This window comes from Paenibacillus sp. FSL K6-1318 (assembly GCF_037976905.1).
GTDB classification, from domain to species: domain Bacteria; phylum Bacillota; class Bacilli; order Paenibacillales; family Paenibacillaceae; genus Paenibacillus; species Paenibacillus amylolyticus_A.
In genome coordinates, this window is record NZ_CP150270.1 from 6,370,943 (window position 1) to 6,428,613 (window position 57,671).

56 protein-coding genes (2 of these 56 running past the window's edge) are annotated in these 57,671 nt (G+C 48.4%); 10 read left to right on the forward strand and 46 right to left on the reverse strand.

Annotation, left to right across the window (positions count from 1 at the left end):
* Positions 1-1,342: the 5' portion of a DUF6385 domain-containing protein gene (locus tag NYE45_RS28525; protein ID WP_340014868.1), read on the reverse strand. Its footprint begins 167 nt before the window's first position; only the first 1,342 of its 1,509 coding nucleotides appear in the window; it begins with the start codon at positions 1,340-1,342; its stop codon lies off the left edge, out of view.
* A gap of 45 nt (positions 1,343-1,387) precedes the next feature.
* Positions 1,388-1,885, reverse strand: a complete 498-nt coding sequence (locus NYE45_RS28530) for a DUF6385 domain-containing protein (protein ID WP_076333779.1) — start codon at positions 1,883-1,885, stop codon at positions 1,388-1,390.
* Positions 1,886-2,084: 199 nt separating this feature from the next.
* Here NYE45_RS28530 and NYE45_RS28535 point away from each other — a divergent pair, with 199 nt between their 5' ends.
* Together NYE45_RS28535 and NYE45_RS28540 are read left to right on the forward strand one after the other, a co-directional pair.
* The gene (locus tag NYE45_RS28535; protein WP_340014869.1) at positions 2,085-2,618 is read left to right on the forward strand and encodes a hypothetical protein; all 534 of its coding nucleotides are present in this window, start codon (positions 2,085-2,087) and stop codon (positions 2,616-2,618) included.
* A gap of 30 nt (positions 2,619-2,648) precedes the next feature.
* Positions 2,649-3,230: a hypothetical protein gene (locus NYE45_RS28540; RefSeq protein WP_076333781.1), complete on the forward strand. Its 582-nt coding sequence runs from the start codon at positions 2,649-2,651 to the stop codon at positions 3,228-3,230.
* Between the two features lie 95 nt (positions 3,231-3,325).
* Here the strand turns inward: NYE45_RS28540 and NYE45_RS28545 are convergent, their stop codons facing one another.
* The 18 genes from NYE45_RS28545 to lspA all read right to left on the reverse strand — a co-directional run bounded on the left by NYE45_RS28545 (position 3,326) and on the right by lspA (position 23,281).
* Positions 3,326-4,699: an MFS transporter gene (locus NYE45_RS28545; protein ID WP_340014870.1), complete on the reverse strand. Its 1,374-nt coding sequence runs from the start codon at positions 4,697-4,699 to the stop codon at positions 3,326-3,328.
* A 69-nt stretch (positions 4,700-4,768) separates the two neighbouring features.
* On the reverse strand, positions 4,769-5,947 hold the full coding sequence (locus tag NYE45_RS28550; protein ID WP_340014871.1) for a winged helix-turn-helix domain-containing protein: 1,179 nt from the start codon (positions 5,945-5,947) through the stop codon (positions 4,769-4,771).
* 159 nt (positions 5,948-6,106) lie between these two features.
* Positions 6,107-6,901, reverse strand: a complete 795-nt coding sequence (locus NYE45_RS28555; protein WP_036606660.1) for an ATP-binding cassette domain-containing protein — start codon at positions 6,899-6,901, stop codon at positions 6,107-6,109.
* A 2-nt stretch (positions 6,902-6,903) separates the two neighbouring features.
* Positions 6,904-7,824: an ABC transporter permease gene (locus NYE45_RS28560; protein ID WP_169479936.1), complete on the reverse strand. Its 921-nt coding sequence runs from the start codon at positions 7,822-7,824 to the stop codon at positions 6,904-6,906.
* A gap of 139 nt (positions 7,825-7,963) precedes the next feature.
* Positions 7,964-9,013: an ABC transporter substrate-binding protein gene (locus NYE45_RS28565; protein ID WP_340014872.1), complete on the reverse strand. Its 1,050-nt coding sequence runs from the start codon at positions 9,011-9,013 to the stop codon at positions 7,964-7,966.
* Positions 9,014-9,438: 425 nt separating this feature from the next.
* On the reverse strand, positions 9,439-10,344 hold the full coding sequence (locus NYE45_RS28570) for an Rpn family recombination-promoting nuclease/putative transposase (protein ID WP_340014873.1): 906 nt from the start codon (positions 10,342-10,344) through the stop codon (positions 9,439-9,441).
* 197 nt (positions 10,345-10,541) lie between these two features.
* The gene (locus NYE45_RS28575) at positions 10,542-11,189 is read right to left on the reverse strand and encodes a winged helix-turn-helix transcriptional regulator (protein ID WP_340014874.1); all 648 of its coding nucleotides are present in this window, start codon (positions 11,187-11,189) and stop codon (positions 10,542-10,544) included.
* Positions 11,190-11,201: 12 nt separating this feature from the next.
* A complete protein-coding gene (locus NYE45_RS28580; protein WP_340014875.1) occupies positions 11,202-12,089 on the reverse strand; it encodes a rhodanese-related sulfurtransferase in 888 nt (295 codons plus the stop codon).
* Positions 12,090-12,328: 239 nt separating this feature from the next.
* Positions 12,329-13,435 (reverse strand): DUF5050 domain-containing protein, encoded by a 1,107-nt coding sequence (locus tag NYE45_RS28585; RefSeq protein WP_340014876.1) that lies wholly within the window; start codon positions 13,433-13,435, stop codon positions 12,329-12,331.
* A 60-nt stretch (positions 13,436-13,495) separates the two neighbouring features.
* Entirely contained in the window at positions 13,496-15,010 is a 1,515-nt protein-coding gene (locus tag NYE45_RS28590) for a HAMP domain-containing sensor histidine kinase (protein WP_340014877.1), read from the reverse strand.
* Entirely contained in the window at positions 15,007-15,717 is a 711-nt protein-coding gene (locus tag NYE45_RS28595; protein ID WP_340014878.1) for a response regulator transcription factor, read from the reverse strand. Before NYE45_RS28595 ends, NYE45_RS28590 begins: the two co-directional genes overlap by 4 nt.
* Positions 15,718-15,929: 212 nt before the next feature.
* Positions 15,930-16,781: an Rpn family recombination-promoting nuclease/putative transposase gene (locus NYE45_RS28600; protein ID WP_340014879.1), complete on the reverse strand. Its 852-nt coding sequence runs from the start codon at positions 16,779-16,781 to the stop codon at positions 15,930-15,932.
* Between the two features lie 85 nt (positions 16,782-16,866).
* A complete protein-coding gene (locus NYE45_RS28605) occupies positions 16,867-17,763 on the reverse strand; it encodes an AraC family transcriptional regulator (RefSeq protein WP_340014880.1) in 897 nt (298 codons plus the stop codon).
* A 130-nt stretch (positions 17,764-17,893) separates the two neighbouring features.
* Positions 17,894-19,303 carry an MATE family efflux transporter gene (locus tag NYE45_RS28610; protein WP_169479945.1) on the reverse strand — a complete coding sequence of 470 codons (1,410 nt, stop codon included), beginning with the start codon at positions 19,301-19,303 and terminating at the stop codon, positions 17,894-17,896.
* A gap of 269 nt (positions 19,304-19,572) precedes the next feature.
* A complete protein-coding gene (locus NYE45_RS28615; protein ID WP_036606635.1) occupies positions 19,573-20,400 on the reverse strand; it encodes a carbohydrate ABC transporter permease in 828 nt (275 codons plus the stop codon).
* Positions 20,400-21,266: a sugar ABC transporter permease gene (locus tag NYE45_RS28620; protein ID WP_036606633.1), complete on the reverse strand. Its 867-nt coding sequence runs from the start codon at positions 21,264-21,266 to the stop codon at positions 20,400-20,402. The genes NYE45_RS28615 and NYE45_RS28620 overlap by 1 nt, the downstream gene beginning before the upstream one ends.
* Positions 21,267-21,290: 24 nt before the next feature.
* Positions 21,291-22,529, reverse strand: coding sequence for an extracellular solute-binding protein (locus tag NYE45_RS28625; RefSeq protein ID WP_340014881.1), 1,239 nt, complete (start codon positions 22,527-22,529; stop codon positions 21,291-21,293).
* A gap of 260 nt (positions 22,530-22,789) precedes the next feature.
* Positions 22,790-23,281 (reverse strand): signal peptidase II, encoded by a 492-nt coding sequence (gene lspA, locus NYE45_RS28630; RefSeq protein ID WP_340014882.1) that lies wholly within the window; start codon positions 23,279-23,281, stop codon positions 22,790-22,792.
* Positions 23,282-23,519: 238 nt separating this feature from the next.
* Between lspA and NYE45_RS28635 the strand changes: the two genes are divergently transcribed.
* A complete protein-coding gene (locus NYE45_RS28635) occupies positions 23,520-23,987 on the forward strand; it encodes a heme-degrading domain-containing protein (protein ID WP_340014883.1) in 468 nt (155 codons plus the stop codon).
* A gap of 78 nt (positions 23,988-24,065) precedes the next feature.
* On the opposite strand, the gene NYE45_RS28640 is transcribed toward NYE45_RS28635, so the two are convergent.
* The 10 genes from NYE45_RS28640 to NYE45_RS28685 form a co-directional block, all read right to left on the reverse strand.
* Positions 24,066-25,013, reverse strand: coding sequence for a nucleoside hydrolase (locus tag NYE45_RS28640; RefSeq protein WP_340014884.1), 948 nt, complete (start codon positions 25,011-25,013; stop codon positions 24,066-24,068).
* A gap of 57 nt (positions 25,014-25,070) precedes the next feature.
* The gene (locus NYE45_RS28645; RefSeq protein WP_278297717.1) at positions 25,071-25,475 is read right to left on the reverse strand and encodes a DUF350 domain-containing protein; all 405 of its coding nucleotides are present in this window, start codon (positions 25,473-25,475) and stop codon (positions 25,071-25,073) included.
* Complete coding sequence (locus NYE45_RS28650) at positions 25,457-26,857, reverse strand: glutathionylspermidine synthase family protein (protein ID WP_340014885.1); 1,401 nt, start codon at positions 26,855-26,857, stop codon at positions 25,457-25,459. Before NYE45_RS28650 ends, NYE45_RS28645 begins: the two co-directional genes overlap by 19 nt.
* Positions 26,858-26,861: 4 nt before the next feature.
* A complete protein-coding gene (locus NYE45_RS28655; RefSeq protein WP_036671603.1) occupies positions 26,862-27,146 on the reverse strand; it encodes a hypothetical protein in 285 nt (94 codons plus the stop codon).
* Positions 27,146-27,613, reverse strand: coding sequence for a hypothetical protein (locus tag NYE45_RS28660; RefSeq protein ID WP_340014886.1), 468 nt, complete (start codon positions 27,611-27,613; stop codon positions 27,146-27,148). The genes NYE45_RS28655 and NYE45_RS28660 overlap by 1 nt, the downstream gene beginning before the upstream one ends.
* A 268-nt stretch (positions 27,614-27,881) precedes the next feature.
* On the reverse strand, positions 27,882-29,963 hold the full coding sequence (locus tag NYE45_RS28665) for an ABC-F family ATP-binding cassette domain-containing protein (RefSeq protein ID WP_340014887.1): 2,082 nt from the start codon (positions 29,961-29,963) through the stop codon (positions 27,882-27,884).
* Between the two features lie 98 nt (positions 29,964-30,061).
* Positions 30,062-30,223, reverse strand: a complete 162-nt coding sequence (locus NYE45_RS28670; RefSeq protein ID WP_017691697.1) for a hypothetical protein — start codon at positions 30,221-30,223, stop codon at positions 30,062-30,064.
* Positions 30,224-30,336: 113 nt separating this feature from the next.
* On the reverse strand, positions 30,337-30,621 hold the full coding sequence (locus NYE45_RS28675; protein WP_340014888.1) for a hypothetical protein: 285 nt from the start codon (positions 30,619-30,621) through the stop codon (positions 30,337-30,339).
* A gap of 53 nt (positions 30,622-30,674) precedes the next feature.
* Complete coding sequence (locus NYE45_RS28680) at positions 30,675-31,673, reverse strand: glycosyltransferase (RefSeq protein WP_340014890.1); 999 nt, start codon at positions 31,671-31,673, stop codon at positions 30,675-30,677.
* An 18-nt stretch (positions 31,674-31,691) separates the two neighbouring features.
* Positions 31,692-32,672, reverse strand: coding sequence for an aminoglycoside phosphotransferase family protein (locus NYE45_RS28685; protein WP_340014891.1), 981 nt, complete (start codon positions 32,670-32,672; stop codon positions 31,692-31,694).
* 163 nt (positions 32,673-32,835) lie between these two features.
* On the opposite strand from NYE45_RS28685, the gene NYE45_RS28690 reads away from it, so the two are divergent.
* Positions 32,836-33,426: a TetR/AcrR family transcriptional regulator gene (locus tag NYE45_RS28690; protein ID WP_340014892.1), complete on the forward strand. Its 591-nt coding sequence runs from the start codon at positions 32,836-32,838 to the stop codon at positions 33,424-33,426.
* A gap of 311 nt (positions 33,427-33,737) precedes the next feature.
* Positions 33,738-34,316 (forward strand): NAD(P)H-dependent oxidoreductase, encoded by a 579-nt coding sequence (locus NYE45_RS28695; RefSeq protein WP_076251861.1) that lies wholly within the window; start codon positions 33,738-33,740, stop codon positions 34,314-34,316.
* A gap of 190 nt (positions 34,317-34,506) precedes the next feature.
* Here the strand turns inward: NYE45_RS28695 and nikE are convergent, their stop codons facing one another.
* From nikE to NYE45_RS28745, 10 genes are all read right to left on the reverse strand, one after another.
* The gene (gene nikE / locus NYE45_RS28700; RefSeq protein WP_340014893.1) at positions 34,507-35,307 is read right to left on the reverse strand and encodes a nickel import ATP-binding protein NikE; all 801 of its coding nucleotides are present in this window, start codon (positions 35,305-35,307) and stop codon (positions 34,507-34,509) included.
* A gap of 161 nt (positions 35,308-35,468) precedes the next feature.
* Positions 35,469-36,275: an ABC transporter ATP-binding protein gene (locus tag NYE45_RS28705; RefSeq protein ID WP_340017452.1), complete on the reverse strand. Its 807-nt coding sequence runs from the start codon at positions 36,273-36,275 to the stop codon at positions 35,469-35,471.
* A gap of 38 nt (positions 36,276-36,313) precedes the next feature.
* Positions 36,314-37,144 carry a nickel ABC transporter permease subunit NikC gene (gene nikC, locus NYE45_RS28710; protein WP_340014895.1) on the reverse strand — a complete coding sequence of 277 codons (831 nt, stop codon included), beginning with the start codon at positions 37,142-37,144 and terminating at the stop codon, positions 36,314-36,316.
* Positions 37,141-38,085, reverse strand: coding sequence for a nickel ABC transporter permease subunit NikB (gene nikB, locus NYE45_RS28715; protein WP_340014896.1), 945 nt, complete (start codon positions 38,083-38,085; stop codon positions 37,141-37,143). Before nikB ends, nikC begins: the two co-directional genes overlap by 4 nt.
* A 75-nt stretch (positions 38,086-38,160) precedes the next feature.
* A complete protein-coding gene (gene nikA / locus NYE45_RS28720; protein ID WP_340014897.1) occupies positions 38,161-39,795 on the reverse strand; it encodes a nickel ABC transporter substrate-binding protein in 1,635 nt (544 codons plus the stop codon).
* A 296-nt stretch (positions 39,796-40,091) separates the two neighbouring features.
* Positions 40,092-41,033 carry a 1,4-beta-xylanase gene (locus NYE45_RS28725; protein ID WP_340014898.1) on the reverse strand — a complete coding sequence of 314 codons (942 nt, stop codon included), beginning with the start codon at positions 41,031-41,033 and terminating at the stop codon, positions 40,092-40,094.
* Between the two features lie 5 nt (positions 41,034-41,038).
* On the reverse strand, positions 41,039-42,076 hold the full coding sequence (locus tag NYE45_RS28730; RefSeq protein ID WP_340014899.1) for a glycoside hydrolase family 130 protein: 1,038 nt from the start codon (positions 42,074-42,076) through the stop codon (positions 41,039-41,041).
* Between the two features lie 267 nt (positions 42,077-42,343).
* Positions 42,344-43,177 carry a carbohydrate ABC transporter permease gene (locus NYE45_RS28735; RefSeq protein ID WP_169479960.1) on the reverse strand — a complete coding sequence of 278 codons (834 nt, stop codon included), beginning with the start codon at positions 43,175-43,177 and terminating at the stop codon, positions 42,344-42,346.
* Between the two features lie 2 nt (positions 43,178-43,179).
* The gene (locus tag NYE45_RS28740; protein ID WP_340014900.1) at positions 43,180-44,067 is read right to left on the reverse strand and encodes a sugar ABC transporter permease; all 888 of its coding nucleotides are present in this window, start codon (positions 44,065-44,067) and stop codon (positions 43,180-43,182) included.
* Positions 44,068-44,261: 194 nt separating this feature from the next.
* Complete coding sequence (locus tag NYE45_RS28745) at positions 44,262-45,575, reverse strand: extracellular solute-binding protein (RefSeq protein WP_062836745.1); 1,314 nt, start codon at positions 45,573-45,575, stop codon at positions 44,262-44,264.
* Positions 45,576-45,799: 224 nt separating this feature from the next.
* Here NYE45_RS28745 and NYE45_RS28750 point away from each other — a divergent pair, with 224 nt between their 5' ends.
* The 3 genes from NYE45_RS28750 (at position 45,800) to NYE45_RS28760 (ending at position 49,388) form a co-directional block, all read left to right on the forward strand.
* Positions 45,800-46,990: an AGE family epimerase/isomerase gene (locus tag NYE45_RS28750; protein ID WP_340014901.1), complete on the forward strand. Its 1,191-nt coding sequence runs from the start codon at positions 45,800-45,802 to the stop codon at positions 46,988-46,990.
* Positions 46,987-48,171 (forward strand): glycosidase, encoded by a 1,185-nt coding sequence (locus NYE45_RS28755; RefSeq protein ID WP_340014902.1) that lies wholly within the window; start codon positions 46,987-46,989, stop codon positions 48,169-48,171. The genes NYE45_RS28750 and NYE45_RS28755 overlap by 4 nt, the downstream gene beginning before the upstream one ends.
* Before the next feature lie 140 nt (positions 48,172-48,311).
* A complete protein-coding gene (locus tag NYE45_RS28760) occupies positions 48,312-49,388 on the forward strand; it encodes a substrate-binding domain-containing protein (RefSeq protein ID WP_340014903.1) in 1,077 nt (358 codons plus the stop codon).
* 75 nt (positions 49,389-49,463) lie between these two features.
* Here the strand turns inward: NYE45_RS28760 and NYE45_RS28765 are convergent, their stop codons facing one another.
* The 3 genes from NYE45_RS28765 to NYE45_RS28775 form a co-directional block, all read right to left on the reverse strand.
* The gene (locus NYE45_RS28765; protein ID WP_340014904.1) at positions 49,464-50,141 is read right to left on the reverse strand and encodes a hypothetical protein; all 678 of its coding nucleotides are present in this window, start codon (positions 50,139-50,141) and stop codon (positions 49,464-49,466) included.
* Between the two features lie 317 nt (positions 50,142-50,458).
* Positions 50,459-51,886: a hypothetical protein gene (locus tag NYE45_RS28770; protein WP_340014905.1), complete on the reverse strand. Its 1,428-nt coding sequence runs from the start codon at positions 51,884-51,886 to the stop codon at positions 50,459-50,461.
* Between the two features lie 290 nt (positions 51,887-52,176).
* Positions 52,177-52,692, reverse strand: a complete 516-nt coding sequence (locus NYE45_RS28775) for a DUF2179 domain-containing protein (protein ID WP_062836740.1) — start codon at positions 52,690-52,692, stop codon at positions 52,177-52,179.
* Between the two features lie 346 nt (positions 52,693-53,038).
* On the opposite strand from NYE45_RS28775, the gene NYE45_RS28780 reads away from it, so the two are divergent.
* Positions 53,039-53,998: a Glu/Leu/Phe/Val dehydrogenase dimerization domain-containing protein gene (locus tag NYE45_RS28780; RefSeq protein ID WP_340014906.1), complete on the forward strand. Its 960-nt coding sequence runs from the start codon at positions 53,039-53,041 to the stop codon at positions 53,996-53,998.
* 58 nt (positions 53,999-54,056) lie between these two features.
* Positions 54,057-54,254 carry a hypothetical protein gene (locus NYE45_RS28785; protein WP_340014907.1) on the forward strand — a complete coding sequence of 66 codons (198 nt, stop codon included), beginning with the start codon at positions 54,057-54,059 and terminating at the stop codon, positions 54,252-54,254.
* Between the two features lie 460 nt (positions 54,255-54,714).
* Here NYE45_RS28785 and NYE45_RS28790 read toward each other — a convergent pair whose 3' ends face one another.
* The 3 genes from NYE45_RS28790 to NYE45_RS28800 all read right to left on the reverse strand — a co-directional run.
* Positions 54,715-56,382, reverse strand: a complete 1,668-nt coding sequence (locus NYE45_RS28790; RefSeq protein ID WP_340014908.1) for a hypothetical protein — start codon at positions 56,380-56,382, stop codon at positions 54,715-54,717.
* A gap of 1 nt (position 56,383) precedes the next feature.
* Positions 56,384-57,175: an ABC transporter ATP-binding protein gene (locus tag NYE45_RS28795; RefSeq protein WP_340014909.1), complete on the reverse strand. Its 792-nt coding sequence runs from the start codon at positions 57,173-57,175 to the stop codon at positions 56,384-56,386.
* Positions 57,176-57,409: 234 nt separating this feature from the next.
* Positions 57,410-57,671, reverse strand: partial view of an RICIN domain-containing protein gene (locus NYE45_RS28800; protein WP_340014910.1) — the 3' end only. The gene runs 1,247 nt beyond the window's last position; only the last 262 of its 1,509 coding nucleotides appear in the window; the start codon falls outside the window, past its right edge; it ends in the stop codon at positions 57,410-57,412.

A 57,671-nucleotide genomic window follows, 5' to 3' on the forward strand; every position in this document is an offset into this window, starting at 1 on the left:
CGTTTGCACTGATCTCAACACGAGCATCTACCCGGTTTACACCAGGTCCCCTGTTATATACAAAGAAAGAATACGTACCAAATACACTGGTTGTCACTGCTGGAAGCGGTGTAAAGGTGTTAGCGGTCGGGGTGCTAATGAGTTGTGACTCCTGAAAACTCTTCTGTGATATGGAAGTCACGCTGCTAAGCGTTCCCGCCGTAATTGTAGCGCCGAGCACGCTGGTGATCGTTCCGTTTAACAGGTTCGTTAGCGTTCCTGCGGTGATCGTTGCTCCAAGTACACTCGTAATCGTACCGTTCAGCAAGTTCGTCAATGTTCCCGCTGTCACCGTTGCGCCAAGTACGCTTGTAATTGTCCCGTTTAATAAATTCGTTAGGGTTCCTGCGGTGATCGTTGCTCCGAGTACACTCGTAATCGTACCATTCAGCAAATTCGTCAACGTACCCGCTGTTACCGTTGCGCCGAGCACGCTGGTAATCGTTCCGTTTAATAAGTTCGTCAGCGTTCCTGCGGTGATGGTGGCTCCAAGTACACTGGTGATCGTACCTGCGGTAATCGTTGCTCCGAGTATACCTGTGATGGTACCCGCTGTGATGGTCGCTCCAAGCACGCTGGTGATCGTTCCAGCCGTAATTGTCGCCCCCAATACACTTGTGATTGTACCATTCAGCAAGTTCGTGAGTGTTCCCGCTGTCACTGTAGCTCCGAGCACACTGGTGATGGTTCCGGCTGTAATCGTTGCTCCCAATACACTCGTAATCGTACCATTCAGCAAGTTGGTCAGCGTTCCCGCCGTTACCGTAGCTCCGAGCACACTGGTGATGGTTCCGGCTGTAATCGTTGCTCCCAATACACTCGTAATTGTACCATTCAGCAAGTTGGTCAGCGTTCCTGCTGTCACTGTGGCTCCGAGCACACTGGTGAGTGTACCGTCGAGCAAGTTTGTCAATGTACCTGCGGTCACGGTTGCGCCCAGCACACTCGTGATGGTTCCCGCCGTGATTGTTGCTCCCAATACACTTGTGATTGTACCGTTCAGCAAGTTCGTCAATGTACCTGCGGTAACCGTGGCTCCGAGCACACTGGTGATCGTACCTGCTGTAATCGTTGCTCCAAGTACACTCGTGATCGTTCCGTTCAGAATGTTCGTAATGGTTCCGGCGTTAATCGTAACGGTAGTCAGACCTGAGATGTTACTGATGGTTCCGTCCAAAATGATGCCAACCACATTCCCACTCGTATCGGTTCTGACGGGCTGGGCTGTGCCTGTACTATCCTGACCGAAGATCAACGTCCTCAGATTATCCGGATTGGTGTTAAACGTTGTAAAGTTAGGCATGTGTCTCGTCCTCCTCCCTGGTCAAATCTGTGTGATCATACTCCCTTACGGCATACGCTGTGCCTGAAAGTAAACATCGAGCCGGGTCGGTTGATCCGGTTCAACGGATCGAATTGCAAGCCGGGTGTAATGCAAAAATCGCAATGGTACCAGCGCTTTGGTCTGTCCTCCCGCGACCACCTCCTGGCTGTCCACAGCATAGTCTACGGCATTGGGACTGATCTGGATCTGTACAAGAGCCGGATGTTTGCCACGATTTACAATGCCATAGGTGTACATGCTGAGTGATGAGGTATCTTGTGCAGGGAGTGAATCCATACTGCTACTGGTCTCGGCTCCGACATACGTATGCTCTGTAAAACAATGAATAGCACCAGGGAGTTTCGTACGTGAGGAAGCACCCTGCTTGAACCGGGGACGAGTGATCCGGGAACAAGGGGGTTTCAGCAATTTAGCGCGGCAGGAATGACGGGAGCGACGACGGCTAACATATTTAGTTGGTTGCTTCGTTCTCTTCTTGCTTCGCTTCGCTGTTCGACTCATCTCGATTTCCCCTTAAAAAATGTGCTTACGCATCGTATGCCCGGATTGGAAATACGGGCACGGCAACCGCCTTTATTTCCAGATATACGGCTCAGTCCCCAATCCATTTTTCTTCTTTTCACATACACTGCAAGTACAATGAAATGCGGATCAACCGGAGTTTTGTATAAGTTAATCTGGTCTATGGGAGGTGGATGAGATGACCAACTACAATGTATTCAACCAATCCAATGGTCCCCTGTTTACTCAACTGACCAATACCTTCTCGGCACCTGGAATTGAAGCTTCACCAGACAGCGGTGCTGCTGCTGCCGGAAGTTTCTTTGCCCTAACGACCAACAATACCGCAATTCCTGCCAGCCAAAATCTTCTTCTACAGATCCTGAATGGAGCCGGTAGTGGTAGAACTTTACGCATATCCAGCCTCACCGGAGGCACAACAGCAGCAGCTACGCTTGTCATCTATTCTGGAGGAACGGTGACTGGTGGCAGCTCGCCTATACCCGTCAATACGCTACTCGGAAATACTAACGTCAGTGTAGTCACAACGAGGCAAAGCACGGGTACTCTTGGGGGAACCTTCACAAGCATCGCAAGTATTCCGCTTACCGCAGGTATGTATTCACTGGATTTGAACGGCTCGATTATTGTTCCACCGGGACAAACTTTATCCATTAGTGTAGGCACAGGGAGTCAGACGGGAGCCATTAACCTGTTCTGGTGGGAATTCTGAGTTGGATCATAGTAGAAGGTGGTGTATACAGTGCCAAACAATAATGTATTCAACCCGTTAAGCCAGCCCGTCTATACGTCGAATACCAACACATATACCTCTCCCGGCATTGTTGCCCCACCGGAGAACGATGCCGGCAACACAGGCAATCTGTACAATGCAGGTTCCACCAACTCCACAACACTGGGATTGCTGGGAGGAACGGTTATCGCCACTGTACAATTGGCCAATCCAGCAGGAAGCGGGAAAACGCTATACGTATCACGGATCTCTGGCGGAATTACAGTCTCACTCAACCTGTTATCTTCCTTCAGCGGTTCCATGAGTCTGACCGCAAATGGAACGCTGTCCTCTCCCAGTACACTTACGCCGGTGAACAGCAATCTTTCCAGCAGCAATACCAGTGTAGCCGTAGTACGATTCTCTGCTGCCGTGCCTTCAGGTGCGACTTCATTGATGGCTATGCCCCTTCAAGCAGGGCCCTTTCTATCCAATGAATTCGGCCGTTATGTGGTTCCTCCGGGTCAGGCCATTAACCTGTCTGTCGGCGGATCACTCTCAGTTGGTGGACTAATGGCCTCTACTGCCTATTTCGCCTGGTGGGAAGTGTAATTCGTTCAATCATGCATAACAATGCAATGTGCAAACAGCCGCCTTCGGATGAATACCGGAAGCGGCTGTTCGTTTTATTGTAGATGCAATGATGATTAAAAATGTTGTCCGGGCAAAGGCCGTGAGGCCGATTCCTGCGGAATGATCTCATTTGCTTCAGTTACGAGAGGTTGCTGTCCCTCCCACAAGATACGCTGTAGCAGAATGCCGGCAAGACCAATCACCAGCGTAGCGAGACCGATATACTGAAAGGTGGGACTTGGCCCTACGGCTCGAATAAGCGCCCCACCTGCAAGTGGAGCTAAGACCAATACAACACTGGATAGTGAATTTTGGATGCCGAAGACACGCCCTACATAGGCAGGCGGGGTTTCTTTTTGCAACAGATAATTCAGCGTTACCATAAAGAGCCCATTGCCTATCCCGATACAGAGCCCCCAGATAATGACCCAAATTTCAGGTGTTTGTGGGCTGATCCACCCCAATGCAGCGATTCCGGCACCCACGAACAGATATCCTCCACCTAGTCCCCACCCATACCCAATCCTAGGCAGCCGATTCAACAACAAAATGATAATTACTGCCCCCGCTCCTGCCGATGAACCCAACCAGCCGAGCAGTGATTCGTTACCTGGCTTGATCTCCCGAAACAGGGTCGTAAATTGATAATCAATCATTAGAATAGCCATGAGTCCAAAACAGCCGAACAAAATCGTGCTGAGTACCGTGCGGTTGCGACGTATAAAATGCCAGCCTTGCTGCCACTGTGTCAATAACGATTCCGAGCCATCCTTTGCATCAGTATCACTTCCGTCTGATTCAACAGGCTCCGACTTTTCCACCAAACGCCGTAAGGGCCATAACACCGCGCCCGACAATAGGCGTGTACAGGCATTAATGGCAATACAGATTTGTGGTGAGAAAAAGGCCAAAATGACTGCACCCAGCAGCGGTCCCGCCACTTTCGAACACTGGCTCACAAAACCGTTTAGGGACGATGCCTGAAACAGATGCTCCTCTGCCACCACTTGGCGAGTTAACGCCTGCTGGGCTGGAACATGGAATACCCCCATTATGGCCCGCAGGGCAAGCAGTGGAAGCAACCATGCTGGGCTTGGTGCGAATAAAATAGCAACGGTTAATCCCACAGTGATTACATCGCACAGGATCATGATCTTCACTTTGTGCAGTCGATCAGCAAGTGCACCTGCAACGGAACCCAGCAGTATGCCTGGGACAGCCATACATACAGGAATCAGTGCAATGATCAGTGGATCGGCACCCCAGCGGTAGGCCACCATCACCTGGATGGCGAGCGCATCAAACCAGTCTCCAAACGTGGCCAGCGAGTATGCAATAAACATGCGCACAAACCGGAGGTTGGTCCATAAGCTTTTGGAGGATTCCGCAGATAAGGCGGGTGATTCGGTGGATTCATTGGATATGGGTTCATTAGGAATGATGGTCATACGTGTACTTCCTCCCTTGATTACAGCCGTTAGCGGCCTGTATGTTCCTTGGCTGTAATCATAAGGGCGTTATATCAGAGGAAGATCAGAGGATGGGGAGATAGGGGATAAAAAGTTACGTACTTCATCCACAATTTGCTGTCCATATATGGGGACGCCGTAACTTTTGCCGATCTCTGCGTACACTTGACGATATTTACTGCGAAGTCTGCCTTCAATTCGATGTTGACCCATGAATTGGAGAATCTGAAATGCCGCATTGAGATATAACGGTGCGTTCAGCGACATCTTCAATACGCCCAGACCATCATCCATTCTAAGTTCCGCTTCACGAACTCGTCCTTGCCGAAGTAACCATAACCCTTCCATCATCTGAAAACGTCCAATCTCACGCAGATACGGAGCATCCTTTAGTCCTGCTCGCAGGACCGCCATCTGAGCCTCAACCGCTTCACCGCTGCCACCCCACAGTTCCACATACAACGCTGCAAGCGCTACTGGCAGTTTGAAATTTACTAGCTCGTCAGTCTCTATCACACGATACGTGTCCTCCAGCTGCATCCGGGCACGTTCGTATTGACCCACCTCTGCATAGACTTCAACGATATTTAGAATCCGAAGCTCCCGAAGCTGATCTGCAGACAATGCCGATGAATTCAGCGCCTGTTCATACAACTGAATACTATCCGCTGGCTCGATCAGGGGGTGCACAAAAATCAGTAGCCAGTATAGTCGCTCCTCAAAGGGAATTTCCTTTGTTGTAATCAGCCACTCCAGATCTCCCTGTATAAAACGGATATACAACTGATAATACGGAACAATCTGAATGCCGAGCGCTTCCTGCTGTTGAACCAGGGTCTGTATGGCGTTTCCCTGCCCAAACAAGTGATATTTACGAAGTAATCCGTGAATGGCCTCCTGCATTTCTGGGTCCTGAGTGGAAGGACTCGCGGGTAGAACGGACTTGTTCTCGTGCACAGCAAGCCGATATCCGTAGCCCCGTACCGTATCCAGACTGATCTCATTCCAGCGTTTCAGCTTCTTGCGCAGACGATAGATATGATCGTCGACGGTGCGTTCAACCGGATATTCCAAGGGCCATACCCGATCCAGCAGTTGGCTGCGAGTGAAGGCTTTTTCCTTGTTTTCATACAGAAAATGCAACAGTGCAAACTCCTTGGCAAGTAGACGAATGGATTCCGTTCGCCGTGTTACCGTATATGTCCCTTCATCCAATTGCAAAGACATGCCTGGTTCCTCCTACTATGTATAATTCGCTAATCCGAAATCGTATAGATTCATTCCATTTTTTCTCATTAACGTGTTCAACATACCACAAAAACCCTTTGCGAGAACGCAAAAGGTTTCTATGGTGTATTTATTCTTACAACTAGTTATTACCTGGCCTTAACCCAGCACGACACGATCGTCCGCCATTTTTTTGCCGCTAATACGCTCGAATTCACCAAGCAACTCAGGCACAGTCAACGTACGCTTGCGCTCTTCGCTAACATCCAAAATAATTCGGCCTTTGTCCATCATGATCAAACGGTTACCCAGACGGATCGCCTGTTCCATATTGTGCGTCACCATCAGTGTAGTAAGTCTCATCTCACGTACAAGTGTCTCCGTCAGTTCCGTGATCAGTTCGGCACGTGAAGGGTCTAGTGCGGCCGTATGCTCATCCAGCAGCAGAATCTGCGGTTGGGTAAAGGTAGCCATCAGCAGACTAAGTGCCTGTCGCTCCCCGCCTGACAAGAGACCGACTTTCGCGTTAGGCCGCTTCTCCAATCCAATTCCCAGCTTCTCCAGTTGCGTATTGAAAATCTCACGTCTGGCACGGGTTACTCCGAAGCCTAGTCCGCGTCCTTTGCCACGTTTGTATGCCATCGCCATATTTTCTTCAATGGACATATGTGGTGCTGTTCCTGCCATCGGGTCCTGAAACACTCGGCCAATCCAGCTGCTGCGCTTATGCTCGGGCAGGTTTTTAATGGAACGGTCATTGATCAGAACATCGCCCATATCCGGCTTCATCACACCCGAAATGATGTTCATCAGCGTGGATTTCCCGGCTCCGTTACTGCCAATCACCGTCACAAAATCTCCCGGATTCATCGTCAGATTCACACCAACCAGCGCGGTCTTCTCATCCGTTGTCCCTGGATTGAACAGCTTGGTTACTTGCGTAATCTCCAGCATGATCACATACCTCCCTTCGTCTGCTGACCCCCGGATCGCATCAACTCTTCCGTTCGTTTGCGAGCCAGACTACGCTGCTTCATGGAGCGCTGCATCGTTGGGAATACAAGGGCAATAATGACGATCACTGCGGTAATCAGCTTGAGATCCGACGTGTCGAACCACTCCACCTGAAGGGCAAGCGCGACCACAATCCGGTAAATGATCGAACCAACAATCGCTGCGAGTGTAGCCCAGAATACCGTTCTTGCACCGAGAATGGCTTCACCGATAATTACCGAAGCCAAACCAATGACGATCATACCAATGCCCATCGTAATATCTGCAAAACCCGATTGCTGTGCAATGAATGCGCCAGACAGGGCGACCAGTCCATTGGATAAGCTGACACCTACAATGGTAGTCACATCGGTATTCGCACCAAAGCTGCGAATCATGCGTTTGTTATCACCTGTCGCGCGGAGTGCCAGTCCAACATCTGTTTTCATGAACAGATCGAGCATGATTTTAAACACCAGCACGACGATAATAATAAGTACCATGACATGCTCACCTGAGAACGGATTGTCCATACCCATAATGGATTTATTCGGCGCGCCAAGAATACGCATATTAATGGAGTAGAGCGCAATCATCATCAAAATCCCGGATAACAATCCATTGATTTTGCCTTTGGTATGAAGCAGACCTGTACAAGCTCCGGCCACCATGCCGCCAGCCATTGCCGCCAAACAGGCGAGCCAAGGAGAGAAGTCATTGGAGATCATCACCGCCGCGATTGCGCCTCCTGTTGTAAAACTTCCGTCTACGGTAAGGTCAGGAAAATCGAGTATGCGGAACGTAATATACACACCAAGTGCCATCAGTGCGTATAAAAGCCCCAGCTCGATCGCTCCTTCAATTGAATTCCAGCTTATACTCACGCTACTTCCTCCCTGTCTATCGAAAAGAATGAGGCGAACCCGTTGCACGTCCGCCTCGCATCCATACTGCCGAATCATTGTCCGGTCAGATTATTGAGTCAATCTCATAACTCATTAAATTGTTGTTTATGAATTGATTCTATTGAATAATGTTGTTGTCCTGGTCTTGCACTTCCGCCTTCATCTCATCCGTAACCGTGATGCCTTGGGCTTCAGCCGCTTTCAGGTTCAGGATCAGATCCAGCTTGTCCGGAACGGTGACTTTCATATCACCAGGTTTCGTACCGTTTTTCAGAATGTCCGCAGCCATCTCACCCACCTGATATCCATGGTCATAATATTTGAAGCCAACGGTTGCGAAAGCCCCTTTTTCAACGGTATCCCGATCACTGGAGAAGAACGGAATTTTGTTGTTGTTCGCCGTTTGAATAATCGTATCAACCGCACTCACGACAGAGTTATCGAGCGTAATGTAGAATGCGTCTACTTTGCCAACGAGGGAATCCGTAGCCTGTTTTACTTCCGATGTATTCGTAACTGGTGCTTTCACCAGCTTGATATTATGTGTTGCCAGCGCCTTTTCAGCATTATCTGCCATAACCACCGCATTCGGTTCGCCTTCGTTAATCACCAGACCTACCGTTTTCACATCCGGCAGATTTTTAGCGATAAAGTCAGCCAATTGTACGATCGCCTCCGGATTCGTGTCCGATGCACCTGTAACGTTGCCGCCCGGCTTGTCCATATCAGTCACCAGTTTGGCACCCAGTGGGTCTGTTACCGCTGCGAACAACAATGGCTTGTCCTTCACTTGTTGAGCCAAAGCCAGCGCAGATGGTGTTGCAATGCCAAGTACGAGGTCATTTTTGGAATCACCCGAGATTTTCTGTGCAATGGACAGGTTGTTCGTCGAATCACCCTGCGCGTTATTGTAATCGATTTTGAGGTTCTTGTTTTCTTCAATGCCCGCATCCTTCAGGGCTGCAATAAATCCTTCGCGTGTAGCATCCAGGGATGGATGTTCAACAATCTGGGAGATGGCAATCTGGTATGATTTTTCCTCGCTGCCTCCACCTGTTGTGCTCCCCGATCCTTCGGATTCCGAGCTTGTACCGCTGTTATTTCCGCAACCTGCCGCAACGATCATTGAAGCAACCATCATCAGTGACATCCAAAATTTCTTTTTCATGTGTGAGAACCCCTCTCCATCTTATAAAATGTGATTACCCTAGTTCCATTGACACGATAGGGCGGGACAAAACGAACGCTTCAACGCATTGTTGCTTTGATCGACAAAAGCAGACAAATATAGACTTTTCTCATGCGACTGAAGTCCATGGCCCGTGTTGGTGTTTTTGTGTTTCCCTAATATTAAGGTGCGACCTGATATCCGTCAATGGTTGAACCGCTTCCAATTTACTTTCATCGGTTGATTGTGATAGAAAACATTACATAAAGTGAACAAAACCACCCACAATGTTCCGTAGATGGTCGCCATTGGTACAGCTAGAGCGTAAGGTTCTACTTAGGAATCTCCAAAAAAAAGAGGCAACCTTCCCAATATACTTTGGGTAAAGGTCACCTTCTAGCGATCAATGGATAGCTCCAGAGTGCTTATTCCTTTTCTTTTTGCAGTTCCTCTAATTCAGATGAAGTTAGCCCGGTAGCCTTAATAATTGTAGCCTGATCAAGACCTAAATTGAGCATATTCATTGCGATTTTCCGCTTGCTCTCAGTTTCACCTTCTTTGATTCCCTCTTTGATTCCTTTTTGAATTCCTTCCTCCATGCCTTTCTTGAGACCCTCTTCTCGTGCGCCCTCAATCATGGAAGCTTCATCCCATAGAAATTTCTGACGGTCGATATATCGTTGACGTGCTTGCTCATCCTGGCTCAGAAACTCTAATACACTCATGGCTTTTTTCAAAGCCGGTTCGGGTTCGTGCATCATTAACGCCTCCCAGCTTGATTTAGTCATTCCTTTCAGAAATAACAGCCAACGCACCAATCCATCCTTTATTTGAATATTTTCATCATTCAGCTTTGGTATTTCCATAAAATGAATCTCTATAACATCCGTCAACGGAATATCCGTATGGTCTTCTCTTAAATGAAATACGTTGTGGTACTGATCATTAGCAAGCATTTTGAAATTAACAATGTTGATCGCTACGCATTTTTTGAGTTGACTATATCTCTGTCCTTCAAGTAATTGTCCAGAGTATTGTTTACCCCAATAGAACAAAGTCCTCTTCTCTAAATCATACTGATTAAACAATTGCATTTCAACATTAATTAGCTCACCTTGATCTGTTTTGGCCCGTATGTCCAGAATGGACTGTTTATCTCTCGGGGTATCTTTGTCCAGATAAGGGTTGATTAACACAATCTCGGTCAGTAAGGATTCACCTGCATTTTTGAAGGTGTGATTCAGAAAAGCCAGAAGAACATCCTTATTCTCTTCACTTCCAAAGATTCGTTTGAACACATAATCGTTCTTGGGATCAAGCAACTCTGTCATCATTATTCACTCCTACGCGCAAAATGAACAGGATATATCTGCTGAAATATCAGCAAATATAAGGATGCGAACATGCACTGGATGTTAACTCTATGATAACACGCATCGACATATGGAAATAGCGTTTATACGTAATTTACCATCAAAAAAAAGAGACCGTTTCGAGTGATCGAAACAATCTCTTGTGTATAAACCAGTTAATTCCCCGACGCTTCACGAATCTCATACTTGCACCTTTTGCCCCCATCGGCGTAACATTCGGTACGCTCCACCTCAGCTTGAAGCAGCGAGCGGAACAGATCGAGTTCACAACGGCAAGCCTGCTTGTAGACACTCGCGACTTGTACAATCGGGCAGTTCATTTCCGTAATAACGTAGGTCCCATCTTCTTCTCTGGACGCATCCGCCATATATCCGTTGGCATTCTGGATTCGCGCGAGTTCCTCCACCCGTCCGGCCAGATCCTGGCCCTCCATCTGTGGCAATCCGCTGCGAAGCAGCTTGTCCCGGCGACTCTCGAACAACGCATCTACCACACCGCTCCCGGCTGTGTCAGACAATTCTTCAAGTAACTCCAGCGTAAGGGACGAATATGATTTTGGGAAAAAGCTGTCCCCGCGTACCGTCAATTGGTACACCGAGGATGGACGTCCGGCCGTAGCCCGGGCCTCCCGAACCTCGATCCAGCCGTCCTGTTCCAGTGCCGTCAGATGACGGCGAATGGCCATGCCGGTCAGACCCAGATCAGCTGTCATTTCCCTTGCGGTCAATGTACCTTGCTGCTTCAACATGAACAAAATCCGTTCACGCGTCGTTCGTTCCTCTTCGCGCTTCACGATCAGCACCTGCTCTCCTGCTTATGCGTGTACCGGTGCTGCCTCCCGGCAGGCATCCGAGCAAAAGCGGTTATGCGTCTCTTCGCAATCCTCACAGCTTACGTGCTGCAGGTTGCAGGTTGGACAATTAATATATCGGTCATGTGTCGTTCCACAGTGATAACAGCTGGCGATGACAATATCCTCGTCTGTCCGGTTAATCGGTACAGAGATCCGCTCGTCAAACACGTAACACTTGCCATCGAACAGATGCCCTTGCACTTCTGGATCTTTACCGTATGTGACAATACCGCCATCCAATTGAGCCACGTCCTGGAAACCTTCATTGATCATGAAGCCAGTCAGCTTCTCGCAGCGAATGCCGCCAGTGCAATAGGTAATAATCGTTTTGTCCTTCATGTCACCCAGGTTCTCGCGGATCCACTCCGGAAACTCACGGAACGACTCGACATCTGGACGAATGGCCCCGCGGAAGTGACCAATTTCGTATTCATAATCATTGCGACCATCGATAACGATGACGTCATCACGTTGCAAATGCTCATGGAACTCCTTCGGTGAAAGGCGTTTGCCACTAGTCACATTCGGATCAAGATCTTCGTCCACGCGGAACGTAACCAGCTCTGCTTTGTGACGAACAAAGATTTTTTTGAACGCATGCTCTTCCACATCATCAATCTTGAACACCATGTCGCTGAATAGCGGATTAGCCAGCATATCTTTCATGTACTGTTCCGTCTGTTCGGGCGTTCCGGATACCGTACCGTTAATGCCTTCGGATGCGATCAGAATACGGCCTTTCACACCGAGGTCCTTGCAGTATTGCAGATGCTCTTGTGTAAACGTCTCGGGGTCTTCAATCTTCACGAACTTATAATATAAAAGCACGCGGTACGCGCTGTTACACATGTATATCACCTGTTCCTATTCCATGTTGTTATTAGCCGGATCATCCGGCAAGACGACTACGTTGCACCCTTACTGTTAAAAAGAAAATAAACAGCCGCCCGAAACATCGTCTCGAACTGCTGCCTGACATTCGACTTTTATTCCTGCATTCTAGTTTATCGGAAGCGGAATAGCTTAGTCAATATAAATGTATAGAAAGGGATGAAAGATATGGAACATATCTGTCTGCACCATTCACCCTATTCGGAGATCGTAATAACCGAAGTTACAAAGTGATACGATTCATTCTCCAATATCGCCTGTGATAACAGGATCTTATTGCCTTCCGGGCTCCAGGCGAGCGGGTCAGAAGCGTTGTCCATATCCGCTGAAATCTGGAACTGTTCTGCCGACTCCGTGTTGGAGACGAACAGTCCTTTCTCATTATCATTCTCGGAATTGATCGTATACGCAATCTTGGAATCATCACCGGACCAGCTGGTACCGAAGATCTGCGTGCCTCTGGCGAGCGTGGCCTTTTCATTACCTTCCAGATCGGTGAGCACCAGCGCCCGTTTGGTATCCGCCGTTCTTTTCACAATCGCAAGCCTTGTTCCATCATTAGAAGGAATGACCCACTCCACACTTTTCAGCACCTGTTTCTCTTCACCGGTCTTCGTGTCGTATGCGTTCAGCTGGCCGTCTTCACCCGTAATATAATAGAGCATTCCGTTCGAAACCTCGATGCTCCGCACATTGAAATTGCCTGTCTTCACCAGTACTTTCGTTGTGCCATCCACACTTGCCGAGATCAGTTCACCCTTCATATTGGGAAAAACGACATGTTCATTATCCAGCCACGCACCCTCTTGGATAAATCCATCCTCCTTGCCTGCAGGGGTTGTCTCCCCGTTATGCAGGTTCAGGAAGTAACCTTTGCCCGTATTTTCTTCCGGCTCCCGGTAGAACAGATACTGACCATCCGGTGACACCAGCGGTGCACCCAGACTCGCTTCACCTTCTTTGAGCGGCGTGTCTGTGCCTTTGGTCAGATCATACATATATAAGTTATGCGGGTATCTTTCCTGGCCCTCAACCGTGACGGGTTTCAAAGACTTGTTCTCCTTGTCGGATACAATCCATTCGTCACTAAGCCATGCAATCCCGCGCATATTCGGCAATTTATCAATTTTCTCCAGCTTGAAGCTCTGGTACACAGACGTGTTGGTATTATCTTTCACTGTAATATCGGTGCCCGTTTTCCCGCCTTGTGCGTTTCCCCCCGGCTCCGTTGTTCCCCCGCATGCTGCTGTCGTTAACAGGGCAATAGCCCCGAACGTGCCCAAAGCTGCTTGTTTCCACTTCATGATGGTCCCCCCTGGTTTCTCTTGCTATAGACCAAGCATACACATCGCATACTTCCAAAGTTATTCAGACTTGTTTCGAACTTGTAAACTTGCATCAGACAAAGGAAATACGAGTTGGAATGTCACATCTTCCCTATCCTCTGAATCGCCCGGATTGCTTGGTAACAAGGTGATTGTCCCTCCCTGTTTTTCAACAAACTGCTTCACGAGAGATAGCCCCAGTCCGGTTCCGCCGGTTTTTCTGGCTCTGTCTTTGTTCACGGTGTAAAAGGGTTCAAAAATCTTCTCTCGCGCCTCTGCCGGAATCGGCGTACCCGAGTTATAGATGCGAATGACCGCTTGACGCTCCTGCATCCGCAGTTCGTTCTTCACCCGGATCACACCATCCGGAACGTTATATTTGATCGCATTATCCAGCAAGTTGATGAAAATATGCATGAGACTCTCCCGATCGCTACGGATCACCGCAGGTTCAAGAGCCAGTTCCATGTTCAGCGCGAACTTCTCCGCTTTTCCACGCATCCGGCCACAGGCATCCTCCAGCAGAGCACTGACCTCTACATCTTCGGCCTGATTCTCGAAGTCGTACTTCTCCAGGGCAGATAAATGTAGTACTTTCTCGACCATCTCGTACAGCCGCTCCGTTTCTTTGCCAATATTATTCGTGGCATCATCAAGCAGTTGCGGATCATCCTTATACATGTCGAGCAGCTCCACATAAGCTTTGATCGACGTTAGTGGCGTCTTGAACTCATGGCTGATGTTACCGATATATTGTTTCTGCTGCTGTTCCAGCGCCTGCAGCTTCTCTATCGCCAGTTGCAGCTTCTGCTGCTCCGCATGCATAGCTGTGATGTTCTGCTGAATTGACGTGCTCATATAATAGATGCCTTGCCCCAGCTCTCCCAATTCATCCTTGCGCCTTACAGGAGACTCCGTAATATAGTCGCCTTCGCGAATGGAATCTGCGGACCTCTTCAACCGGGTAATGGCGACAGCAAATCGATTGTAGAACAGGTATCCCAGAATGAAGCTCAGCGCCACAACGGCAATGCCCGCCCATATAAACAGTTGAAGGATGCGGGCATAGAATTCATGATAGCTTTGGACCGGATATTGCATCCATACGGCACCCATCTGACCATCCGGACCATCCAACGGTGCTGCATAGAGCAAGGTATCCCCTTGCTCATGGTAGGCTATTTTATTCTGCAGCGCATAGTTCAGCGTATCCTGAACAATCGCACTCTCCCCAGAGCTGATCGATGAACCGACTTGTTGGCCCTTCATATCATAGAGAGCTATCGGCAATCCGGTAGAGTTGGCCAGTTCCTGTGCCAGTCTGCGACCGTTTCGCTGTAAAAAAACGTCCTGTTCGAGATGAACGGACTCGGTGTAGTAGGCCTGTCTCACATTCAAATTCACCAGACGTGTCTGCTGCGATAAAATACCTTCGATCTGTGACTGCTGATTGCGTTCAATACCTCGCAGCACCAGTGAACTAAGTACAACCACCGTCAGGATGAGCAAAGCTGCCAGAAAAATACTGAACTTCAGCTTGATGCTGACTCTCATACCGCCGCGCCCGTTTCAGGCGCAGAGGCTTTGTAGCCAATTCCGTATACGGTCTGCAATTTTTGCTGATCCGTATCCCCGATTTTTTTGCGCAAACGCTGGATGTGAATGTCCACGGTCCGTGTGCCACCCGCATATTCCATGCCCCACACCCGATCCAGCAGATCGTCTCTTGTGTACACACGCTCGGGATTGGACATGAGAATGGTCAGCAGGTCGAACTCTTTCGGTGTCAGATCCAGCTTCTCTTCATTTACGGTCACCGTGCGGTGAGCAACATGAATACGCAGTTCGCCATTCACGATGGCCTGATTCTTCGAATCGTCAGGTGGTGGACTGCTTTTCTCGACACGGCGCATGAGCGCTTTCACCCTTGCGAGCAGTTCACGGATCTCGAACGGTTTGGTCATGTAATCATCGGCGCCCATTTCCAGGCCGACGATTTTGTCTACGATATCATTTTTGACGGTCAGCAAAATAATGCCGATATCCTCCCGGTCTTCCAGCCTGCGGCATACACCGTATCCATCAAGCCTGGGCATCATCACATCCAGAATCATGACCTGTGGGTGAAACGATGCGACCTTGACCAAGGCCTCTTCGCCGTCACTCGCAGTCTCTACTTCATATCCTTCGCGCCGCAGCGCGTAAGCAATGGCACTGACGATACTTGATTCGTCATCTACCACGAGCACTTTTTTATTCATGGAATTCATCCTCTTTATCTATGTCATGAGTTCGTTTATGGATCTATGTTAGCAAGGTCCGTGTTAATTGGCTATGGATGAGTTTTCAATTTGTATGAGAAGGTTGCATCCTCTCAGCTTGGACTTGGCTCTACTTTCTTTATACCCCAAAGGCAACAAAAAGAGCCAACCCGTGATTGGATCAGCTCTTGGTCTATAGATTCTGTTTCATGTTACTGTTTAGGCAACAACTTCTTAATTTCATCTTCGGAGAGTCCAGATGCTTTAACTATAGCAGAGAGATCTACGCCAAGTGTGAGTAACTCACGAGCCATTTCTCTCTTGCCTTCCAACTTACCCTTGGCTGCACCCTCAGCTCGTGCGCCTTCAATCATTGATTTTTCGTCACTCAATGCTTTCATCCGAGCGTCGTAGGCCATTCGGGTGGACGCATCCTGACTCAGAAATTCCAGCGTATCCATCGCCTTTTTCAACATCGGTTCATTCATGGCCAGCACCTCCCAGTTTGATGTATCTATTCCTTTCAGAAATAATAACCAATTCACGAGTCCGCCTTTTTCCATCGGAACAGAATACTGATCCAATTTGGTTAGTTCCATCACATGTATTTCGATATCATCCGTCAAACCAATACCTGTATGATCTTCTCGTAAATGAAAAACATTGTGATATCGCTCATTATCCAGACAGGAGTAATTGAGGATATTAATAGTCACGCATTTTTTGAGTAGACTATAGTTTTCACCCTTTTTTATCTGATGAAAGTACATCTCACTCCAATAAAACAACGTCCTTTTCTCCATGTTATACGGGTTAAATAGCTGCATTTCAATGTTAATTAGTTTGCCTTCTACCGTCTTTGCTTTAATATCCAGAATGGATTGTTTATCCTCTGGACTATCCTTATCTGTATACGTGTTAACCACAGTGATCTCCGTAAGAGGAGATTCGCCGGTCTCTATAAACGTGCTGTTCAGAAAAGCTAACAAAACATCTTTGTTTTGCTCACTTCCAAAAATGCGTTTGAACACAAAATCCACTCGTGGATCGAGTAATTCCGTCACTCAGCATCAGCTCCATTCTCACCAGCATTATATCATAATTCCCATATAGCCTCAGCTTGATAATGGATCTGCACATATATTGCATTTACTCCTCAAATGACAGATTGATCGGCTCGTCCGACATCTCATACTCTGTCTCCATATGTGTCAGCGGTGTGTTCAGATCAACCTCCTCGAAGCGGAAGCTGTCGACCCACACTTTTCCTTTACCGTTCAAAATCACCCCGAATGAAATGACCGCGCTACCCTCCGGCACATCAAGCACAATGTTGTACTGGTTCCATGGCTGCGTACCCGTGATCGGCCGATCGTGCATGTTATCGAACTGAAGTACATCATGGACGTTATTATCCACCCGCATCCATAATCCGCAGAACGCGTCCACACGCTCTGTCTTCACAAATCCCGATAATTTCATCCGCTTACCCACATACTTGTCCGCTCTGAACTGCTGCATCATTGTTGCGAACTCGTTAGGCTCCAATGGCGTAACTGCTTTCAAATATCCTGAAGCTTTCCCCTGATGCACTTCGGCAGGATCGATGCCCATCTCATAATTTTGCGGATGACTCCCGGTTAACATCCAACCTGTAATCGTTGACGATTGATTCATCTGTAATTCTCCTCCTCTGGTTCTTCCTTCGAATAATTTCAGATCGAACAATTTGCGAAAACGTCCTGGTGGCATGCCATATAATTTGCGGAATGCGCGGGTGAAGGCTTCCTGACTCTCAAAACCACATGCCAGGGCGATGTCCAAAATGCCTGCATCCGTCGATCGCAAGGTCGTGGACGCCAGACTCATCCGTCGGTTCCGGATATAATCCACCACGGTCATACCCACCTCATTACGAAAAACACGGTGGTAGTGATACGGCGATAACAATGCCTCGGATGCCACTTCTTCCAGCCCGATCTGCTCATGCAGATGGGTCTCAATATAGAACAAACTTTGCTGAATCATTTCACGGTAACGGCTCAACTGAGGCAAATCCCCCTTCCATATCCTTACTATACGTGAATGAGTTATCTCCGTTTTGATCATTTTTGCTAAAAAAAACCGATCAAGGGCTCGAACCCTTAATCGGTTTTTCGTTTCTTTACTATTTCATTTATACCGCAGGCACAGGTTGCGCTATACCATGATCCTCTTCGTCATGATCCACAAGCGCATGTTTCTCCCATGCCCGGCTCTTCCAGCGGAAGTACATGATGAAGGCACGTGTCCATTCATCCGCCGCAATGGCGAGCCAGATGCCCGCCAGCCCCATATTCAGCTGGAATACAAAGAGGTAGCCCAGTGGCAGACTCAGGCACACCATGGAGATCAGCCCCATGTACACCGGGAACTTGGCATCCCCTGCTGCACGCAGCGAGTTAATGATGACAATATTGGTGGTACGTCCGGTCTCCAGTACAATACTCAGCAGAATAACCTGCGCAGCAATGCGAATGACTTCCGGATTATCCGTGAACAGACTCACCAGTGGTACGCGGAATGCAATAACTACCAGATCGACGGCAATGGTTACGATCATGGCCCATTTCACACTTTTCCAGACCCGGTGATAGGCCGTTTCCTGCTGCTTCGCACCAACGAGACGTCCAACCATAATTGCCGTTCCCATCCCAATTGCGAGACTGAACAAATAGATGTAGGATGAGATGTTGGTTGCATACTGGCGAGAAGCCAGCGCTTCAGCGCCCAGGAATGTAGCATAGAAGAAAAAGACGAGCTGGCATGAGTGGTACATGATCTGTTCCACTGCGGATGGTACACCAATCTTCAGAATCTTCATGACATAATTTTTTGTAAATTGCAGATAGAATTTGAGTTCTACCCGCACTTCCGTCACGCGATACATCAGCCAGAAGAAGATTAACAGGCAGACAAAACGACTTACGATCGTCGAGATTGCTGCACCCTCTACACCAAGAGCTGGCATGCCGAAGTGACCAAAGATCAAAATGTAGTTTAAACCAACGTGAAGCACGTTCATAAATACGGAGACGTACATCGTCTCTTTTGTAAATCCATGCGTACGAATGATCGCTGCCAGTGAGTTGATTAGCGCCTGAAGGAAGATGGCTCCACCAACGATGTGCATATACGATTTGGCATAGACGAGGATTTCGCCCTGCACGTTCATTTTCTCCAATAAAAATCCGCCAAACACCAGGAATGCTCCACTGAGCAATAGTCCCACCACAAGGTTGAGCGTAATCGCCATACCTGTGATTTTGGCTGCTTCATACAGCTTCTTCGATCCGATATATTGAGCGACCACAATTGCTGCCCCGTTACCAACGACCTCCAACAGCAGTATGGCAATTGAAATAATCTGATTCGACGCCCCGATTCCCGCCACGGCATTGTCTGATACGGAACTGATCATCAGCGTATCGACTGTACCCATCAACATAAATAGAAATACTTCCAGAAAAATCGGCCAGGTCAGTGTGAACAGATTAAGCTGTTTGCCCTGTTGTTGTGTCCCGGTCTCTGTAACGGCTGCACTCATGATGTCACCTCTTTAAACTCCGTAAAATGGATATTGCTCTATGATTTCCGACATAGCATCTGACTGTTTCAAAATGTAAACAAAGGGTATAGTAGCACAGTCTTTCTGAAAAAGCATCTGCTTTTACGAAAATATTTTTATTTTTTTCAAAAATCTTGAAAATGGTTGGAAAAGCATGAAAAAGCCTGGACGATATTCGCCCAGACTTCGGTTTGGAGTTAATTCGATGTTGGATTTCATGATGAATGTTCAGCCATGCTTGCTCTATTTTATTTCACAGACCCTTGGGTAACCCCGTTGATGATCCACTTCTGTGCGAACAGATAGATGATAATCATCGGCAGCAACGCGAGCAGGTAGGATGCAAACGCAAGGTTAAATTCAGTATTGAACTGTCCTTGGAATACATACTGTACCAGCGGCAGCGTGTACTGTCCCGGATCACTGATAATAATGAGTGGCAGCAAGAAGTCGTTGTATGTCGATAGGCAGGTCAGGATACCAACCGTGGCACTGATCGGTGCCATGAGCGGGAAAATGATTTTCCAGAACGTACCCCATGTTGTCGCCCCATCCACAAACGCCGCTTCCTCCAGCGCCACCGGAATGGACCGGATGTATCCAACGTACACAAATACGTTAAATGCCAGGCCATAGACCGTGTGCAGCAGGATGAGACCTACCAGATTCGTCATCTCCAGCGATGCGGTCAGCTTAACGATCGGCAGCATGATGATCGGGAACGGAATGAACATCGCGCTGACGAAGTAATAATACAATCCTTTGAAAAACTTGCGTTTCTCCATATTCCGCGCAATGGCATAGGCCACCATCGAGTTACTGAGCAACGTCAAAAGCACGGTGGATGCGGTAACGATCGCACTGTTACGGAACGACTGGAAGAAGTTCGTCATGTCGATGGCCCTCGCGAAATTCTCCCAGTGAAGCGTTGTCGGAATGGCAAAGACTGATTGGGCCATCTGTTCCGGATTTTTCAAAGCAATCGTAACGGTCATATACAATGGGAACAGGATAAACAGGGTACCCAGCACAACGAGCAGCATAACGAGCCAATTGATTCGTGTACGGCTTCTCATTACAGATCCATCTCCCTTCTTTGCAGGAACCGGATTTGCAGAATTGAAATCACCGCAATAACGATGAAATAAATAACCGAGTTCGCAGATTGATACGCATATTCGCCGCCTTCAAATCCTCCGGTGTAGATCAGATGGGAGATGGACTGCGTCGCCCGTCCGGGACCACCGTTGGTCAAGGCTACGATTTGGTCGAAGACCATGAGCGAGTTTTTCATCGCCAGCACCATATTAATGGTGAAGAACGGGGCAATCAGCGGGAAAGTAATGCTCCAGAATTCACGCCATTTGCCCGCACCGTCGAGATTGGATGCCTCGTATAGTGTCGTTGGTATCGTTTGCAGACCAGCCAAATACAGAATCGTATTCAGCGCCACAGATTGCCATACTGCAACAATGACGATACCGATCCAAGCCAGACTCTCGCTACCAAGTATGTTCGTGGATAGCGCATTGATGCCCAGATTTTGTCCCCAGATCGGGAATACGTTGGAGAACAGGTAGTTAAATATGTAACCTACAATCAGTACACTCAGAATATTGGGCAGGAAGTAGATGCCGCGGAAAAAGTTACGGAACTTGATCTTAGCATTCAGCCCGAGTGCAATGAGCAGGCTTAAGATATTGGTCAGGATCGTCACCACGATCGCAAATTTGAACGTAAACCAGTAGGCGTTACCCACGTTGTCATCCTGGAACAAGTTGAAATAGTTTTTGAAGCCAACAAAATCATACTCTTTCCCGAATCCGTTATAATTCGTAAATGAATAATAGATGCCCTGGAGGGCCGGCAGTGTCATAAATACGAAGAACAATACTACCGCCGGAACCGTCATCCAGTAATAGGGTGCGATACGCTTGTTCATACTCCATCCTCCTTCAGACAAGGCTTAGCGCCGATTGGCAACCTTGTCCCATTCTTTGTCGAGTGTATCTAGATAGTTGTCGATGTTTTGGTTCTGCAAAAAGGACTGTACGATGGAATTCAGCTGCACGGCAGCCGGAATATAGTGATCGGCAAAGTCAACAACCTTACCCTGCTCGATATAAGGCATCAATTCCTGTACGGCAGGATCATCCTGCTTCACACCTTCGACCGCAGAGAACAGCGTCTGTTCGTCAATGTATCTTCCGATATTTTCAGGCTCTAACAAAAACGCAATAAACGTCTCCGCCTGCTCGCGATTAGGCGTGTCCGCCGCAATGGTAAACAGGGAGTCGATCCCGTTCACCAGCTTAATCTCGCTTGCATCGTTGCCCGTAGGGAATGGGAAGAAGCCGATATCAACATTCGGGTTCGCTTTGCGAATCTCCGAGATGGCCCAGGTTCCCTGGATGTACATAAAGGCTTCACCGTTAGCAAAAGCACGGTTACCGTCCGAATAAGCTTTACCAAAGTTATCGCCGTGACCGTACTTCATGAGTTCCAGCTGCTTCTCAGCTACCTCACGGTACTTCTCCTTGAACGTCACTTTGTCATCGCGCCGCTCCTGGTAGAAATCAATACCGACCAGATTGGAGCCGAGTGCATTGAAGGGAAGGCTCGTCTGCCAGTCATCCTTGTATGTGAAGTAAAATGGAATCTCACCTGCATCTTTAATCTTTTGGGCGGTCGCAATGAGTTCATCCCACGTCTTGGGCACGTCCAATCCCATTTCCTTAAACAACGTTTTGTTGTACATGATGCCGTTTGCATTTGTTGCGTAAGGAATACCTGTCACTTCGTCCATGCCTGTGAGATCCTTGAGCATTTGTATGTAGTTCGGATCAATCGTCTGGAGTAATGAGCTGTCCGTCAGATCGGTGAAAATATCACTCTGGGCCAGAATGGAATAGGTATCGGTTGCACCCATGGCCATAATATCCGGTATATCATTTTTGACGACACGCGTCTTTAAGACCGTCTCCGCATCGGGCGGATTCACCTGTGTCACCTGAATATCGTCATGCTCCGCGTTGAACGTTTTAATTAATTCATCAAAGGTTGTTTTGGCTTCAGGCTTGTTCTGGAAAAATTCAATCTGCACTTTGCCATTCGCACTATCCCCACTGGTACAGGAAGATAGAAGTACAGCCATCATTCCACACAGCAACATTGTCCCGAGAGCCTTGGTAAGCGTTGTTCTCATGTTGTACCTCCCTCAGCTTTATACGTAAAGATTTACCCATTCAAATGGTGAAATAACCATTTGGTTAATCCTTCCAAACTAACTTCAATCTGAATGGATGATATAAGTCTTTATTATTTCTAAAACGGTTTCGGTAAAAATGAATCAAGGCAGTTCTTCCCATGACCCGAATCGGGCATAACAAAAAGGACACTGGATGCGTCCAATGTCCCTCATTTATTAAGCTTATATTTAGCGACTGTACAGCTTTTATCAGCGTGTCACGAACGCTCAATTTTCGGCAAAGCATTACGTAAACGCTTGGCCCGATAACTCTGATATGCACGAATCAACATACCGATGATGATCATGACCACACCGATGTTAATTGCGACATCAGCGAGATTCAAAATCCCGCGTCCGGACGGAAACACGAGGAAATCCGTTACCCGGGCATAGATAAATCGATCAAGTGCATTTCCTAAAGCCCCGCCGACCATAAAGCCCGCGCCTGCTTGCATCCAGAAACCGCGAATCTCACCTTTACTCCGGTAATACAGCATGCCTGCTATAAACAGAACAGCGATCACACCGAACAGACGCGCATTTCCCTGAAACAGACTGCCCGCCATTCCACTGTTCTCGTAATGCTGCAATTGCATGCCGGAGTCACCCAGTCTCATCACGTCGCCAACTTCCATATACATTCTCACTGCAATCTTGGTTCCCTGATCCACCAAAGTCACCAGCAGTGCTACAAAATAAAACAGCATCGTGCTTCTCCTCCTGCCTACTGAGCGATAACTTATTTTAACTTTAAGATTTTTGTATATTAGGTTACCTTCACTTTAACACAGCCGATGTGCGGTCTCCAAATGAGCCATCTTCAGCCACGCTTATAACATCTACTAACATCGTCCAGTCCGCACTCGGAAGGTACTGCACCAACCCATGTCGAATGTAGACATCAATCATATATGTAAAGGGGCTGCCTGTAATTTGAACCTGACCATGACAGAAAAATTAAAAGAAATGCAGCAAGAAGAAAAAGACTTGGTATTTGGCACATTTGATTCTGAAATAGCGCTTAACCTTGGCCTGCATCTGGTCGAAGAAGCGAAACGTCGCTCTCAAGCCGTGACTATCGACATTACAGTAAAGGGACATCGTCTCTTTTTGCATGCGATGGCAGGCACTCATCCCGACAACGAAGACTGGATTCGCCGCAAGAACAACGTCGTGAATCATTTCTCTTCCAGCTCTTGGCACACGGCTCTGCGCCTGAGAAACGAGGACCAAACGCTTGAGCAGGATTTCAACCTGCCTGCATCGGACTATGTCTTGGCTGGTGGCGCTTTCCCGCTGATTCTCAAAAATGAGGGACAGGTCGGCACCATTACAGTATCGGGTTTGCCAGATGAAGAAGACCATAGTCTGGTCACGACAGGCATTCGCTCGTTTTTGTTCCAGCAGGGTTAGAATAAACTAGGCAATAAAAAATCCGTACCTGGAAAAGGTACGGATTTTCTTCTTTTTCTTGCAGTTACATTCCTGCGTTTATTGGATCGCTGAGAGAACGCCCAGCAGCATGGATTTGAACTTGGGCCGATCAATCGCCTCACAGACACGTACATTCGGCTCTTTGCCAAATCGTCCGTTGATATCAACCACACTGTATCCGCGTGTCAGTTCTCCTGCCGCCTCCACAGACACATAATATTGACCCGACTTGGTCATGATGGATTCATCTGCCGCAACAGCCATCAGCAACGTATCGGGATGAGTGGTGCCATTCAGCTTATGTACCGACTTGTTGAACTGCATAACCACTTTGTTGATTGCGGTGAAGAAGTCAGCACCAGATGTACCGAGAGCTGCAATCTCTGCATGATCGTCATCGTCCATCACTGAATATTGCGTGCACATCTCCCAGCCAACCATCGTGATCGGAATGCCAGCATGCAGTACAATTTTCGCTGCTTCCGGGTCCACGTAGAAGTTATACTCCGCCGCCGGTGTAATGTTGCCCAGTGCGTTATTCGTTCCGCCCATGATGTACAGGTGAGCAATCTCCGGAATAATCGTTGGGTCCTTCTGGATCGCCATTGCAATATTAGTCAGCGGGGCAATCGCCAGAAGTTCAATTTCACCCGGATGTGCATGCACCTTCTCAATGATAAAATCAACCGCATGCCCGCTCTCGGGACGCTGCTCTGCCTTCGGGAAATGCGCGCCGCCCATACCATCATCGCCATGCACATCTTCCACTGTACGATGCTGAGCCTTTCCGTAGGCCATTAGCGGACGCTCGCATCCTTTATACACAGGCACCTTGCCGCCATGTCCAGCAACCTGTACCGTGTACAGGGCATTTTCAACCTCCTGGTCGAATTGTACGTTACCGCCCGTAATCGTGATGCCTTTCACCTGAAAGTGATGCAATGCCGTCAAGATCGCAATCGTATCGTCTCCTGCTGTATCTGTATCGATGATGACTCTTCTCATGATGCCGCGCTCCTTCTTCCGTTTAATAGTAAACTCCATAAAACACTATGTCTTATTTTACATTAAAAACGTACCGATGACGATGGAAACGCCGATGATAATCGAACGCAGCAGCTGGGCTACCGCCATATTGCCTCGTGCAATTTCGTCACATACCCGCATCTTCGGAATCAGGAAATCAAATATAATATAGACCAGACACAGAATAATGATTCCCAACGCCGACCACAGCAGCATATCCAACCAAGAATGCGTCGAGAAAGATACCATTCCTACAATAATACATAGTCCCAGCAATTTGCTGCCCATATACATCCCTGCCGCCTCGTTACCTTTGGCAATTTCCTCACTGTCGTTATACCGGGTCAATTTGCTAAAAGCGAAATATCCACATACCAATACCACCAGCAGAATGCCTACACCCACCGCCACATTCACGAGGTTTAATCCCAAGTTCTCCATTCCTTCTCCTCCTCATCATTCATCCGTTCACGAACTGTAGCCGCGCAATAATAAGCCATATCTCCGGTTACTTTCTCCCCGATCCGAGGCAGTACTCCTGCCAAACGCCCACCGATAACAAACACCCCTGTAAGCAGATAACCGCTGTACACTCCATCTTCCGTCTCAATCACGGCCTGTTCCATCGGAACCAGCTGCTGATAGATCTTGGGCTGATTTTCGTAATAAGCTGTAATCTCTTCATCCTCTTCTGTCGCTCCAGTTGCAAGATTGGATTCCAGTTTCTCGTTAAAGGAATACTCTATATTCTGCTTTCCAAAGGCATTGTCCGTTCCTCCATCCAGCAAAAGAGTTCCTCTGCCTTCGCGCCCCCAATAACTCTTGGCTACATATGGGATGGCGTTCATCTCGAAAGGCTCAGCCGAAAAATAGGTTGGAAGCAGATATCGGGAAATCACGTCCATTTCTACTTCATCAAAGAGGGTAAACCCGCAATATTCCGGGGTTTGCTCGTTCCGCTCGTAGAGCGACCAGATTGCCGCCATGAAGCCTTTACTCTGCATCAGTACATGCTGAACGGGATTCATCAGGCCCAGTCGTCCCTCCCGTACAAGATCAAGCAGGGCTACGCCAATGTCCACTCCTGTCGTCTCATCCCGATCATCGATAAGATACTCCAATGGATAGAGACGGTACAGCAGGTTAATCTCCCGACCCTGATGGTAAAGTGCCTCCCCCGGAACAATCTCCAGTTCCTCCAGTGGAGCATAGAAGGCTTCGTATCCGGCTTCCTGACAACGCCTCATCAGATATTCCGTATTCGTTCGATCTTCGACATGTTCACCAAAAGAAGTAAACGTCACCGGACCCTTTAATCCTTGGTTTGCATAGAATTCGAGCCATATCCTGAAACACTCTCGAATATATACATCCATCTCGGCAGATGGTGCAGTCAACGCGGCATCCTCAGCAAGACCGACCAGAATATTTTCCAATGCAGCAGCCTCCGGTATACCCGTAGGGGTGTCCGTATTATTTTCAATACACTTCGGGCCAGCTTCTCCGATAATCCAGTCCTGACGGGTAATGCCTCCAGTTACCATCTCCATACGTGCCGCCGGGATAAGCCCCGGATGGATACCCAACTGATGCTGCAAAAAAGAATCCGGCATGTATTGCTGGATAAATCGCATCACTTTACAGTAAATGCCGTCTACCGCCTCCGCTGCCATGCGTAGCTCTTGTACCTCCGAGGGAGAATAGACCGTCAAAGCAGGCACACAATATTGCTTCCCGTACATTCGATGGTATGGAATCTGTTGTCCCGCCTCACCCTGAAATACCTCTTCGTGACTAAACGGCAGTTGAACCACTTGCCTCATCCGGTTATCCTCCCGAACTGCGGAAGAAGCTACCGAAGCCGCTTGATTTGGACTTGGATTTGCTATAGGAGCTGTTACTGTCCTTGTTGCTTCGATACGACGACCCACCGTAGTAATAGTGCCCACTGCTGGAATCATATTCACATCCGGTATCGTACTCCGGGTCACATTCATCATTATTGCTGCCACAACCGGATAACACGGCAGGAACCGCCAGCATCAGGGAGAAAGCAACCAGCTTCGCTTTTGATCCGGGTTTCGATGCTTGCCCCCGCTCTTGGTCACTCATCACAGATCCACCTCTTTCATATAAAACAACACTTTCTTGCGATCTGCATCCAGCACGGAATACAGGAACTCATACGTCTTGCCACCGCGAACCATATAATGGTCCAGCAGTTGCTCGGCAAGCTCCATCGTATAGGTGGATGACGTTGTGAGTTCCAACTCCTGAAATGAACTTCCATTCCACAACATATACTCTGCACTGTACATGGAAGACATTTTGCACATCGCCAGCGCAGCATCCGCAATGGCTGCACCGTACTCGTCCGGCATCTGTTGGTCATACGCCGTAACGTATACTGCATGTTCCCGCCCATCCTGGCATTCATTGGACAGATGCGCCCAGAGTTTATTTTTCACCAGGGTGGCATCCACCAGTTTGCGCATGAACAGTTCATCTCGCGTGACTGAAGCCTGTTCCAGCACCCCCGTCTCCGCCTGTCGATCATCCGACCAACTCCGATACGTCAATGAATAATAGATACCGATAACCTCCCTTTCTGCAAGCTCTTAGGTGAGCCGTTTCAATTCATACAAACGTATTTAACGCATGGGAAGGTAAAAAGTTACACTATTCCCCATGACATGTAAAAATAAGAACAGGTTGTCGCCCAATCTCGGATCAACAAAGCTTGAAAAAACAAGTAAATTCCGCGTTTGGTATGTAACTCCGGTCCAAAAAGGCCGGAGAAGATTCTCCGACCTCGTTTGTTCCATCTTATGCTCATGCCACTCGGACTTATAACTCAGCCCACTGGGCCAATACATCATTGTATTCAGTGGACAATTGCTCGCGATCATTCCAGATTTGTTCCAGTTCAAGCGGATTGTTTTGCACAGCTTCCAGCTGTTGATCCAGTGCCTGAATCTGTGCCTCAAGACGAGCCAACGTCTGTTCCAGCTTCTCCGCAGACTGTTGATTGCTATTGCCACTTCTATGTTTCGATGCAGCTGCTGCCGAAGGAGTCAACGCCTTGCCTGATTCAGTAGAAGCTTCATGATCTCGACTTCCATCGGTAGCCGCAGCAGTGGAACCGTTCATTGTCGAGGTTGTTTCTGGTTTCTTCCCTGATCGGACAGTCCCGCTTGGCGCTGACGTTATACCTGACTTCATCTCTGACTTGGCGTTCCCACGAGAAGAAACTCCCGCTCCTGCTGTAGCCTGAATTGTCGCAGCCGCACGAGCTTGTAAATCAAGCTTTTTCTCACGATACTCCTCATAGTCTCCCAGATAAGCGGTCATCTGACCGTCCTCCAGTTCCCACACACGGGAAGCGAGGCGATTGACGAAGTACCGATCATGCGAGATGGCAAGTACAGTTCCTTCAAAATCAACCAGTGACTCTTCCAGCGCTTCTCGGGATGCGATATCCAGATGGTTGGTCGGCTCATCGAGCAACAGTACATTGGGTTTGCGTTGCACCAGCAGAGCTAGCCGCAGGCGCGTCCATTCCCCGCCAGATAACTGCCCGACAGAGCGGAATACATCCGCTCCATAGAACAGATATCGAGCCAGAATTCCGCGAGCCTCGCCCTCTTCCACGCCTGCTTCCAGACGGAAGTATTCAAGTACGTTCAGCTTCGGATTCGTAGGTTCCTCCTGTTGAGCCAGATAACCCACATCCACGCGCGCCCCCCACTCCAGCTTGCCCGCATTGGGCTGCTCGTCACCAAGCAACAGCTTAAACAAGGTGGTCTTGCCGGAGCCGTTTCGACCAATGAGAGCAATCTTGTCGCCATATTCCAGCAGACCCGAGATTCCGCGCAGGATTTCACGCTCGCCATAGCTCTTCTCGACCTGTTCCAATACCGCTACCCGTTTACCCGTTCGATCGGTAGGACGCACATCGAACTCGGCATTGCGGCGCTCCAGCACAGGACGCTTCACCTGTTCCATCCGTTCCAGCGCCTTGCGCATGGAAGCAGCCCGCCTGAAGAACTTTTCATTGCCGCCCACACGACCCCATTCCTCCAGTTGGCGGATCGTTTCTTTCATTTTTTTGATCACCTTCTGCTGCTCCTTGAACTCCTCAAATTGCTGCAACAGCCGTTGTTCCTTCACTTTCATATATTCCGTATAACCGCCAGCAGACGTTTCTGCTTCTCCATCCTCCAGCTCCAGCGTTCGATTCACCACCCGATCCAGAAAATAGCGATCATGCGAGATCAGGACAATGGTGCCGGGGTATTCTCGTAAAAATCCTTCCAGCCACTCGACCCGCTCCAGATCGAGATGGTTCGTTGGCTCATCCAGCAATAACAGGTCGGGTCTTACGATTAGCTGTGAAGCCAGCACGACCCGAGTCTGCTCCCCACCGGACAGGGAACCAAAACGCCATTCATAACGCGCCTTGGCGATATCCAGACCATCCGCCACCTGATCGATCCGGGCATCCATTTCGTATCCACCCTCACGCTCGAACTGGTCTTGCAGTGCCGCGTAGCGTTTCAGCAGGCGCTCCAATTGATCAGGATCTGCTGCACATGCCGGATCGGACATCTGCTGCTCCATTTCCTTCATTTGCGTGCGACATATCATAAGCTCCTTGAATCCAAGACTCAGTACATCCAGAACGGTATGGTCATCCAATCCTTCTGGAACCTGAGCCACATATCCCATTCGTGTATCTTTCTTGATCATCACTTGCCCTTCATCCGGCTTGTTCAGTCTTGCCATCAGGCGCATAAGTGTGGTTTTGCCGCTTCCGTTGCGGCCAATCAGGGCGACCTTGTCACCTTCCATAATTTCAAACGTAATGCCGTCCAGCACCAGATGTGCTCCATGGTATTGAGTCAGTTGTTGCGCGCTAATCATCATCATAATAAGGTTCCTCCTATGGTATGGAAGATCCTGACCGCAACACAAAAAGAGCCGCAGGAGGTTAGCTCCGCGGCCCTTCAGAATTCAAGCAATATCGCTTATCGTCCGAATGAGGTCAAGGCAGGCATCTTCTCGCAAATGTTAACTTCCGTATATTCAAAATTGGACAGACTTCTCCCGTTGGTCAGAAAAGTATGAACAATGCCAGCCATAGCAATCGGCAGCTGGCTAATACGGTTGTTAAGCATCTCGTGATTCACCTGTCTTCACCTCCCTAGTCATAATTAATGTCAATATATCACAGACGAATGCATTCCTGCAACCATCCCATCGCCCAATTCATCCTTATTCCACAGTAGCTTTATTGCTCGATCTAGTTCCTGCCTCGTCGCCGAAGCATTACATCCCTGATCGCCACCGTAATGAGTGTTAACATTCCCGCGGTACCCAGTGATGCGCCGAGCAGGGCATATCCGATGCCGTTCCACCCGCCAATATCGATGCTGATCATGATTACAACGGCACCGCCAAGCAAGGCCACACATGGCAATATATATTGAACCCACGTCATTCGCCGTCCTTGCAACCGGTAAATAAGCCATTCAATCAGCAGCTGCACCGCCCACATTGCCAATGTCCACAAGATCAGTACTTCCATAAGGTTCCCCTCCTGTTGCTGGATGGATTAAGCCCTTTGTTACAGACCTTACGTTACTTCAACCAATCTGAGAAAAAGTTCCGGTACCCTTCTTTCATCTTCGTGCGCGAAAAAGCACCAAACGCATACTCCCGGTTGTCTTCTGACACACTGCGCGACGCAGCCGCAGCCATGTTCACCAGTTCAAACCAGTTATCCTCGTTGCCTGCAAAGGCATGCGTGGATCGAATGTGACCGTAGCAAGCATGCTCCGGTTTCACGACCATTTTGCCCATTGCCATCGCTTCCGTCAGCGGCATCGCAAACGTATCAAAGGCCGAACAGTTCCAATACACCTTGGATGAGTTCATCAACGTAAATATCTCATCCTGCGTGAGAGCAAACTTCAGCTTCACGTTGGCAGGAATGTCGTACTTCTTCATGGTTTCCTTATAGCGTACACCGCCAAACACCATATATACTTCCTTGTCCGGGTTCTGCCGCGCATATTCCAAAACTAGATCCGGGCGACGATTCGCCTCATCCCGACCGATCCAAAGCACCCGATTATGCACAACCTGACTCGGATCATAGTGCCGGTTCGCCAGCTCTTCGCTAAAGCCAATCGGGATGACGTTCACGTCATGTACACCGAAATTGCGACCCAGTTCTGTTTTCAAAAACTCGGTTTGCACAATTGCTTTATCCACCATCGTATAAAATGGCTTCATCATCTCATATCCCGTTAGCGCGGGATCGGGGAAACTGTGCGGAAATAATACACTCTTTGGTAAGAACATCTTCAAAAACGTAAACCCGGATACGGTGTAGATAACATGCTCTATATTTTGGCTATGAATCTGGTCCAGCACGATATCGTAGTTCACCAGGTCACCTTTCTCATGCTCATAACCCGGCAACCAGTCGTATCCGCTGACATGACGCTCCGGCGAAATGAACACAATATCCACGCCCAGCTCCAGACCAATCTGCTTCAGCCGATCCGCAAATACGCGTGGCCCCTGAGCTTCTGTGAATTGAATTTTACGCATAACAAGTCCGACTTTACGCAAGCTTCTCACCCCTCATTTCTATTCCTCAGCCATGTGCTTCATGCACTGTTCAAGCGTTGCTGCCGTCTCATGCCACTGGTTACGCAACTGTTCCTTCGGCCACACACATTCCTCACTTCTCAGGTCACCATCAATTAAACGCAGCATCCAGAGTGAAAATACAATAGCATAGGCGTCGTACCATTCTGCAAAAGAAACCCGTTCAATCTGCATGCCCAGGCTCCCCAGTTTTTCCAAATAAACATCCATGACCCGCTCTCGCAATGCAGGCGTAACCGTTCTGGGAAACAGCGGATGCGAGAGATCAACTAGGTGATATATATCCCACAGTGGCGTATTCAGATGGGCATGCTCCCAATCCAAGATGACCAGTCTGCCGTCCACCTCCGCCATGTTACCGGGATGCAGGTCTCCGTGACACAAAACAGTAGGAAGTTCTTCCTCTGCCGTGAGGATCCACCTGGAGATCTTGTCCCAATCGGATTCGGACAGCTGCATATCCAGTCTGGATAACAGTTCATCATTAGATTGCCTATGCATTTGCAACTCATCCAACATTGTGCGAATGGACGGTTTCTGACCCACGCGAGGCAGTTCGCTCCAATTCGTAACAGGTAGCGCATGCCACGCCGCCATATGTGCCGCTGCGCCGAGCATCGTCGCTTCTTGCGAATCATGCACCAGTTGCCCCAGATCCTCGTAGATCATCCAGCTCTGTGCTGGAGCAATGGTAAGATCCGATGCTGCAATGAGTTGCGGATAGATTGGAGGTAGACCAGACATCACACGCTCGTACATCCATCGTTCCCGTCCATGCTGTGCAGGATTCGTCAGTGGTTTGAAAATATAACTTTCACCGGTAGGAACAGTGAATCGCTCCACATATCGTCCGTTCATTCCTTGATACAACTGTTCGCGGCTTGTTATATAGTAATCATTCAGCATCCCTTCGGGCGTCACCCAACTGCATGCATCCAACTCTTCGTTCACGCTAGCCACCATCCATTTCGTCCTTCCTGCTGCTCCGATGTTGATTTCTATCCATCATACGTTGCCGCTCACAAGCCTGCAAGCTTTGGTCGTAAGCGCTTATTCAGCGTATCAAATCAAAGGTTCAAAAGTACTTGTTGCATTTTAGTTAGTAATCACTTACTATAAATTCATGAAGAACAAACCTCATGTGGATAGCAAAAAGAAAGATATCGTACAAGCGGCGATGCGCTTGTTCGCAACCAAAGGCGTAGACGGCATATCCGTCAAAGAGATCGGTGACGCCGCCGGAGTAACCGATGCGGCGATCTACAAACATTTTAAAAACAAAGATGCCGTTGCCCTAGAAGCCTTCACCCAATACTGTGTCGACTATACTTCACTAATTGATGGGTATGTTCGACGAGAAGGTCCGGTGCTGGAACGCTTCAAGCAACTGGTGACCGAGGTTCTCCATCTGCATGATGAAGATCCCTACGGGCTGCTGCTGATTTCACAGAATCATGAAATATTCATTGAAGCTGGAAGCAGCGAGGATTACCGTCAGCCGTTGGATGCGTTAATGGATCTGATTGATCAGGGAATGATGCGGGGCGAACTGCCTCAGCAGGATTCGAGGCTCACTGCCGTCCTGATTATCGGTGCGATTACACGTATGGCGGTCTCGAGTATGCAAGGTGAGTTACCAGAGTTGTTGGTACCCTACACTGGGGAGACGGTTCACCGACTTGCATCAATGTTGGGAAACGTACCTCAGGAGTAGTGAGGGAGATGGGATGAAGCTAGAAATGGAGTAGCGGAGCGTAGGGAAAACGACGTGAGCAACTACATTGTTTCCGAAGCAAACAACCTTCGTAAACATCCGCTTATCTCGGCTGAATCCCATATTCCGATGCGGATGATGCCACTAGGTATGACTTGGAATCAAAAGCGGACTTGTTGAATAACTTCTAAAGAGAATCGTCAACATACCATCAGGATATACAAATGGATTACCGGGTCATACGTGACCTTTTCTTTTTGCACATGAGGTTAGTGTTCATTAACTAAAATAGTCAGGACGTGTCATCTTCCATGAAGAAAATATTAATTATTCAAGGCAATCCCGTCTCTCCCAGTTACAACGGCGCACTCGCCGAGGCTTACCGCAAAGGTGCGGTGCAAGCTGGCGCAGACGTTCGCATGATCACCCTGAACGAGTTGGCATTCAACATGAATCTGGAAGGAGGATATCGTAATAAACTTCCACTTGAACCAGATTTGCTACAAGCACAAGAAGCAATCAAGTGGGCCGAGCATCTGGTATGGGTGTTCCCAATCTGGTGGGGAGGACCGCCTGCCCTGTTGAAAGGTTTCGTTGACCGAATCTTCATGCCAGGTTACGCTTTCAAGTATCAAAAAGGAAAACCTTTCCCGGATCAACTGCTCAAAGGCCGCACCGCTCGCATGATCACCACGATGGATGGTCCGAGCTGGTACTTCAAATGGTTCCAAGGTGAGCCCGCACATAAAATGATGAAGATCTCCACATTTGCACTGACTGGTATCAAACCTGTGCGGATAACAACTGTAGATCAAGTTGGGAAGAAGTCAGATGAACAGAGAAAGAATTGGTTGGATAAGATCGAACAGCTTGGGCGGAAGATGGGTTAAGAAAGAAAACTGCCTATTCTATACAAAAAGGGATGTCGCTACGTCATGTTTAAGACGGGGCACCCCTTTGTTGCGTTCGTTATGGTCTAACGAACCTTGCATACGCTATTAGCTTCAAATCCTACAGATCTGCAATGTAACGAACCGTGGACGCGTCATGTACACGATCCGCAACAATACAAACAAGACATTACCCAAACGAAATACGACCCGATGGATGCTCAGGCAAAATAGATGTTACCAGTTGCTGCACAGCCGGATGATCCGACTGCATTACCGAATCGCCGGCATCACCGCTATAGACCAACTTCCCCTGATCCATTACGGCAACGCGGTCACAGATCGTCATGGCGGCACGAATGTCATGCGTGATAAAAAGGTACGACAACCCGTAGGACGCTCTGAGCTCCGCCAATAAGGATAAGATTTGCGTCTGGTGCACCATATCCAGGCTGCTAATCGATTCGTCCAGTACGATTAACTTCGGCTTGAGCGCGATGGCTCGTGCGATGTTGACGCGCTGTAATTGCCCACCGCTGAACTGGTGCGGAAGCTTGCTCCCATCCTCTGGTGTAAGTCCGACCTGCTCAAGCAATTGTCCAACCACACGAAGTTGTTCTTTTGCCGACAAACGCTCGTAATTATCCAACGGCTCCCCGATGATCTGCGCGGCAGTCATAAGCGGATTCACAGCCGAATAACAGTCCTGGAACACGACCTGCAGATCACGCCGTAATCCCTTAAGTACGGGTTTGCTGGATCGGTAGATATCCTGACCTTGAAATAAAACCTGACCCTGGCTGGGCTTCTCCAGACCAAGGATGATTTTACCCAAAGTACTTTTACCTGCCCCACTTGTACCCAGCAGTCCCAGACAAACACCCTTTTCAATCGTAAGCGAGATGTCTGCCAGCACAGGAGGACGCGCTCCCGAACGATCCAGCCAATTACGTTTGCCATAGCTATGGCTTACCTCACGTACCTGAAGCATCAGGTCATCCTCCTCTTTTGTACTTGGCAGAAGCAATCTCGGAAGAAGACGAAATTACACATTACCATGTCCATTCCACCCCTACGCCTACCCACTCAAAATACAGTTCATACCCGTTCTACACATACATTCATTGAACGATTCATCTCATCTGCCATTCGCTATCGTCCCAAAGACATACTGGGCCTGGCATTTAACAACATTCGTGTATACTCATGCTGCGGGTGATCGAACAGTTGGTACACATCCGCCTGCTCCACAATTCGACCCTTCTGCATGACCGCGACTTCATCCGCCATTTGCGAGATCACACCCAGATCGTGGGAGATGAGCAAAATGGAGGTCCCGTATTCGGTACGTAGCCGATCTAATTCCTGAAGCACCTTGAACTGATTCACGACATCCAGTGCCGTCGTTGGTTCATCAGCAATAACCAAAGCCGGTCGCAGGCACATCGATATGGCGATCATCACCCGTTGCAACATACCTCCACTCAGTTGGAAGGGATACCGCTTCATAAGTTTAGCTGGTTCGGGCAGGTTCATATCTGCCAAGGCAGCAATGGCCCGCTCCCGGGCTGCTGCTTTCGACATTCCCGTATGCGTAAGCAAGGTTTCAATGAATTGAGATCCAATCGTATACACGGGTGTAAAAGCATTCATCGGATTCTGCATAATAAATCCGATTTCCTTGCCCCGGATGCGCCGCATCTCCTCACCTGACAACGAGCCAAGCTCCCGTCCATTCAGACGGATGCTGCCCGTTACCTCCATCCTGCGCGGATCAAGCAGATGGAGCAGCGCGTTACACATAACGGTCTTGCCACTGCCACTCTCGCCGACCAGACCGAAGACACGACCTTTTTTTAATTCGAAATTAATGGGCGCAAGTAACGGGACTGAACCCTCCGCTGTTCTAAGATTCACTTGCAGACCACGAACTTCGAGTACCTTCGCTGCATCATCCATCGTTACGTTCACCTCCATATGCCTTTGGTTCCGAACCACTACCTTTTTGCAATGCCATAACGCTCGGATAACGCTTCACCCAAAATGTTGAACGTAATGACTACCAGCAGAATCAATACACCGGGGTAGATCATCAACTCCGGATGACTGCGAATATAACCCGTTCCTTCATGAATCATGGCGCCCCACTCTGCATTCGGGGGTTGAATACCAAGCCCCAAGAAGGACAGAGCGGATATATCCATAATCGCCCACCCCATCTCCAACGTGCCCATCACAACGATCGGACGTTGCACGTTGGGGATGATATGTTTGCGAATAATGGTCCACGAAGAGGAGCCGCTAATCCGCGCCGCCGCGATGAAGTTCCGTTCCTTCAGACTAACGACCATGTTCCGGCAGATACGTGCATAGTACACCCACTGCACCATCATGAGGGCCAGAAGCACCTGCATCAGACCTGGACCAAAAATCCCCACAATACCGAGCACCAGCACCAGATTCGGAAACGCCATAATGCCTTCACACAAGCGCATCAACAGACTGTCCACCCAGCCACCAAGGTAACCGGAGATTGAACCTACAATAACACCTATGAGCAAAGAAGATAGAAAGATCAGGGTAGCAAATCCAAGCGACACCCGCGCGCCATACATCAGCCTGGTGAGATTGTCGCGTCCCAGATGATCCGTTCCCAGCCAATGCTCAAGCGATGGACTCGCCAGCTTCTGCAACAGATTCACCTTCACAGGGTCATGAGGAGCAATCCATGGAGCTAATAACGCGATCACGAAGAAAAGCAATAGGATCACCGAGCATATCTGGATGGCTCTCTGTCCTTTAAATACCGCACGCCATTTGTTTATCAATGTTCTGCCCGTCCTTTCGCTGAAATCCGTGGGTCCATAACGAGCTGCACCAGATCAACGAGCAGATTGCATACGATGAACAGGCAGGCCGCCAGGAAGACATAACATTGAATAACGGGAATATCCCGGTTAAATATCGCATCGACAAAGTATCGTCCGAACCCCGGCCAGGAAAATACCTGCTCCACAATAATGGTGCCTGTGAGCAGCTTGCCCATACTCATCCCCATCCCCGTAATAAGGGGCGATATGGCGATCTTCAGCACATGTTTCAGCATAATGACTCGTTCGCGAATCCCGCGTGTTCTCGCGTACTGTACATACGTCTCCTGCAATTGCTCCAGTACACTGGAACGCAACAATCGGGTGTAGACCGCAATAAGAATCAAGGAAAGTGTAATCGTAGGCAGAACCAGATTCTCCCACGATCCACGCCCCTCCACAGGTAGCCAGTCCAATTTCACTGAGAAAAAGAAGATCAGCAGGTAACCGAGCCAGAACTGCGGAATAGATGCTCCAAAATAGGAAATCGCACGGCTGACCATGTCAATCCAGCTATTCTTGTACACCGCCGCCAGTATTCCCAATGGAATACTCACCAAAGCCGATAACAACATACTCCAGAAGGCCAGTTCAGCCGTAGCCGGAAGCCTTAATTTCACTTCATCCCATACGGGTTTGTTGGTGAGATACGAGGTGCCGAAGTCGAGCTTGGCAATCTTCTGAATCGTATGCGCATATTGGGTTAACAAAGGCTGGTCCAGGCCGAACTCATGCCGCTTTTGCGCAAGCAACTCCGGTGTTGGATAGATATGAGCGGCTGTTAGATAAGCCTCGGCCGGATCAACCGGTGAAATATGAATAAGCGCAAAGGTAACGAGTGTAGCGATAAATACGATAGGAATGATCGCGATCATTCGTTTACCGATATAACTGATCACCAAACGTTCCTCCTTTTATCAAGCAACATGACCTTTCCAAGGCCTTACCACTTCCGAAATTAAAGTAATTACGACTTACTGATTGCCCAATTCAATGCCTACAAACGGATTTTCATCACGATTCGCAGGGAAAATAAAGTTGGAGATTTTCTTCTGATATACAGCCGTTTTCTTGATATAAGAGATCGGTACAATCGCCGATTGCTCCTGAAGTGTTTTCAGGATGGAGCCATACAGCTCCTGGCGTTTCGTCTCGTCTGTGGAAGACAGTGCTGCATGCACCTGATCGTCCAGTTCCTTTTTCATCGGCAACGCACTCAAGGTCTCGGAAATTCCGAATCCAGGGCTCGCCACAACGTTAATGAAGGAATGCGGATCATACGGAGCGCCATAGTTGTACCAGAAATACAGGTCGAAATCATTGGCTTTCAAACGTTTGATCTGAACCGTCAGTTCCAGCCCAGTGAGGTTTACTTTAACCCCAAGCTCGCTCCATTCCGCCTGAATGGTCTCAGCCATCGCTTTCTGAATCGGGTCCGTTTTATCAAAAATCATCTCAAAATCAAGCTGCTGACCGTCTTTCTCACGAACCGTACCACCAGCCGGTAACTTCCAGCCCGCTTCATCCAGTAAAGCTTTGGATTTCTCAACGTCATACGTGATCGGTTCCAAGTCTACATTCGTGTACGGATAGTTTTTGGACAGTACGCTATCGGCTGGTTCTTCCAAACCGGAAGTAACACCTTCCACCATCGCCTGTTTATTAAACCCTTGCTGAAGCGCCATCCGTACTCTGACATCGGACAGCTTCGGATTGGAAGAGTTCAGCAGCAAGCTGCGAGTGCCTACCGGATCAGACAATTGGGTCACATATTCATCATTGTCACGCAGTTGTTGGAACGCATCCAGACTGATCACACCTTCACCATAGATCAAGTCGAGATCGCCTTTTTCAAAAGCGAGTACACGGGTTTCACCGTCAGGAATGATTTTGACCGTAATCTGATCTACCTTCGGTGCTGTTCCCCAATAGTTCGGGTTACGCTTGAAGACGGCATATTCGTCCTGCTTGTATTCAGCCAGCATCCACGGGCCCGTTCCAACCGGCTCTTTGATGCCTTGGGATGTATCTCCGTCATCCGGGAATCCGGCTTCACCCAGGAAGCGGAAAGGACGAACTACAGATAAGTCCTGAAGAACAGGATAATAAGGCTCTGTGAGTGTCATGCGGAAAGTCTGATCGTCCACAACCTCGGTCTTGTCGAGCACACCTACAATGCCCAACCAGCTATGTGTATCTTTATTTTTCATTACAGCGTCAAAATTCTTTTTCACAATCTCAGCATTAAATGGCGTACCATCTGAGAATTTCACACCTTGGCGAAGCTTGAATGTATATACTTTGCCGTCATCGGAGATGGTCCATGATTCTGCCAGAGCAGGTTCCAGTTTTCCGTCCTTCTGGTAACTGATCAGTGGCTCATAGAGCATGGATTGGGCAAATAATTGCGAAGGATTGTACGTGTGCGGATTCATTGTACCGATATCACGTGGCCATGACATCGTAATCGACTTCGTTGAAGTCTGATCCGAAGCCGCAGATGAGGATTTATCTCCACTTCCTGTATTGCTGCAACCCACGATAACGAATAGCAACAAGAGCATAGTTGCCAGCGTGAGGGCCGAAGATTTGCGATGTTGTACAGACATGGATGTTGAACCCCTTTTCTCTATTTTATGATAATGATTATCATATTCATCCATTAAGAATAGGCAGGAGCCCTCCTTTTGTCAACAAAATTCGACATTGTATGTATCACTACTAAATATGCCAAAAAAGCCCTTCCTGTAGGAGGAAGAGCCTCTCGATCTGAACATGAATCATAACTGCAAAAATAAGTTCAACAATAATCTGCTATTCCTTGCTCACAGCATGGAAATCACGAAAGTACATATGCAGATATATTACTGAAATCCAGCTTCATATACGCCTTCTTGTTTCTCGTTTAAACTTCTACAGTGATGCCCTCATAGAACCGACGAATCACCTGCTCCGCTGGCTTGCCGTAAACTCCATATCCGTCATCGGTCAGCGCATCCTTCTCCGCGTGCAGATGTGCGCTCCAATCCCACAGACCGAATCCACGTACCCAATGACGCTGACTGACATGCCGGAACATCGCCTCATAGAAACGCTCTTGTTCTTCCGCATTCACTTCGCCTTCCAGTCCCCAATCGTTTGGTACCTGGGCTGATCCACTGCGGCTGGGACAGCCTGCTTCTGCGAAGAAGAAAGGTTTGCCGTAGGGAGCAATCGCCTGCTCAATTCGATCCAGCTGCGCCTCCCAATTTCCGATGGGATAATAACCACTGGAAGAGATGACGTCCACAGCATCCCACCAGTTCACATGGCCTTCCTGATATTTGTCCGTGTTGTATGACACCAGTCCCGTGTACACTTCACGCACAGCGGCGATCACCTCACGCCACTCTTCATCCCGACGCTCGGATTGCACCATCTCACAGCCTACGATGAACATCTCACACTGTTCCTGCTCTGCAATCGCTGCATAATGTTTCTGAAATGCCGTGTAGCTGCGGAACCAATCCTTCCACTTCGGCTCACACGGCACATCGATATCAAAAAAGTTAATATGTGCACGCCATGTGCCATCGGTACAGTTGACGGTTGGTTTCAGAATGACACGCAGCCCGAGTGTACGGGCATAGCGAATCATGTCCACCAGTTCATCATCCTCCACCAGATGTGCACCCCGATACTTTACTTCTACCGCCTGCGGATGATCCTGATGTGCCGCCAGTGCAAAAATAACATGAGAACTGCCTGTACGTTCAGCCATCAGACGCAAGGATTCCTTTGCTTCCGGCTTGCGGAAGTCTCCCCTGCCACTCATCCAGCCAAATGTAAATCCCTTGATATACTCCATATGCATTACAGCTTGCCTTCCTCGTGATCACCAGCGATGACTTCGTCCGTCTCGATCACATAGTTCACGATTTCTTCGATGGTCGTGTAAGCGACGCCCACATACGTGTCGGCAGCGCCGTAATAGATAGCGATACGTCCGGTATCGGCATCATGCAGTGTTGCGCATGGGAAGATGACATTATCAACGAAGCCTTGTTCTTCATACCATTTTTCCGGTGTCAGTACGAAGTTGGAAGAACGATATTTTACTTTGGACGGCTCATCCAGATCCAGAATAACTGCCCCCATGCTATATACCAAACCGTTACAGGTTCCAGTTACGCCATGGTAGAACATCAGCCAGCCTTCAGACGTTTCGATCGGAGCGGGCCCGCCGCCAATTTTGACCGATTGCCACCAGCCTTGGCCGCCTTTGCTCATCACATGACGGTGCTTGCCCCAGTACACGAGATCGGGGCTTTCACTCAGGAAAATGTCTCCGAATGGGGTATGTCCACTGTCACTTGGTCTGGACAACATCACATAGTTATCGTTGATTTTGCGCGGGAACAACACGCCATTACGGTTGAATGGTAGCATTGGATTTTCGAGGCGGACAAACGTTTTGAAGTCGTCCGTCTTCGCTAGACCAAGTGCTGCGCCGTAAAAATCAGTACACCAGATGATGTAATACGTATCCTCGACTTTGACCAGACGTGGGTCGTACGCATAGTTCGGCATAAACGGATCGCCATTTTCATCTACAAATGCAATGCGTTCCTCTTCAATTGTCCACTCCAGGCCATCTTCGCTTGCACCCATGTGCAGATGCGGACGGCCATTAACGGTTTCGGCGCGGAATACCCCGATGAACTTCCCTTCATAGGGAATAACGGCACTGTTGAAAATACGGGCAACGCCTTTGACAGGGTTACGCGGAACCACGGGGTTCGCCGAGTGTCTCCATACCGGGCCTTCCGTTCCCTCCGGCTTGGCTTCCCACGGGATATTCGGCAAAGCATCCCCAACAATGTGTACGTTTTTCGTTTCAGCAACTGACATTTTTCATTTCTCCCTTCGGTTAGGCTTTATGAAATGAATACTTAAAATTGCACTAGACCACTTTGATGACAGAACAACCTTCCGATCGCTGTTATCCCCAGATTTTTTTGATCCCCTTATAAAAGGGGAAAATCCAGGGATAGCGTATGCTTACGGAGCGAGCTTTCTTTCAGAAAGCTTTTAGCGTCCCCTCCGTTTCTCCAGCTTTTTTCTGTCCTCTTCGTTCCTGTGCATTCTCATATGCATTTCATAGAGCCTTTCGTTTTTTTATTTAACTGAGCCTTGCGCGAAGCCGTTGTAGATGTACTTCTGTAACAACAGGAAGATGATCATGGTTGGAATAATGGCGATCATGATGCCGGCGCTGATGACCTCCCACTGCGATCCGAACGGTCCCTTGAATTTGAACAAGGCGGTGGATATGACCTGTAAATCGGTCTTCGGCATGTACAGGAACGGTGTGTAGAAGTCGTTATAGATGTTCACACCCTTCACGATAATGACCGTTACAATGGCCGGTTTCAGCAGTGGCAGAATGATTTTCCAGTAGATCGTGAAGTACGAAGCGCCGTCCAGCATGGCGGATTCATCCAGTGCACTTGAGATGGAGCCAAGGAACTGCAGGAAGATATAAACCGCGATGATATCTGTGCCCAGGTACATCACGATGGCCGCCCAGCGTGTGTTGAACAGGTCGAGTGCGTTGATGATCTGGAATGTGGCGACCTGTGTCGTAACACTTGGAATCAGGGTAGCGAGCAGGAATGCCGCGACCATGATTTTCTTGCCTTTGAATTTGAACCGATCCAGTACATATGCAATCATGGAACCGGTTAAAGTCGCTCCTATAATGGAGATGACCAGGATAATAATTGTATTTTTGAAACCGACCAGCATATTGCCATCCACAAAAGCCTTCGCATAGTTCGCAAAGTTCAGCCAATTGGCCGGTGGAGCAAGCGGGCTGCTGGTGGCGTATTCCGCATTCGTTTTGAGTGATGCAAACAGGATGACCACGATCGGTAACAGTGCGATAAACGCTGCAAGAATAAGGGAAGCATATTTAACCACGCTCGCAAGGGTGTATTTGAGTTGTGTCACGTTTATTCCTCCCCTTTCATGGTGACGCGCTGCACGAGCGTAACGAGAATAACGATCATGAGCAGCACCACAGCCATGGCGGATGCCAGTCCCAGCTTGCCATATTTAAATGCCAAGTGAACCGTTTGGATGACAAATGTCATACTGCCGTTGGAACCATCGGTCATGATATATGGAATATCGAACGCACTAATTGCGCCGCTAATGGCCAAGATCAAGTTAAGCTGCAGGATGCGCGTTATACTCGGCAGAATGATATGGCGGAATTGCTGCCAGCGGTTGGCCCCGTCAATATCCGATGCTTCATACACATCCTTCGGAATGGAGGAGATCGCTCCCAGGAAAATGATAAAGTTGAAGCCCATGTATCTCCATACCGATGCGCCTGCAAGTGACACATTGATAATATTCGGATTACCGAGCCAGAGCTGCGTGTATTGTCTTAGTCCTACAGCATGCATGAGCATATCGAGTGTACCGTCCGGTTTGAAGAAAAAGAGGAAGATAAAACCGATGGCTACCCCATTCAGCAAATAAGGGAAGAACAATATGCCTTTGAAGAAGTTTTTGCCTCGGACTTTGAAACTCAGAATCGTGGCAAAGTAGAGTGCCAAGCCCATCTGTACGAACGTAGCCACAAAGTAGTACAAGCTGACAATGAATACTTTGAAGTATTCGGGATCATTGAAGATGCGCGTATAGTTCTCAAACCCAACATAATCGAACCTTTTGCTGTATCCGTTCCAATCGGTAAAACTGTATTTGAACATGTTGATGACAGGTAAGTATGCAAACGTGAACAGCAACGCCAACGGAATAATTGAGAAGGCACAGATGATAAATATGCGTTGCGCTGAGTAACCCCAATTCGAAATCTTTAAGTACTTCATGCTCTCCACACCTCCAAGCGGTTCACCCGCCTATATATCGAAAGACTCCCGTCCAATGGAATTCCTGCGGAATAACTGCCGGGGGAGAGCATGGGCATCCTGCTTTCAAATACCATATGCTCCATGCTCCATTCATAAATAGATTCCTATTCCCCGCAGTCCATTCATCGCCTGATCCACTCACGTTACTCTAATTATTTCGTGAGTTCTGCCCGTGCTTTGACCCACTTGTCGTTCAGGTCCTTCATGATGTCGTCATACGATTCCTTGCGGTTACCGATACCTGCTTCGATAATGCGTTTCTTGAAGTCAGGCTGCCAGAGGCCGATTTCACCTTCGTTATCGATCTTATCAACGAGACCTTCCTGGCCTTCTTTGGCAGGTGTAAGTGTGGAGAATTTCACGTCTTTATATTGATCCAAAATGGGTGGCAATTCAGCATTCTTGTCTGCATCCATACCGCCGCCTTGTTCAACTGCGTAGTTCGACTTCGCCAGGAACCAGTCAATCCAGGCTTTCGCAGCAGGTTTGTTCTCGCTGTTCACGTTCATGCCGATGTTATAGTCCGCGGAGAGCGGAACCACAACCTCACTTGCATTCGTAGGGAAAGGAAGGAATCCAATGTCGTCCGGTGTATCCGTCATACCCTGGATCTGTGTGATCGCCCAAGAACCAAGTGCCATCGTGGCAATTTTGCCTTTGGCAAGATCAGCCTTGGAGCTTTCCCAGTCGGTTGTTGTTGGATCTTTCTCGATTAGACCGTTCTTGGCTGCATCATAGAGCACTTTATATAGTTCATAGTGCGGCTGACCAGGCACAAAGTTTTCATCTGTATTCGGTTGGTCTACGTTCACGTAGTCCACGCTGCCTGCAACGGTTGGCAGATCCGATTCCCATTGGGTGAGAGCCCAGCCGGATGCATAGTTGGTGTAGAGCGGAACTGCGTCAGTATTGTCTTTGACCAATTGAAGCGCAGCCTGGAATTGCTCCGGTGTTTTTGGCAATTCGGTAATGCCTGCGTCTTTGAAGACCTGTTTGTTATAGATAATGCCGGAGAACGTGATGACCGTAGGGATACCATATACCTGGCCATCTACCATACGTTCTTCAATGGCGGTGTATTTGTCTTTCAATTCATCGTACGTGCCAAGCGGCTCGAAAAAGTCCGGGATATCCGCGATCGGAACGCTGGTCGGGATCATCAGGACGTCACCGTAATCCTTGGTGCTCATACGGATTTTCACTTGGCCTTCATAGTCGGCCAGTGCCTGGAAGTTCACTTTGACATCAGGGTATTCCTTATTGAACTCAGCAGCGTAATCTTTGAATACGGTATCAACAATATCTGTACGTTGTGTAAGGACGGTAATTTCACCCTTGATATCTGCCGGATCTGTACTGATCTCCTCCCCTGCCTGCGAAGATCCACCTCCAGATGAACATGCAGCAAGTAGTGAAGTGATGAGTAGCATCGTCAGCAACATCATCCAACCTTTGTTTTTTCTCAATTGTTTCGACCCCTCTCTTAAGTTAATTAAGTTATCGTTAAGGTTACAAAATGAATTCTATTATGGTAACGCTTACCTGTCAATTAAATTATTTATAACTTAACAAGAAAAATTGCGATGCATTTCGTTGACATCTGTTTTTCAGAGCACTAATATTGTTTAGTAAAGTTACCGTTAACTTAATGAAATGTGATTGATGTAACATTCTGAAGGAGTGCTCACTTATGAATACAAAAACAACCGAACTTCAATCTGAGATTAAGACGCATTGGGAGAAGCAGATTTTACCCTTCTGGTCCAACCTTAAAGATACAACCCACGGTGGATTCTACGGCTGGGTCGGCAATGATCTTCAGGTGAATCCGCAGGCCCCCAAAGGCGGGATCGCCACGGCACGGCAATTATGGTCTTTTGCAGCAGCCTATCGGGTTACCGGAAACGAAAGATGGCGCGATCACGCGGCGCATGCCTATCGTTTTCTCGCTGACCATGTGATGGATACCGAATATGGCGGTATGTACTGGATGGTAGATTACACAGGGGAAGCGCTGGACACGAGCAAACATGTGTATACGCAATCATTTGGCGTGTATTCACTCAGTGAGTACTACCGTGCTACCGGGGATGCTTCTGCATTGGAACTTGCGAAAACGCTTTTTGCTCTAATCGAGGACAAAGGTTTGGATACCGAACTACCTGCGTACAAAGAACAATTTGATCGCACATGGAACGAACAGCCCAATGAGATGCTGAGCGAAAACGGGGTTATTGCGAATTACACAATGAATACGCATATCCATGTGCTGGAGGCCTACACCACGCTCTATCGCGTGTGGCCGGATCAACAAGTGAAGGCGGCGCTGGAACGCCTGCTCGGAATTCTGTATGAACGGGTGTATGACCAAGACACCAAGTTTCTCGGGGTATTTTTCAACAAACAGTGGGAATCCATCATTGACCTGCGCTCGTTCGGACATGACATTGAAGCCAGCTGGCTGATCGACGAAGCACTGAAAGTGCTGGGGCTGGAACAACATCCGGAGTATGCGGCGATGGTTACAGATATCGCCTATAACATCTCCAATGTGGCCGTGAATGCAGATGGTTCCCTGCTTAATGAACAAGAAGGTGAACATATCGATGAGAAGCGAATTTGGTGGGTTCAGGCCGAGGCGATGGTCGGGTTCTATAATGCATATCAGCGTACAGGTGATCCACTGTTTCTGGAGAGAGTGGAACGCTTGTGGACCTATACCAAAGAAAACATCCTTGATCAGCGCGCTGGTGGGGAATGGTACTGGTCGGTTGATGGGAACGGCACACCGGATCAGAGCGAAATTGCCGGACCGTGGAAATGCCCGTATCACAATAGCAGATTCTGTATTGAACTAATTGAGAGGATGGGATCAGAATGATACACCCGAAATACAAGGAGTTACTGGAGAAACAGGAGCAGCTGCTTACTCGCCCTAATGAGATCAATTCTTCCTTCTACAACGGCATATACGATCGGTACCAATATCCGGTAATCACTCGTCATCATGTACCGCTGCATTGGAGATTCGATCTGGATGAGACGACGAACCCGCATTTCATGGAACGCCTGGGCATTAACGCAACGCTGAATCCGGGAGCCATCTATTTCAATGGCAAATACATCATGGTTATTCGTACGGAAGGATTGGATCGTAAATCAATCTTTGCGCTCGCCGAGAGTGACAATGGAATTGACGGGTTCCGTTTCACGGGTAAACCATTGGTTTGGGATGATATCGATGCGGATGAAACCAATCAGTATGATATGCGCCTCGTTCAACATGAAGATGGCTGGATCTATGGCATCTATTGCTCGGAACGCAAAGACCCAGAGGCTCCTGCATTTGATACATCCAGCGCAGTGGCACAGGCAGGACTGGTTCGTACACGCGATCTCACAAGCTGGGAACGGTTGCCCAACATCACAACGAATTCCCCTCAACAGCGCAATGTCGTATTGCACCCGGAATTCGTGGATGGAAAGTATGCCTTCTACACCCGTCCACAGGATGGATTCATCTCGACTGGCAGTGGCGGCGGAATCGCCTTCGGCCTGTGTGAGGACATATTGAACCCGGTCATTCATGAAGAGACGGTTATTGATGAACGGCAATATCATACGGTATATGAGGTCAAAAACGGCCAAGGCCCTGCTCCGCTCAAGACGGATCGTGGCTGGATTCACATTGCTCACGGGGTTCGGAATACCGCAGCAGGCCTGCGTTACGTTTTATACACATTCGCTACGGATCTGAATGATCCGACGCGTGTGATTGCCAAGCCGGGCGGCCACTTCATTGCCCCTTATGACGACGAGCGTGTAGGCGATGTGTCCAATGTTATTTTCTGCAACGGTGCTGTGGTCAATGAGAAAGAAGAAGTCTTTATCTATTACGCATCCAGTGATACCCGCTGTCATGTAGCAACAACGACTCTGGAGAAACTGGTCGATTATACGTTCAATACACCGGCCGATCCATATCGTTCCCTGGACTGTACCAGCCAGCGGGGTCAGCTGATTGAACAGAATGAGAAGCTTTTACAGAAACAATTAACGTAACATCGGTAGAACGTCCTCTGAGGGAAACCTGCAATGTGCTGAAAATTAGCGAAACAACAGCCAGAATGGCTTTATTCCAAGTGGGTAACGATGTATACTGATATGGATTGTTATTATGTTGGAAGAAAGTGTTCATCATAGTGACAGCACATTGTGCCTATACCGGCTTGAAGGAGGCGACCATACTGAAGAACAATATCACCATGCGGGATATCGCCGACAGGCTCGGGGTCAGCAGTGTGACCGTCTCGAAAGCATTGAATGATAAAGATGGCGTGAGTGGCGAATTAAAGGAAAAAATTAAAGTGCTTGCTGTCGAAATGGGCTATCGATATAATGCCGCTGCCCGTTCGATGAAGGAAGGCTTAACCCATAATATTGGCGTAATTATTCCGGAGCGTTTTACCGGACCTACGCAGTCGTTCTATGTACGCGTGTTCCAACGCATCACCAAACATCTGGAGGAACAGGGCTACTACGGCATTCTGCACATTCTGAATGTGGAGGATGAAGAAGAATTAACACTGCCCAAGCTGTACAGCGACAACAAGGTCGATGGTTTCATCGTGCTCGGACAGATCAGCAAAGAGTATATTGAACTGGTACGATCAATGGAAGTTCCCAAAATGTTTCTCGACTTCTACGATGAACATTCGGATATCGATTCCGTCGTTACCGATAACTTCTACGCTGCCTATGAGCTGACGAACTATCTGGTTCAGCAGGGCCATCGTAACATTGCTTATGTAGGGAACCTGTATTCCACGAGCAGCATCCAGGATCGATTCCTCGGGTATTACAAATCCTTGCTGGAGCATCGGTTGCCGATGAATCCGGAACTGGTTCTGAATGATCGGGATGAACGGGGTACGTTTATTGAGATTGATCTGCCGGAACAGCTGCCAACGGCTTTTGTATGCAACTGTGATCAGGTCGCTCATCTGCTTGTTCAGAAACTGACTTCCATGGATATTCAGGTGCCCGGCCAATGCTCTGTTGTTGGTTTTGATAATGATATCTATGCCATGCTCTCCGATCCCAAGCTGACAACCGTCGAAGTGGATGTGGAACAGATGGCGCGTACCGCAGTTCAGTCCATGCTCAAAAAGATCGACAACCCGAACCGCAGTTTTGGCCGTGTACACGTGAAAGGCAATATTATCTATCGTGAATCGGTGAGTGCTGCGTCTGCCTCATCAGATTCTATGGATGTCTAAATTATAGAATTAAATAAACGAACACAGATGACTGGCCTGTATCTTAGTGGCCAGTCTTTTCTGATGCATTGGGGCTTAAGGACGGCGACGATCTGTTGAATCCCTCAAAAATGTAGTCGTTCTCCAAATCGAGAGGATGAGGATCAGCTCATACACATTGGTTAAAGTTCCGGTTTCCACTGGCAGGGAGATTAATTGCCCTACAAACAACAATGCAGTTCCAACAAACAGCCAAACCCATTTATGTTTGAAAAGAACGATCAGGCTAACCACTAACAGAACAATCCCAACGATGATCACCATCATCGGCGGACCTCCATGACCTTCTGCCATATATCTCAGTACTCCATACTCTTCTATAACCTTGAGATTTTCAACCTCGGATAAAGTAAAGCCTACAATCTGGTAGATAACCAGACCTAATGTGATCAGCCATGCTGCCACACTCGTTATACTTCTATTTGCAAACTTGGCACCTGAACTACGCAAAATATGATAGCTAACAAGAACAAGGGTAGGGGTAGCGAAGGCATGTAGCCAAAATCGAAGGTTACTAAGAACGATTAACATTTCCCCTTCCCCTATCAACTTACCTAGAGCAATAATTCCATTATCATATGCCAAACTGAACGCTACGAATAGCTGAAAACTGGAATACGTGAGCCATTGCTTCCTCTGGGTAAAATCGACGGCCATCCGAACAACAAGTATCAAATAAACAAGAGTAAGTGCGGAGTATATCCATACATCCAAGCTGCTTCACCATCCTTATTGGTCAATTCTAGTAATTATATTTACCGGTAAGTAAAATTACAAGACGAACTTGTTTAAATGGATAATTTGTCATAAATTAGTCACATAGGTAATGAAGATGAATAAAGATTTATACGTTCACCCGGAATACCAAAACATGCTGTAGATGAGACACGCTTACAAGGAATCATTCTTCAAACGGCCGCCAAACTGTATATGGAGCTAAATGATATAAAAAGAGCACCCCCGGCTATCGTAGCTGCAGGAGTACTCTTTTCCTTGTATAAAGAAAGTAAAAGCAATAGGTTACTCTGATATCAATAACTTGTCTTCAACCAATTGTCCTTGGACCAAGTCAGTTTACCTGAGCCGGCGCCATTGGAAGCCGTGAGGCGTGCATTCAGCGTGGATGGATCATCCGTAGTGTAGCTGTATGGGAGTGTCGAGAAGCCGTTCCAGGAGAATGATTTTACCACAGCCGGGATTGGCGCCAGTGGACTGCCAGACGTATCACTGCTGCCACGGAATGAGCTGCCATCCAAAGAATACATGGTATCGGTCACTCTGATTTTACCAGTATACGTTAGATCTGCCGGATCGGTCTGATTGTTGCGAACAGGGTACAGCACGTCCTTAATGACTGATTTCTCAACCAAGACGGCCCCGCTCTCCGTAGAGATTGCCCCATTGCCAATAATATCGAACTTATAGCCTTTGGACGCAATCGCTGTTGCCATCGCGGTTGTAATTTTGGCTTTAGCCGCACGTGCCCCTGTCGAATCCATCACGATGTTATACGCATGTGCGTTACCTCCACGCAGGCGCGGCATCCGGTCCTGAATATCTTTGTACAAGTTATGGTGTAGCGTCATGGACAGATTGGCATTAGCCGACTCCAAGCTGGTCGAACCAACCAAATGTCCTTTCTTTTGCGGTCCAGAGATGGCGATAATATCGGCTTTGCTGAGACCTACAGCACTGCTGCGCAGGTAGTTGTACATGGGATAGGAAGCCTTGTTCGCTTCCAATTCGTTAATCTGCTGGGTAACCCAGCTGTTCGAGCTGCCGTCATCCCCTTTGAAGAGGGACCAAGAGATGGTCACGCCGCTGGTTCCTTTTTTCGAATCAACGAGTCCATCATAGGCTTTATTGAATGTGCAGTGATCAATCCATACGTTGCTGTTCTCCTCCAGGGTAATGTAGTCCCAATCGTTCTTGTCATAATCGCCTTTCGTGGATTCATCCCATTCCCATAACTCATCGAATTCCAGGTTGCGGATGATGACGTTGGAGCTTCGTTTTACGCTGATCGCAGCGTGTTTGATTTTGGAGCCGTTAGCGGAGAAAATCGTGAGTCCATTGAAACCGTCAATGGTGAGCTTGCTGACACCTGTCTGCTTCAATACGGGATGCGTCAGCGCATCATTATGCTTGGCAAAAGGAGAAGTCTGCGCTGCACTCGGAATTTCATTCCATCCCAGATTCAGATCGTTCATGATCTCAACAACTTTGACACCGGAGTTCTTTTTCAGAGCCAGTGCCAGATCGGTCGCATTATACACTTTCTTATACGTGGCTGTGTTCGATTCGCTGATGATCCCGCCGCCCGCGTTCCCTTGGGAGAAGCCTGTGAGATTGTAGTCTGCGTTGCCCGCTGCCTGCACACTTGCCGGTCCGGACAATAATGTTAGCCCCAATGTTAGAGCCAAGGCTGCGCTGCACCAGCTTCGAAATGTAGTTTTCATGGAATTCATTCCTCCCGAAATATGATGATTACATTCGTCCATCGCTGCCATACCAGGTTACGAAGGACATGTTCTCAATGTAAATGTTGAAAGCGATTACAACAATAATCCCTATCTCACATTCAGGCGGAAAATGCCGATGTAGCAAGGATTTGTACTGTAACCAACCTTGAATCGTACGGAGTTAACTTGGGAAGTAAGGTTTTAGGGATATATCGTGGCAGCAAGGAGATGTCGGATAAAATGAAACCAAAAAAGCAGGACTGCATCTGCTGCAGACCTGCTCGATTTTACTTTTTGATGGAACGTGTCCAGAAGCCGCCATGGAACTGTTTGGGCTCTACGGTAATGACAAATGCTTTGGGGTCCAGATCAAGAATCGTCTGATAGAGCAATTTCTGGTTTTTACGTTTTGCCAGAATCTCCATCACAAGCCGATCTCCATCGCGTCCACTGCCCACCCATGCGGTGACGCCGTATCCTTTATCACGTAGGGCATTCGCGACGTTGCCACCCATTTGGTTACAGATTACTTTAACGGTAACGTAACCAAGTGCAATCTTTTCTTCGATCCAGGCTCCGAGCAACACACCAAGTCCGTAACCCACCGCGTACACGATTAAGGCAGAAGGCTGGGTCAGATACTTGAGCACCAGATTAAGACCAAGCACATAGATCACAATCTCACCCATGCTGATCAGTGCGGCGATATATTTCTGTCCTTTGAGTGTCAGAATCATCCGGAGTGTATAAGCCGATACGTACACAATCTGGATCAAAAAGATAAATACCAATATTTTAAACAATCGTAATCCCTCTTTCCTGGCCCTCACAACGGAATCGGCCCTTTGCTGCATATACTTGACGATTTTGTTTCATCTTTACTTCCTGTACGTTCGCTCTATCTCCATCATTGGACGTTATACCCTCATTCTAAACGGTTGGATGTCAATTCGTAGGCATTTTCTGCTCTTCGGCATGCCGGAACTGCCATTATAGAACCGTTTGTACCGATTATCAACCCGGCGGAGGTCCCAGGGTCGAAAACAGGGGTCTGTGAATATGCTGTATCATCATTATGCCGAGCACGATCGCACAGGATAACGGGTCAGAACCAGGATGGATGGGTCAAAACAAAAAGGGGGTACCGTCATGCAGCTATGGCAGGAGATGGAGCGGGAAGGCATGGAGGAACTCATTTTTTGCCATGATGCAGATAGTGGATTGAGGGCAGTCATTGCCATTCACAGCACGGCCCTTGGACCTGCGCTGGGCGGATGCCGCTACTGGACGTATGCGTCCGAGGAAGAGGCTGTTCGGGATGCCGTGAAACTTGCCAAAGGCATGACGTACAAAAATGCAATCTCCGGACTGCCGTATGGTGGCGGGAAAGTGGTCATATGGAATGTGCCTTTTGTGAAAGATGCGGCACCGGATGATGGTAGTTGCGGGTCTGTTAGTGGTAAGCAGGTCATTAGAGATCTAGAGGCAGAGCAGCAAAAAGCCGCTGCCACGGAACGGGAAGTCGTCGCCGATCAGGTTGCTCATCGTATAGATAAAAGCCTGGATACGGACGTATCCAAGCGGGCTCAGCGCTTTCGCGCACTGGGTCGTTGTCTGGAGCGGCTGAACGGACGATACGTGACCGGTCTTGATCTGGGTACCACGTCGACAGACATGGACCAGATCCGACTGGAGACCGCACATGTGACGGACACCACGGGTTCACTTGGGGCGCAGGATGACTTCACTGCCGAGATGACCGCCTATGGTGTACACATCGGCATTGTGACCTCGCTGCGCCAGCAAGGCATTGCATCCTTGCAGGGCATTCCCGTTGCTGTCCAGGGACTGGGCAAGGTCGGGCATGCCCTGTGCCGTTACCTGCATGCAGCCGGGGCACGGCTCATTGTGGCAGACGTTGTACCGGAGCGTGTACAACGTGCCCTTGTGCAGTTCAGCGGCGCCATCTCGGCCGATCCGGCCCATATCCACGCCGCTGACTGCAAGGTGTTCGCCCCCTGTGCCCTAGGGGGCGTACTGAGCCCGGCAACGGTGGGAGGAGCCGCGGCCGCCCATCGTTGCCGGGGCGGCCAACAACCAGCTGAGTGAACGACAGCTGGTTGTTGGCCGCATGCAGGCGCGCGGCATCCTGTACGCGCCTGATTACGTGCTCAACGCAGGCGGAATCATCTCCACCGCCTACGAGCTGGAAGGCGCCGGGCCTGACCTGATCCGCCAAAAGGTGGCGGGGATTGCAGGCACGCTAAGCAAGGTATACGCAGAAGCTGCGCATTCTGCGATCTCCACAGCGGATGCAGCCGATCGGCTAGCGGAATTCATCCTCCGATCAGGCTATAAAAAATAGGTCGCCCCACTCTGCCACCTGAGTATCTTCATACCGCCAACACATTCCCCACCCTCTAACGTTAAAAGCTATAGCATATCTGGAACTCATCATGGACTTCACTGCATTCCAACGGATTCCGACGTGCCGAAAGAGAACCTCCACTGCTTTACTCCATGCTAACGAACCTGATACACGCTATTCGCCCCTTTTAGCATGATTCTAATATCTAACGAATTTCAGACACGTTATTTTGCCTAATTTGGTCCTTTTTCGAGGTAAAAAGCTACTTTTTGAAAGGATAGCGTTCCTGAGATTCGTTAGAATATATTTTCTGATGATTCCCCTGAATAAGGCGCCTTAGGTTCGTTAGCGCTGCGGACCAGGAGATCTCTATCAAAAAGAGCTAACCTAGACATAAATGTCCCGGTTAGCCCTTCTAAGCTCTTATCACTATGTTCTTCTCATCTCTAATCTCTTATCACTTTGATTCTTTGATTCTCCCCGGTGCCTTCTTCTCCCGATACAGCAGCGTCCATAGCAACACATTCGCTACGATCAGTAGCGCACCATATATCCATACGCCCCCCGACACGGAACGGAAAAAGACATGGACACCCCATAGCATGGCAAGCACAGGGAGGGCGGCAAATACATACCAGCCATCACTTTGCTGCGCTACACTGAAGGATTGAGAAAACGGCGGCTTACGCAGCAACAATTTGCCTGCCAGTGGGACAAGCGCAGTAGCCGTCAACAAGATTATCGCAATATCCGGCAGTATCCGTGATCCAAATGTCCAGGTAAACAAAATGGTATTTGCCAGAAATATAGGCAGGAACATGTTGCATAAGAAAGCCTTCAGAGCGCCTTTATATAACGCGCTATCATTCGCCATCGGTGCAGCGCGGAAGGTCCAGAACGCCTTATATTGTCCCGAGAATTTTAGCATGACCACCACCGTTACAACCAGCATCAGTACGATGTAAAAGGTGTATACAAACGAACTTTGTCTAAACTCCGCCCAACTAGAAGATTGCAATTCAGTAAACCAAAATACATAAGGTAAAACAAATGATAAACCAAGTGATGGATACACCTTCAGCTTAAATTCCCGTTCATTACGCATCATGCTGGCTGATAGACGGAAGCAAGCTTGTTCCTCTCTGGAACGACTGACCACCTTGGAGATCAACCGATCCCATCTTCCGCGTCTGCGTCCAGAGGACTGACCCGAATGTGCCATTTTTTCCAAATACAATTCAAAGGCAGGCATAAGCTTCACATATACGATCAGACTCACCACCGGAACCAGGACTGCCAATGCTGTGAACGTATAGATCCACACATTACCGCCCCCTGCAAATAACCATTCATATGCCGCCGCATACCATAACGGAGGCAACAGCAACTGCCACCATGCCGGAGTAAATACCATACCAAAGTCAATGATGCTGAACGAACGGATGACCAGCTGATAACCGATTGCAATCCCCACCGAGAGCAGAATCTGCACCATGTTGATCATATCCTTCAGCTTCTCTCCATCCAGAAACCTCATCATGAACAGATAGATCAGGGACGTTGTCACCAGAATCAGCATATTGATTAGAATCAGTTCTACGAGGAAAATCAGAAAGAATCCGATTCCATGCGTCACCAACGCGGCAATTAACGGTATACCGGTTAATGAACCCGTCAGCAATAGCAGATAAACGCCTGCGTGGATGGCTCGGGCCATCCCCACCGTTCGCCCATTAACGGGCTTCGTCATAATGATATTGCGATCCCGAATGTCCAGCAGCACGGAGGAAAAATCCGAGATCATGGACGTCATGATCATAAACATTAAGATGCCAAACACAAGTCCCATCTGAAGCATGAAATGCCCCGTATCCCAGACGATGAAGGGAACCATCATCAGTCCCATTAATCCATACAACCACAGGGAACGAAGAAACTGATTACCTTCCTTGCGATCTTTTTTCCCTGAATTGTTGGACAAAATGGTAGGTACTCTGCGTTGATCCATCTGGAACTTCACTCGTAAAATCAGGCGCAGCACATCATAATCCGCCCCTGTTCTAGCGATGAGCGGACGAAAGCGATCCAGAATCTTGAGTGTGCGGAAGTCGGAGGATTCCTCCATATCAGTACACCTCCTGCACAATCGATACAAAGCGCTCAGCAATGGCTTTGTGCTCATTAAAGCCCGTCAATTGATTGAATACTTCCTCCAATGTCAATGAACCTTCCGTGGACTGCTGTTGGAGCTGCCTGAACGTTCCGTCCGCCACCACGCGTCCTTCAGCGATCAGTACAATTCGACTGCTGATCTTCTCCACCACATCCATGATGTGGGATGAATAGAAGATCGTTGTGCCTTTGGCTGACAATTGTGACAGAATCTCTTTGACCACCATCACACTATTGGCATCCAATCCGCTGAGTGGTTCATCCAGGAACAACAGATCGGGGTCATGCAGCAGCGCAGAGATTAGCAACACTTTCTGACGCATACCTTTGGAAAAGGAGGCAATGCGGGAATGATATGATTTTTCCAGTCCAAAACAATCCATTAATAGCTTGGCTTTATAATCCGCATCCTCATAGGACATACCGTATAACTCTCCCGTAAAAGTCAGATACTCCGCAGGCGTTAATTGTTCGTACAATTCCGCCACCTCCGGAACATAGCCGATTCTGCGCTTATACTCTACATCCCCATCCGCAATATCTTTACCAAAGATCCGCACCGTGCCTACATATCCTTCAACCAGCCCGAGTAAAATCTTAACCGTTGTACTTTTGCCAGCCCCGTTTGGGCCAATATATCCAATCATCTCACCGCGATTCACTTCCAGATCGATGCCGTTCAGCACATAACGTCCGTTGTATCTCATACGCAAGCTTTCAATGGATAGCACTTGTTGTTCACTCACTTCGTTATCCAGCTCCTGTCTCTATCTTTTTCTACAATTCTACTAGTTTACCACAGATTGGGATGGAAATGATCGGAAATAGGTCACGATATGAGCCATCAGCTGGATATCCCTTTCGAGTAAAAGCATCACATAACAAGCGTGAATACAGCACAAAGCCCCTGTCCCACCTTATGGTAAGAGACAAGGGCTTCCACTTTAAATTGAACCTTATTTTGTAATATTTAAAACGCCTTATTGCACCTTAACAATCTGAAAATGCTGATTCGTGCCGCCATTATCCGTCCACTGGATGGCCGCAGCCCCATCTGCCAAGGATAGACTGGAGATGTCCAAGACCTTGCCTGTACTACGGTTCTTTAGTTTATAATAACCACCACCTACATGGACGAGCTGCCACTGCTGGCTGGCCCAGCCACCATCATTCCATTGTTCAATGACAGCCCCATCGGTCGTGGAACCATTCTCTACACCGATCAGCTTGCCACTGGAACGG

What these genes read in the sequence shown, in the direction of transcription:
- NYE45_RS28530 (WP_076333779.1), bottom strand. Translation starts at nt 1,885, where the DNA reads ATGAGTCGAACAGCGAAGCGAAGCAAGAAGAGAACGAAGCAACCAACT.
- NYE45_RS28535 (WP_340014869.1), top strand. Translation starts at nt 2,085, where the DNA reads ATGACCAACTACAATGTATTCAACCAATCCAATGGTCCCCTGTTTACT.
- NYE45_RS28545 (WP_340014870.1), bottom strand. Translation starts at nt 4,699, where the DNA reads ATGACCATCATTCCTAATGAACCCATATCCAATGAATCCACCGAATCA.
- NYE45_RS28550 (WP_340014871.1), bottom strand. Translation starts at nt 5,947, where the DNA reads ATGTCTTTGCAATTGGATGAAGGGACATATACGGTAACACGGCGAACG.
- NYE45_RS28555 (WP_036606660.1), bottom strand. Translation starts at nt 6,901, where the DNA reads ATGCTGGAGATTACGCAAGTAACCAAGCTGTTCAATCCAGGGACAACG.
- NYE45_RS28565 (WP_340014872.1), bottom strand. Translation starts at nt 9,013, where the DNA reads ATGAAAAAGAAATTTTGGATGTCACTGATGATGGTTGCTTCAATGATC.
- NYE45_RS28570 (WP_340014873.1), bottom strand. Translation starts at nt 10,344, where the DNA reads ATGACAGAGTTGCTTGATCCCAAGAACGATTATGTGTTCAAACGAATC.
- NYE45_RS28580 (WP_340014875.1), bottom strand. Translation starts at nt 12,089, where the DNA reads ATGTGTAACAGCGCGTACCGCGTGCTTTTATATTATAAGTTCGTGAAG.
- NYE45_RS28585 (WP_340014876.1), bottom strand. Translation starts at nt 13,435, where the DNA reads ATGAAGTGGAAACAAGCAGCTTTGGGCACGTTCGGGGCTATTGCCCTG.
- NYE45_RS28590 (WP_340014877.1), bottom strand. Translation starts at nt 15,010, where the DNA reads ATGAGAGTCAGCATCAAGCTGAAGTTCAGTATTTTTCTGGCAGCTTTG.
- NYE45_RS28595 (WP_340014878.1), bottom strand. Translation starts at nt 15,717, where the DNA reads ATGAATAAAAAAGTGCTCGTGGTAGATGACGAATCAAGTATCGTCAGT.
- NYE45_RS28610 (WP_169479945.1), bottom strand. Translation starts at nt 19,303, where the DNA reads ATGAGTGCAGCCGTTACAGAGACCGGGACACAACAACAGGGCAAACAG.
- NYE45_RS28615 (WP_036606635.1), bottom strand. Translation starts at nt 20,400, where the DNA reads ATGAGAAGCCGTACACGAATCAATTGGCTCGTTATGCTGCTCGTTGTG.
- NYE45_RS28620 (WP_036606633.1), bottom strand. Translation starts at nt 21,266, where the DNA reads ATGAACAAGCGTATCGCACCCTATTACTGGATGACGGTTCCGGCGGTA.
- NYE45_RS28625 (WP_340014881.1), bottom strand. Translation starts at nt 22,529, where the DNA reads ATGAGAACAACGCTTACCAAGGCTCTCGGGACAATGTTGCTGTGTGGA.
- lspA (WP_340014882.1), bottom strand. Translation starts at nt 23,281, where the DNA reads ATGCTGTTTTATTTTGTAGCACTGCTGGTGACTTTGGTGGATCAGGGA.
- NYE45_RS28635 (WP_340014883.1), top strand. Translation starts at nt 23,520, where the DNA reads ATGACAGAAAAATTAAAAGAAATGCAGCAAGAAGAAAAAGACTTGGTA.
- NYE45_RS28640 (WP_340014884.1), bottom strand. Translation starts at nt 25,013, where the DNA reads ATGAGAAGAGTCATCATCGATACAGATACAGCAGGAGACGATACGATT.
- NYE45_RS28645 (WP_278297717.1), bottom strand. Translation starts at nt 25,475, where the DNA reads ATGGAGAACTTGGGATTAAACCTCGTGAATGTGGCGGTGGGTGTAGGC.
- NYE45_RS28650 (WP_340014885.1), bottom strand. Translation starts at nt 26,857, where the DNA reads ATGAGGCAAGTGGTTCAACTGCCGTTTAGTCACGAAGAGGTATTTCAG.
- NYE45_RS28655 (WP_036671603.1), bottom strand. Translation starts at nt 27,146, where the DNA reads ATGAGTGACCAAGAGCGGGGGCAAGCATCGAAACCCGGATCAAAAGCG.
- NYE45_RS28665 (WP_340014887.1), bottom strand. Translation starts at nt 29,963, where the DNA reads ATGATGATGATTAGCGCGCAACAACTGACTCAATACCATGGAGCACAT.
- NYE45_RS28675 (WP_340014888.1), bottom strand. Translation starts at nt 30,621, where the DNA reads ATGGAAGTACTGATCTTGTGGACATTGGCAATGTGGGCGGTGCAGCTG.
- NYE45_RS28690 (WP_340014892.1), top strand. Translation starts at nt 32,836, where the DNA reads ATGAAGAACAAACCTCATGTGGATAGCAAAAAGAAAGATATCGTACAA.
- NYE45_RS28695 (WP_076251861.1), top strand. Translation starts at nt 33,738, where the DNA reads ATGAAGAAAATATTAATTATTCAAGGCAATCCCGTCTCTCCCAGTTAC.
- nikE (WP_340014893.1), bottom strand. Translation starts at nt 35,307, where the DNA reads ATGCTTCAGGTACGTGAGGTAAGCCATAGCTATGGCAAACGTAATTGG.
- NYE45_RS28705 (WP_340017452.1), bottom strand. Translation starts at nt 36,275, where the DNA reads ATGGATGATGCAGCGAAGGTACTCGAAGTTCGTGGTCTGCAAGTGAAT.
- nikA (WP_340014897.1), bottom strand. Translation starts at nt 39,795, where the DNA reads ATGTCTGTACAACATCGCAAATCTTCGGCCCTCACGCTGGCAACTATG.
- NYE45_RS28725 (WP_340014898.1), bottom strand. Translation starts at nt 41,033, where the DNA reads ATGGAGTATATCAAGGGATTTACATTTGGCTGGATGAGTGGCAGGGGA.
- NYE45_RS28730 (WP_340014899.1), bottom strand. Translation starts at nt 42,076, where the DNA reads ATGTCAGTTGCTGAAACGAAAAACGTACACATTGTTGGGGATGCTTTG.
- NYE45_RS28740 (WP_340014900.1), bottom strand. Translation starts at nt 44,067, where the DNA reads ATGAAGTACTTAAAGATTTCGAATTGGGGTTACTCAGCGCAACGCATA.
- NYE45_RS28750 (WP_340014901.1), top strand. Translation starts at nt 45,800, where the DNA reads ATGAATACAAAAACAACCGAACTTCAATCTGAGATTAAGACGCATTGG.
- NYE45_RS28755 (WP_340014902.1), top strand. Translation starts at nt 46,987, where the DNA reads ATGATACACCCGAAATACAAGGAGTTACTGGAGAAACAGGAGCAGCTG.
- NYE45_RS28770 (WP_340014905.1), bottom strand. Translation starts at nt 51,886, where the DNA reads ATGAAAACTACATTTCGAAGCTGGTGCAGCGCAGCCTTGGCTCTAACA.
- NYE45_RS28780 (WP_340014906.1), top strand. Translation starts at nt 53,039, where the DNA reads ATGCAGCTATGGCAGGAGATGGAGCGGGAAGGCATGGAGGAACTCATT.
- NYE45_RS28790 (WP_340014908.1), bottom strand. Translation starts at nt 56,382, where the DNA reads ATGGAGGAATCCTCCGACTTCCGCACACTCAAGATTCTGGATCGCTTT.